The 57671-nt window shown below is 59.6% G+C and carries 49 protein-coding genes and 1 tRNA gene (1 of these 50 running past the window's edge); 20 read left to right on the top strand and 30 right to left on the bottom strand.

Annotated features, from left to right (window positions below; genetic code table 11):
- Positions 1-64 carry the 3' end of a glycine zipper 2TM domain-containing protein gene (locus BSU04_RS39390; RefSeq protein WP_089165627.1) on the top strand. 692 nt of this gene lie to the left of the window's left edge, so the window shows 64 of its 756 coding nt (coding positions 693-756); its start codon lies beyond the left edge, outside the window; its stop codon occupies positions 62-64.
- A gap of 121 nt (positions 65-185) precedes the next feature.
- Here BSU04_RS39390 and iscX read toward each other — a convergent pair whose 3' ends face one another.
- From iscX to BSU04_RS39340, 10 genes are all read right to left on the bottom strand, one after another.
- Complete coding sequence (gene iscX, locus BSU04_RS39385) at positions 186-383, bottom strand: Fe-S cluster assembly protein IscX (protein WP_031363898.1); 198 nt, start codon at positions 381-383, stop codon at positions 186-188.
- A gap of 36 nt (positions 384-419) precedes the next feature.
- Positions 420-761, bottom strand: coding sequence for an ISC system 2Fe-2S type ferredoxin (fdx, locus tag BSU04_RS39380; RefSeq protein ID WP_089165626.1), 342 nt, complete (start codon positions 759-761; stop codon positions 420-422).
- 53 nt (positions 762-814) lie between these two features.
- A complete protein-coding gene (gene hscA / locus BSU04_RS39375; RefSeq protein WP_089165625.1) occupies positions 815-2680 on the bottom strand; it encodes a Fe-S protein assembly chaperone HscA in 1866 nt (621 codons plus the stop codon).
- Positions 2681-2740: 60 nt separating this feature from the next.
- Positions 2741-3265, bottom strand: a complete 525-nt coding sequence (gene hscB / locus BSU04_RS39370; RefSeq protein ID WP_089165624.1) for a Fe-S protein assembly co-chaperone HscB — start codon at positions 3263-3265, stop codon at positions 2741-2743.
- A gap of 99 nt (positions 3266-3364) precedes the next feature.
- The gene (iscA, locus tag BSU04_RS39365) at positions 3365-3688 is read right to left on the bottom strand and encodes an iron-sulfur cluster assembly protein IscA (protein WP_089165623.1); all 324 of its coding nucleotides are present in this window, start codon (positions 3686-3688) and stop codon (positions 3365-3367) included.
- A gap of 159 nt (positions 3689-3847) precedes the next feature.
- Entirely contained in the window at positions 3848-4276 is a 429-nt protein-coding gene (iscU, locus tag BSU04_RS39360) for a Fe-S cluster assembly scaffold IscU (RefSeq protein ID WP_089165622.1), read from the bottom strand.
- An 80-nt stretch (positions 4277-4356) separates the two neighbouring features.
- Positions 4357-5580, bottom strand: coding sequence for an IscS subfamily cysteine desulfurase (locus BSU04_RS39355; RefSeq protein WP_089165621.1), 1224 nt, complete (start codon positions 5578-5580; stop codon positions 4357-4359).
- Between the two features lie 76 nt (positions 5581-5656).
- Positions 5657-6184 (bottom strand): Fe-S cluster assembly transcriptional regulator IscR, encoded by a 528-nt coding sequence (gene iscR, locus BSU04_RS39350; RefSeq protein ID WP_047896460.1) that lies wholly within the window; start codon positions 6182-6184, stop codon positions 5657-5659.
- A 150-nt stretch (positions 6185-6334) separates the two neighbouring features.
- Complete coding sequence (locus tag BSU04_RS39345) at positions 6335-6817, bottom strand: low molecular weight protein-tyrosine-phosphatase (protein WP_089165620.1); 483 nt, start codon at positions 6815-6817, stop codon at positions 6335-6337.
- A 174-nt stretch (positions 6818-6991) separates the two neighbouring features.
- On the bottom strand, positions 6992-7234 hold the full coding sequence (locus BSU04_RS39340) for a hypothetical protein (RefSeq protein WP_089165619.1): 243 nt from the start codon (positions 7232-7234) through the stop codon (positions 6992-6994).
- A 278-nt stretch (positions 7235-7512) separates the two neighbouring features.
- Here BSU04_RS39340 and BSU04_RS48295 point away from each other — a divergent pair, with 278 nt between their 5' ends.
- Both BSU04_RS48295 and BSU04_RS39330 read left to right on the top strand, forming a co-directional pair.
- Entirely contained in the window at positions 7513-8091 is a 579-nt protein-coding gene (locus BSU04_RS48295) for a hypothetical protein (RefSeq protein ID WP_256983809.1), read from the top strand.
- A gap of 182 nt (positions 8092-8273) precedes the next feature.
- Entirely contained in the window at positions 8274-9071 is a 798-nt protein-coding gene (locus BSU04_RS39330; protein WP_089165694.1) for an IclR family transcriptional regulator, read from the top strand.
- 105 nt (positions 9072-9176) lie between these two features.
- Here BSU04_RS39330 and pbpG read toward each other — a convergent pair whose 3' ends face one another.
- Together pbpG and BSU04_RS39320 are read right to left on the bottom strand one after the other, a co-directional pair.
- Entirely contained in the window at positions 9177-10376 is a 1200-nt protein-coding gene (gene pbpG, locus BSU04_RS39325; RefSeq protein WP_089165618.1) for a D-alanyl-D-alanine endopeptidase, read from the bottom strand.
- Positions 10377-10831: 455 nt separating this feature from the next.
- Positions 10832-11791 (bottom strand): histone deacetylase family protein, encoded by a 960-nt coding sequence (locus BSU04_RS39320; protein WP_089165617.1) that lies wholly within the window; start codon positions 11789-11791, stop codon positions 10832-10834.
- Positions 11792-12109: 318 nt separating this feature from the next.
- Here BSU04_RS39320 and BSU04_RS39315 point away from each other — a divergent pair, with 318 nt between their 5' ends.
- Positions 12110-12682, top strand: a complete 573-nt coding sequence (locus tag BSU04_RS39315; RefSeq protein WP_031363884.1) for a phasin family protein — start codon at positions 12110-12112, stop codon at positions 12680-12682.
- A 210-nt stretch (positions 12683-12892) separates the two neighbouring features.
- On the opposite strand, the gene lpdA is transcribed toward BSU04_RS39315, so the two are convergent.
- The 3 genes from lpdA to aceE all read right to left on the bottom strand — a co-directional run bounded on the left by lpdA (position 12893) and on the right by aceE (position 19637).
- Complete coding sequence (gene lpdA / locus BSU04_RS39310) at positions 12893-15013, bottom strand: dihydrolipoyl dehydrogenase (RefSeq protein WP_089165616.1); 2121 nt, start codon at positions 15011-15013, stop codon at positions 12893-12895.
- Positions 15014-15171: 158 nt separating this feature from the next.
- Complete coding sequence (aceF, locus tag BSU04_RS39305) at positions 15172-16836, bottom strand: dihydrolipoyllysine-residue acetyltransferase (protein ID WP_089165615.1); 1665 nt, start codon at positions 16834-16836, stop codon at positions 15172-15174.
- A 101-nt stretch (positions 16837-16937) separates the two neighbouring features.
- A complete protein-coding gene (gene aceE, locus BSU04_RS39300; protein WP_089165614.1) occupies positions 16938-19637 on the bottom strand; it encodes a pyruvate dehydrogenase (acetyl-transferring), homodimeric type in 2700 nt (899 codons plus the stop codon).
- Positions 19638-19944: 307 nt separating this feature from the next.
- Here aceE and fixL point away from each other — a divergent pair, with 307 nt between their 5' ends.
- The 4 genes from fixL to BSU04_RS39280 all read left to right on the top strand — a co-directional run bounded on the left by fixL (position 19945) and on the right by BSU04_RS39280 (position 26673).
- Positions 19945-22473 carry an oxygen sensor histidine kinase FixL gene (gene fixL, locus BSU04_RS39295; RefSeq protein WP_089165613.1) on the top strand — a complete coding sequence of 843 codons (2529 nt, stop codon included), beginning with the start codon at positions 19945-19947 and terminating at the stop codon, positions 22471-22473.
- Positions 22470-23117: an oxygen response regulator transcription factor FixJ gene (fixJ, locus tag BSU04_RS39290; RefSeq protein ID WP_089165612.1), complete on the top strand. Its 648-nt coding sequence runs from the start codon at positions 22470-22472 to the stop codon at positions 23115-23117. The genes fixL and fixJ overlap by 4 nt, the downstream gene beginning before the upstream one ends.
- Positions 23118-23423: 306 nt before the next feature.
- A complete protein-coding gene (folD, locus tag BSU04_RS39285; RefSeq protein ID WP_089165611.1) occupies positions 23424-24287 on the top strand; it encodes a bifunctional methylenetetrahydrofolate dehydrogenase/methenyltetrahydrofolate cyclohydrolase FolD in 864 nt (287 codons plus the stop codon).
- Between the two features lie 244 nt (positions 24288-24531).
- Positions 24532-26673 (top strand): M3 family metallopeptidase, encoded by a 2142-nt coding sequence (locus tag BSU04_RS39280; RefSeq protein WP_089165610.1) that lies wholly within the window; start codon positions 24532-24534, stop codon positions 26671-26673.
- Positions 26674-26770: 97 nt separating this feature from the next.
- Here the strand turns inward: BSU04_RS39280 and BSU04_RS39275 are convergent, their stop codons facing one another.
- Positions 26771-28045 (bottom strand): amidohydrolase family protein, encoded by a 1275-nt coding sequence (locus BSU04_RS39275; RefSeq protein WP_089165609.1) that lies wholly within the window; start codon positions 28043-28045, stop codon positions 26771-26773.
- A gap of 295 nt (positions 28046-28340) precedes the next feature.
- On the opposite strand from BSU04_RS39275, the gene BSU04_RS39270 reads away from it, so the two are divergent.
- The 3 genes from BSU04_RS39270 to xth all read left to right on the top strand — a co-directional run bounded on the left by BSU04_RS39270 (position 28341) and on the right by xth (position 29887).
- Positions 28341-28649 (top strand): type II toxin-antitoxin system RelE/ParE family toxin, encoded by a 309-nt coding sequence (locus BSU04_RS39270; protein WP_089165608.1) that lies wholly within the window; start codon positions 28341-28343, stop codon positions 28647-28649.
- On the top strand, positions 28646-28939 hold the full coding sequence (locus BSU04_RS39265) for an addiction module antidote protein (protein ID WP_089165607.1): 294 nt from the start codon (positions 28646-28648) through the stop codon (positions 28937-28939). Before BSU04_RS39270 ends, BSU04_RS39265 begins: the two co-directional genes overlap by 4 nt.
- A 168-nt stretch (positions 28940-29107) precedes the next feature.
- Positions 29108-29887, top strand: a complete 780-nt coding sequence (xth, locus tag BSU04_RS39260; RefSeq protein ID WP_089165606.1) for an exodeoxyribonuclease III — start codon at positions 29108-29110, stop codon at positions 29885-29887.
- A gap of 196 nt (positions 29888-30083) precedes the next feature.
- Here the strand turns inward: xth and ntrC are convergent, their stop codons facing one another.
- The 3 genes from ntrC to glnA form a co-directional block, all read right to left on the bottom strand.
- A complete protein-coding gene (ntrC, locus tag BSU04_RS39255) occupies positions 30084-31589 on the bottom strand; it encodes a nitrogen regulation protein NR(I) (protein WP_089165605.1) in 1506 nt (501 codons plus the stop codon).
- Positions 31590-31733: 144 nt separating this feature from the next.
- The gene (glnL, locus tag BSU04_RS39250) at positions 31734-32879 is read right to left on the bottom strand and encodes a nitrogen regulation protein NR(II) (protein ID WP_089165604.1); all 1146 of its coding nucleotides are present in this window, start codon (positions 32877-32879) and stop codon (positions 31734-31736) included.
- Between the two features lie 167 nt (positions 32880-33046).
- Positions 33047-34462 (bottom strand): type I glutamate--ammonia ligase, encoded by a 1416-nt coding sequence (glnA, locus tag BSU04_RS39245; protein WP_089165603.1) that lies wholly within the window; start codon positions 34460-34462, stop codon positions 33047-33049.
- 367 nt (positions 34463-34829) lie between these two features.
- Here glnA and BSU04_RS39240 point away from each other — a divergent pair, with 367 nt between their 5' ends.
- The gene (locus tag BSU04_RS39240) at positions 34830-35294 is read left to right on the top strand and encodes a rhodanese-like domain-containing protein (RefSeq protein ID WP_089165602.1); all 465 of its coding nucleotides are present in this window, start codon (positions 34830-34832) and stop codon (positions 35292-35294) included.
- A gap of 32 nt (positions 35295-35326) precedes the next feature.
- Here the strand turns inward: BSU04_RS39240 and BSU04_RS39235 are convergent, their stop codons facing one another.
- The 4 genes from BSU04_RS39235 to BSU04_RS39220 all read right to left on the bottom strand — a co-directional run bounded on the left by BSU04_RS39235 (position 35327) and on the right by BSU04_RS39220 (position 39356).
- The gene (locus BSU04_RS39235) at positions 35327-36139 is read right to left on the bottom strand and encodes a competence/damage-inducible protein A (RefSeq protein ID WP_089165601.1); all 813 of its coding nucleotides are present in this window, start codon (positions 36137-36139) and stop codon (positions 35327-35329) included.
- 22 nt (positions 36140-36161) lie between these two features.
- Positions 36162-37019 carry an EI24 domain-containing protein gene (locus BSU04_RS39230; protein WP_089165600.1) on the bottom strand — a complete coding sequence of 286 codons (858 nt, stop codon included), beginning with the start codon at positions 37017-37019 and terminating at the stop codon, positions 36162-36164.
- Positions 37020-37230: 211 nt separating this feature from the next.
- Entirely contained in the window at positions 37231-38262 is a 1032-nt protein-coding gene (locus tag BSU04_RS39225; RefSeq protein ID WP_089165599.1) for a sterol desaturase family protein, read from the bottom strand.
- A gap of 83 nt (positions 38263-38345) precedes the next feature.
- The gene (locus BSU04_RS39220; protein ID WP_089165598.1) at positions 38346-39356 is read right to left on the bottom strand and encodes a YVTN family beta-propeller repeat protein; all 1011 of its coding nucleotides are present in this window, start codon (positions 39354-39356) and stop codon (positions 38346-38348) included.
- A 505-nt stretch (positions 39357-39861) separates the two neighbouring features.
- Here BSU04_RS39220 and BSU04_RS39215 point away from each other — a divergent pair.
- Together BSU04_RS39215 and BSU04_RS39210 are read left to right on the top strand one after the other, a co-directional pair.
- Entirely contained in the window at positions 39862-42627 is a 2766-nt protein-coding gene (locus BSU04_RS39215) for a YadA-like family protein (RefSeq protein WP_089165597.1), read from the top strand.
- 23 nt (positions 42628-42650) lie between these two features.
- Entirely contained in the window at positions 42651-43268 is a 618-nt protein-coding gene (locus BSU04_RS39210) for an outer membrane protein assembly factor BamE (RefSeq protein WP_144021495.1), read from the top strand.
- 62 nt (positions 43269-43330) lie between these two features.
- On the opposite strand, the gene hrpA is transcribed toward BSU04_RS39210, so the two are convergent.
- Positions 43331-47452 (bottom strand): ATP-dependent RNA helicase HrpA, encoded by a 4122-nt coding sequence (gene hrpA, locus BSU04_RS39205; RefSeq protein WP_441300077.1) that lies wholly within the window; start codon positions 47450-47452, stop codon positions 43331-43333.
- A gap of 1186 nt (positions 47453-48638) precedes the next feature.
- Between hrpA and argA the strand changes: the two genes are divergently transcribed.
- The 3 genes from argA (at position 48639) to proP (ending at position 52493) form a co-directional block, all read left to right on the top strand.
- On the top strand, positions 48639-50009 hold the full coding sequence (gene argA, locus BSU04_RS39200; RefSeq protein WP_089165595.1) for an amino-acid N-acetyltransferase: 1371 nt from the start codon (positions 48639-48641) through the stop codon (positions 50007-50009).
- 102 nt (positions 50010-50111) lie between these two features.
- Positions 50112-50387, top strand: a complete 276-nt coding sequence (locus tag BSU04_RS39195; RefSeq protein WP_031363859.1) for an oxidative damage protection protein — start codon at positions 50112-50114, stop codon at positions 50385-50387.
- Between the two features lie 639 nt (positions 50388-51026).
- Positions 51027-52493: a glycine betaine/L-proline transporter ProP gene (proP, locus tag BSU04_RS39190; protein WP_089165594.1), complete on the top strand. Its 1467-nt coding sequence runs from the start codon at positions 51027-51029 to the stop codon at positions 52491-52493.
- Positions 52494-52618: 125 nt separating this feature from the next.
- Here proP and BSU04_RS39185 read toward each other — a convergent pair whose 3' ends face one another.
- The 3 genes from BSU04_RS39185 to BSU04_RS48290 all read right to left on the bottom strand — a co-directional run bounded on the left by BSU04_RS39185 (position 52619) and on the right by BSU04_RS48290 (position 54039).
- Entirely contained in the window at positions 52619-53083 is a 465-nt protein-coding gene (locus tag BSU04_RS39185) for a metallophosphoesterase family protein (protein WP_089165593.1), read from the bottom strand.
- A 74-nt stretch (positions 53084-53157) separates the two neighbouring features.
- A complete protein-coding gene (locus BSU04_RS39180; protein ID WP_089165592.1) occupies positions 53158-53739 on the bottom strand; it encodes a TMEM175 family protein in 582 nt (193 codons plus the stop codon).
- Positions 53740-53916: 177 nt separating this feature from the next.
- Positions 53917-54039 (bottom strand): hypothetical protein, encoded by a 123-nt coding sequence (locus tag BSU04_RS48290; RefSeq protein ID WP_256983807.1) that lies wholly within the window; start codon positions 54037-54039, stop codon positions 53917-53919.
- Positions 54040-54344: 305 nt separating this feature from the next.
- Here BSU04_RS48290 and BSU04_RS39175 point away from each other — a divergent pair.
- Positions 54345-54429, top strand: a tRNA-Leu gene (locus BSU04_RS39175).
- Here the strand turns inward: BSU04_RS39175 and BSU04_RS46895 are convergent.
- Complete coding sequence (locus BSU04_RS46895; RefSeq protein ID WP_179258597.1) at positions 54392-54556, bottom strand: hypothetical protein; 165 nt, start codon at positions 54554-54556, stop codon at positions 54392-54394. The two genes, BSU04_RS39175 and BSU04_RS46895, sit on opposite strands and share 38 nt — an antisense overlap.
- A gap of 138 nt (positions 54557-54694) precedes the next feature.
- Here BSU04_RS46895 and BSU04_RS39165 point away from each other — a divergent pair, with 138 nt between their 5' ends.
- Positions 54695-55066: a nuclear transport factor 2 family protein gene (locus BSU04_RS39165; protein WP_089165590.1), complete on the top strand. Its 372-nt coding sequence runs from the start codon at positions 54695-54697 to the stop codon at positions 55064-55066.
- A gap of 180 nt (positions 55067-55246) precedes the next feature.
- Positions 55247-56473, top strand: a complete 1227-nt coding sequence (locus tag BSU04_RS39160) for an MFS transporter (RefSeq protein ID WP_089165589.1) — start codon at positions 55247-55249, stop codon at positions 56471-56473.
- Positions 56474-56528: 55 nt separating this feature from the next.
- Here the strand turns inward: BSU04_RS39160 and BSU04_RS39155 are convergent, their stop codons facing one another.
- On the bottom strand, positions 56529-56954 hold the full coding sequence (locus BSU04_RS39155; RefSeq protein ID WP_256983806.1) for a response regulator: 426 nt from the start codon (positions 56952-56954) through the stop codon (positions 56529-56531).
- Between the two features lie 13 nt (positions 56955-56967).
- Complete coding sequence (locus BSU04_RS39150; RefSeq protein ID WP_089165587.1) at positions 56968-57600, bottom strand: response regulator; 633 nt, start codon at positions 57598-57600, stop codon at positions 56968-56970.
- Between the last annotated feature and the right edge of the window lie 71 nt (positions 57601-57671).

Below are 57671 nucleotides of genomic sequence, written 5' to 3'. Positions count from 1 at the left end.
GCCGCCGCCGTTCAGTCAGGGGCAACGCGTGCGGATTGAAAACGGCACGCTGGCTGCGGGCTGATTTGTAGCCAAGACGTAGCCTCGATCTCACGAACGAAGCCATGAAAGCAAAACGGCGATTCCAGATGGAATCGCCGTTTTGCGTTGTCCGCAGCGAATTAGCTCAAGAAAACCAGGCGAATTCAATAATCCGCGTCTTCAATCCACGCCGCCTGGATTGCTTCGAGAATCTTCTCATTGGAGCGCTCAGGGTCGTCGTCGAACCCCGGCAGTTCCGTCACCCAGCGATGCAAATCCGTAAATCGCACGAATTGCGGATCGACGTTCTGATGCGCGTCGGTCAGTGCCATCGCGATATCCTGCGTGTCTGTCCACTTCATGGCGAGCGCTCCTGTCTCGTGGTCGCTGATTTAAGTTCAGTGATTCTCTTTAGCGTGATTGATGGTGTAGCGCGGGAGCTCGACAACCAGATCCTCGTCTACTGGCGCCATCGTCTGACATGATAACCGCGACGTCGGCTCGAGTCCCCAGGCCTTATCGAGCAAATCGTCCTCGTCTTCCTCCGACGGCACAAGCGCGTTGAAACCCTCGCGAATGATCACGTGACACGTCGTGCACGCGCACGATTTTTCGCACGCATGTTCAATCTCGATGCCGTTGTCCAACAGGTTATCGCAAATGCTCTTCGACGTATCCGCGTCGATCACTGCACCATCAGGACACAATTCCACGTGGGGTAATACTACGATCTGGGACATGAATTTCTTTCCGTTCTTTGTACGTGAGAGGCGCGGCGATAGTCTGAGTTCAGTCAGACTTCGTCGAGCCTGCGGCCGGCGAGCGCGCGGCGAATGCTCTTGTTCATGCGGCGGGCAGCGAACTCATCGGTGGCGGCGGCAAGCTCTTTCGTCGCGGTTTCGATGGCATCGACGCTGTCCCCGCCCGTAACCGCCGCGAGCTTGACGATCAGCGCGTCAATGTTGACCCGCTCCGCTTCGTCCAGCAGTTCGCCGTCCACGCCGAGCGCCGCCTGAGATGCTTCCACCAGGCGTTGCGCATCGACCTGCGCCTCGCGCAACGCGCGAGCGCGCATGTCGACTTCTGCGGTCGTGAAGCTTTCTTCCAGCATGCGCGCGACGTCGTCATCGGCGAGACCGTAGGATGGCTTCACCACTACCGATGCCTCCACGCCCGACAATTGCTCACGCGCGAACACGGACAACAACCCGTCGGCATCCACCTGGTATGTCACCCGAATGCGCGCAGCGCCGGCGGCCATCGCGGGAATGCCGCGCAACTCGAAGCGCGCGAGCGAACGGCAGTCCGAGACCAGCTCGCGCTCGCCTTGCACGACGTGGATGGCCATTGCCGTCTGGCCGTCTTTGAAGGTGGTGAAATCCTGTGCGCGCGCGACCGGAATGGTCGAGTTGCGCGGGATGATCTTCTCGGTCAATCCGCCCATGGTCTCAACGCCGAGCGACAGCGGAATGACATCGAGCAGCAGCCAGTCCTCGCCTTCACCGCGACGATTTCCCGCCAGCAGGTCCGCCTGGATGGCAGCACCAAGCGCCACGACCTGATCCGGATCGAGATTGATCAACGGCGGCTGACCAAAGTAGGTTTCCACCGCGCGCCGGATCACCGGCATGCGCGTGGCACCGCCGACGAGCACCACGCCCTTGATCTCGGCGGGCGCCACCTTGGCGTCGCGCAAGGCCTTGCGCGTGGGGGTCAAGGTGCGGGCGACCAGCGCTTCAGCAAGCGTGGCGAAGTCGCTTTCAGTGACCGTGAAATCGATTTGCTGGCCATCGGACAACGAGACCTGGATGGTGGCTTCAGATGTATCAGACAGCGCTTCCTTCGCCGTTCGCACGCGGTCCAGCAGCAGACGCACATCTTCCGGCGTTGCTGGTGATACCTTGGATTTCACCAGCACGTGCCGATACAGCACCGCATCGAAATCGTCGCCGCCGAGCGCTGAATCGCCGCCCGCTGCGAGCACTTCGAACACACCTTTGGTGAGCTTGAGAATCGACAGATCGAAAGTGCCACCGCCCAGGTCATACACCGCGTACAAACCCTCCGATGCATTGTCCAGTCCGTACGCAATCGCCGCAGCAGTCGGTTCGTTCAAGAGGCGCAGCACGTTCAAACCGGCGAGTTTCGCGGCATCCTTCGTGGCTTGCCGCTGGGCTTCATCGAAGTACGCCGGCACCGTGATCACCGCGCCAACCAACTCGTCGGCCAGCGTGTCTTCCGCGCGATATCGCAGCGTCGCCAAGATTTCCGCCGATACTTCCACCGGGCTTTTCACGCCATCGACGGTACGAATCTGCACCATGCCCGGTGCATCGACGAAATCGTACGGCGCGTTCTCCGCCCCTTCCACTTCGCTCTTGTCGCGGCCCATGAAGCGCTTCACCGACACAATCGTGTTGCGCGGATCGAGCGCCGCTTCTTCCTTCGCCACGCGGCCGATACGCCGGCCGCCCTTCTCCAGATACCGGACCACCGAGGGCAGCAGGTAATGGCCGTCTTCGTCGGGCAGCACTTCGGCCACGCTGTTGCGCACGGCGGCAACCAGCGAGTTGGTCGTACCAAGGTCGATGCCCACGGCTACCCGCCGCTGATGCGGCGCCGGAGCCATGCCGGGTTCTGAAATTTGCAGTAAAGCCATCGTTGATCTATTGGGGGTTGGTGTCGTCTGGTTTTGTCTGGAACGCGGGCCTGGTCAAACTTAGTCGAGCTTCTCGATCTGCACGCCGATCTCGCTCGCCACGCGTTCAATAAACATCAGCTGGCGCACAGCTTCGCTCGCCGCCTGGTCCGAGTGGCTATCGATCAGCGCCGCCAGTTTCTCGAAGCGGATACGTTCCTGATCGCGCAGTTCATGGAGCAAGTCTTCGAGCGCGCCAAGATTCTTGGCGTCCGCCGCGTCCTCTATGTTTTCGCGCCATTCCATTTGCTGCATCAGGAAGGCAGGTTCCATCGCGGTGTTGTTCTCCGCGTCGGCATGCACGCCACGCAGCGACAACATATAAGTTGCACGCCTCAGCGGATCGCGCAGCGTCTGATACGCCTCGTTCGCCCGCGTGGCCCACTGCATCGCAACGCGTTTTTGCGCGTCGCCAGCGGCGGCAAAACGATCCGGATGAACCTGTGCCTGCACCGTTCGATACGCGTCATCGAGTGTTTTTGCATCGATGGCGTAGGTCAGCGGGAGGTCGAACAGATCGAAATGACTGTCGTTGAGCGTTGCCATAGTGAACTTGAGCGGAAGCAGGACAAAAAGAGACTTCTAAACCGGCGGCACTAAAGAAAAAGGCGGCACGCGCCGCCTCTTTGCTGTTCTTGCGCCGCGCTATACGCGAAACGATTCGCCGCAACCGCACTCGTCTTTCACGTTCGGGTTGTTGAACTTGAACCCTTCATTCAGCCCTTCGCGCGCGAAATCCAGCTCGGTGCCGTCGATATAAGCCAGGCTCTTCGGATCGACAATGATCTTCACGCCGGCCGTCTCGAACACCTTGTCTTCCGGCGCGAGCTCGTCCACATACTCGAGCTTGTAAGCGAGGCCCGAGCAGCCGGTTGTACGCACGCCAACGCGCAGCCCAACGCCCTTGCCGCGTCGAACCAGATACTTCTGCACGTGTTGTGCTGCTTTGTCCGTCAACGTGATTGCCATAGTCTCTCATCAGCAGCCGCTCATCCAGAGTCAATCGTTTCTCCGGTCGCCTCGCTGCAGCCTTGCTTTGAATCGAAAACCAGAGCGCCTGAAGGTAATTGATCACTAACTGATCATCCAAGCGCCCTTCCCGAAACCCGATTGCTAAGTACGTACCGCTTAAGCCGCGTGTTGCTTCGCTTCAACCGGAGCAGCTTCCGCCGTGCTCGCGCCATGACGTTGCTTGTAGTCGGCAACGGCGGCCTTGATTGCGTCTTCGGCCAGGATCGAACAGTGAATCTTCACCGGCGGCAGCGCCAGTTCTTCAGCGATGTGCGTGTTCTTGATCGTCAGCGCCTGATCCAGCGTCTTGCCCTTCACCCACTCGGTCACGAGCGAGCTGGAAGCAATAGCTGAACCGCAGCCGTACGTCTTGAACTTCGCATCTTCGATCACGCCATCCGCGCCCACGCGGATCTGCAGCTTCATCACGTCGCCGCATGCCGGCGCACCGACCATGCCGGTGCCGACGGTGTCATCGTCCTTGCCGAACGAACCGACATTGCGCGGGTTTTCGTAATGGTCCAGAACCTTGTCGCTATAAGCCATGATCAACTCCTTGAATTCGTATGCGTGTGCGTTCTAACATGTGCGCAAATGAGCCGCCGTCAGAGCGGCCAGCCAAGCGCTTAGTGCGCAGCCCACTGGATCGACGAAATGTCGATACCGTCCTTATGCATTTCCCAAAGCGGCGACAGATCGCGCAATTTCTGAATCTTGCCCTTGAGCAAGTTAATCACGTAATCCACGTCCTGCTCGGTCGTGAAGCGGCCGACCGTAAAACGGATCGAGCTGTGCGCGAGTTCGTCGTTGCGGCCAAGCGCCCGCAGCACATAAGACGGTTCCAACGAGGCCGACGTACATGCCGAACCCGACGACACCGCCACGTCCTTCACCGCCATGATCAGCGACTCGCCTTCAACAAAGTTGAAGCTGATGTTGAGGTTATGCGGCACACGGATGTCCATGTCGCCGTTCACATAGACCTCCTCCATCTCCGACAAACCCTTCAGCAAGCGGTCGCGCAACATGCGCACACGCTCGTTTTCAACGGCCATTTCTTCACGTGCGATGCGGAAAGCCTCGCCCATGCCGACGATCTGATGCGTGGCCAGCGTGCCCGAACGCATACCGCGCTCGTGACCGCCGCCGTGCATTTGCGCTTCAATGCGGATACGCGGCTTGCGACGTACGAACAACGCGCCGATACCCTTCGGGCCGTACGTCTTGTGCGCCGAAAACGACATCAGGTCGACCTTCTGCTTTTGCAGATCGATCTCGATCTTGCCGGTCGCTTGCGCTGCATCGACGTGGAATATGATGCCCTTTGCACGCGTGATCTCGCCGATGGCCGCGATGTCCTGGATCACACCAATCTCGTTGTTCACGCTCATCACGGAAACCAGGATGGTGTCAGGACGGATAGCTGCCTGAAACTTGTCCAGGTCGAGCAAACCGTCGTCCTTCACATCCAGGTACGTGACTTCGAAACCTTCACGTTCGAGTTCGCGGCAGGTATCGAGCACGGCCTTGTGCTCGGTCTTCACCGTGATGATGTGGCGGCCCTTGCTCTTATAGAAATGCGCCGCGCCCTTGATGGCGAGGTTGTCCGATTCGGTAGCACCCGACGTCCAGATGATTTCGCGCGGGTCGCAATTGACCAGCTTAGCGACGTTCTCGCGCGCTTCCTCTACCGCCCGCTCCGCATCCCAGCCGTATTGATGGCTACGGGATGCCGGATTGCCGAACTGCTCGCGCAGATACGGAATCATCTTGTCCACCACGCGCGGGTCGACCGGGGTCGTCGCGCTGTAGTCCATGTAAATGGGCAGGTGGGGAATGTCGTTGTTCATCAGTTGCTCCGGGGATTTAACTCAATTGGCTCGTTGAAGGCGAGACGGCCGCGTCATTGAATAAACGCGGCAGCCGTCAGCCGGCCAGGTTGAAAACGGAATTCGGTCCTTTCGGCGCCACGCGCACTGGTTCCACGCCCGCCGATTCGGCACGCCGGTCGCGCAATACCGCTGGCGAGCCTTCGCGTGCACGCTGCTGGTCGACGAGATCTTTCAGCGAGACAGAGTCGAGATACTCGACCATCTTCTGATTGAGCGTGGACCAGAGTTCGTGAGTCATGCAATGGCCGTCGTGCTGCTTGGTGCCTTCGCAAGCACCCTTGCCACCGCATTGCGTGGCGTCGATAGGCTCGTCCACCGCGATAATGATGTCCGCGACCGTGACGTTCTCCGCACGGCGCGCAAGATTGTATCCACCGCCCGGACCGCGCACGGACTCCACAATCTCGTGCCGGCGCAATTTGCCGAACAACTGCTCGAGATAGGACAACGAGATATGCTGGCGCTGGCTGATTCCTGCCAGCGTCACCGGGCCCTGCTCCTGGCGCAAAGCCAGGTCGATCATCGCCGTGACGGCGAAACGGCCTTTCGTGGTGAGTCTCATAATTTGTAAGCTACCGGGGGCTACCGCTAATACTGGATGATTTTGGTCAAGTATAAATAGCCTACGGATTTAGTCAAGTATCTGCGGCCATTTTCTTAGGAATTTACTGAGAATATTGTGCCAAATGACACCCGGTTCGATCACCGGGCGTCAGGCCACCAATTGCGCGCGAAGCGCTCTCAGCAAGCCTTCGCAGGCATCCTCGCACTGATCGAGCACGCGCTCGAAGCCTTCGTCGCCGCCAAAATACGGGTCGGCCACCACGCGGCTGTCGTCACGGGACGCGAACTCCATCAGCAAGCGAATCTTGTCGCGATACTCCGCCGGACACATTTCGGTCAGCGCGGCGGCGTTGGCGTCGTCCATCGCGATAAGCAGATCGAACCGCGCGAAATCTCCGCGGCTCACCTGCCGCCCGCGCAGAGGTGACAAGTCATAACCGCGCTTCCTCGCCGCGCGCTGGGCGCGTTCGTCGGGCGGCTGGCCGATATGCCAATCGCCGGTACCGGCAGAATCCACCACGATCTTGTCCGAGAGCCTGGCCCGGCCCACCTGATGCAACATCACCGCTTCGGCGCTCGGCGAACGACAGATATTGCCAAGGCACACGAAACAGACAGCGATAGAGTTCATCAGATTCCAGGCATCGTTGGGCTTGAGCGCGAACTTGAGTGCGACTCTTGAGTGCGACTCTCAACTTGGCTGCGGGGGCTCGACCACACGAGCCCGCGCGAAGCGGTCACGAATTATACAAAGGACGGCGTTTGCGCGCCCGAGCGTCCCCGTCGCCCGACCGATCGTCTCCGATCAGAACGTCTGCGAAACAGCCGTAGCAGACGTCCCATCAGCCGGTCGATACCCATTGCCCGCGTTATCGGACTCGACAAGTCCCAGCGAAATCGCACGTGCGAATTCCGCGCTGACACTGGCAGCGCTTTGCGGATGGGATGCGGCAGTCCCGGCAACCGGGTGGATCGCGTGACAGTAGCCAGCGAGTGCGAGCGGCACGAGCATCGCGACAGGCCAGTAGGTCGATATTGTCTTTTTCATTTTCAAACCCCTTCTCAGGTCCTGTGGGCTGCCGGGCCCACCTCCAGACAGTTGCATTCTAAGGGTTTGTCCTTATCCCATAAAGGTGCCGGCGCACAAAGCATTGTTGCAGTCCTGTCAACAGCGTATGACACGTCAGCGTTGTGTGTGCTGGCTACTGAGCGATTCCTGCCGCTTTCACCCTGTAACCGCGGAGATAAAACTTTACAAACTTCTTGCGACATCTCCTCCGCGAAACTGTCAGATACGTAAATAGTTTAAGGAATGCCTCCCCGCTCATGATGAAACTCACAGTTACAGGCCTGGTCCTCGCTTCGTCGGCCTTGATCGCCGGTTGCGCCGTCTACCCGGACGGCACGCCCGCTTACGCCACCGGTGGCGGCTATGCAGCCTATCCCCCCGCCTACGCGGGCTACCCTCCAGGCTACGAAGCGGGTTATGGCTATGGCGGGCCGGTCGTCCAGTCCGGCGTGATTGTTGGCGGTGGCGGATATTACGGAGGCCCTGGCCCGGGCTATTGGAACGATGGCCCGGGTAATCGCCGCCCGCCACCTCCTGGCGGCTGGGGTGACCGGGGCGGTGATCGCGGCAACCGGGGAGGAAATGGAGGCGGAGATCGGGGCGGAAATGGAGGCGCAGACCGGGGCGGAAATGGAGGCGCAGACCGGGGCGGTCATGGCGGCCCGCAAGCGGGTGGACCGCAAGGTGGCAGGCCGCCGCAGCCACAGGCGGGTAATCCGGGCCGGCCAGCGCCAGCGCCCGCACCGCAGGCGCAGCAGTCGCGCGGGTCCGCGCCGTATGTCGGCCGATCGCTCTGGGGTAAGCAGCCGGCGCAACAACCCGAGCATGATCACTAACGCTTATGTCCCGCCTGTTTTGCATGCAGAACCGCCCGAACTCTCTTCAGATTCCGGGCGGTTTTTATTGTCTGCAGAAAATCTGACCACGCCGCGCCGATCCTGCCGCCAGCCTTTCGCACTTTTCACAATACGAGATACAATCATTATTCCGCTGTTTGACGTATCAACTGATTTTCTCCATGAGCGATACGAACCCGGAATCCCGAACGTCCATACAGGTGATCGAGCGCATGATGCGTCTGCTCGACGCGCTCGCCTCGCATACCGACCCTGTCAGCCTGAAAGAACTCTCGCAGAGCACGTCGCTGCATCCGTCCACCGCGCATCGGATCCTGAACGACATGGTGACGTGCCGTCTGGTCGATCGATCGGACCCCGGCACGTATCGGCTGGGCATGCGCCTTCTCGAACTCGGCAATCTGGTGAAGGCGCGGCTCTCCGTGCGCGAAGCGGCCATGCCGCCCATGCGCGAACTGCACAAGCAGACAGGCCAGACGGTCAATCTCTCAGTGCGCCAGGGCGATGAGATCGTCTATATAGAACGGGCTTATTCTGAACGCTCCGGTATGCAGGTCGTGCGAGCGATCGGTGGCCGTGCGCCGCTGCACCTGACGTCGGTGGGGAAACTGTTTCTGGCTGCCGACGAATCTTCCCGCGTACGTGCGTACGCAACGCGAACCGGCCTCTCCGGCCACACGCAGAACAGCATTACGGATATCGGCAAGCTCGAGCGTGAATTGTCGTTCGTGCGCAGTCAGGCATGCGCCCGCGATAATGAAGAACTGGAACTGGGGGTGCGCTGCATCGCCGCTGGCATCTACGACGACACCGGGCGGCTCGTCGCCGGCCTGTCGCTTTCGGCGCCTGCGGACCGGCTGCAAGACTCGTGGCTGCATCAACTGAGCGGCACCGCGTTGGAGATTTCGCGTTCGCTCGGATATCGTCCGGAAGCTAGCGCGGATTCGCAGCAGCGCTGACATTTCCCGTGTGAGCACGAAGGATTCGCAGCATTCTCACGCGATAAAAAAACCGGCCTTATCGAGAGATAAGGCCGGTTTTTTTAACTTTGAGACTCAAACGATTCAGGTACCACCGCCACCCGCATCGGCGCTGGTGATATGCGGCTCGCCAGCGGTCTCCAGGAAACCGCGCAAACGGCCGGCGTCGGCGAAACGTGAATACTTGCCTGACGAATCCAGCAAGACCATCACGACCGGACGGCCATGAATGGTCGTCTGCATCACCATGCATTCGCCTGCTTCGTTAATGAAACCGGTCTTCTGCAAGCCGATGTCCCAGCTCGGATTCCGGATCAGTGCATTCGTGCTGTTGTAGGCAATATTGCGCTTGCCGGTGAACACGTCATAGCTGCGATCGGTCGAGAACTTGCGGATCAGCGGATACTGATACGCCGCATTCACCATTTTCACGAGATCGCGGGCGCTCGATACATTCTGGCTCGTCAACCCGGTCGAGTTTTCGAAGTGCGTGTCGGTCATGCCGAGCATCTTCGCTTTAGCGTTCATCGCAGCGATAAAGCCAGGACGCCCATTCGGGTAATAACGCGACAAAGCGGCAGCCGCGCGATTTTCCGACGCCATTAGCGCGATATGCAGCATGTCTTCGCGGTTGAGCTCAGAGCCGACCGAAAGCCGCGAACCCGTGAATTTTTCGTAGTCACGATCTTCGTCCGTGACGCTAATGTCTTCGGTCAGCGGCGCCTTCGAATCCAGCACCACCATGGCCGTCATCAGCTTCGTGATCGAAGCGATAGGCACCACAGCGCGCGAGTTTTTATCGAAGAGTGTTTCTGCTGTGTTCTGGTCCACGACGTACGCAACGCTTGAGCGCAACGCAAGGCTGTCCGGAGTTTCGTGCAGGCCGAACGCCTGGCCAACGGTAGGCGGACGCGGCTGGAACGCCACCGAGCGTACAGCGGCACGGCGGCCGTGCGCGTCCATCCGGTAACTTACACGATGCCGGCGAGTGGCACGGGGCACCTCGTCATCTTGCACCGCAGCGATAGGAGCGACCTTCACACCCTTCTCCGCCTTGGCGGAACGCGCAGCAATTTTCGACGATTTGACGGTTTTAGCTTGCGGCGCAGTGGCTGCGCCTTTAGCCAGCTTCTTGGTGGATTTCGAGGTTGAGGTCTTGGCAAAAGCGTCGACCGGTGCGGCCGCGAAAGACGTCGCGAGCGCCACCGACACGGCGACCGACAGCGCAGTGCGGACTGCAACGCCGTGGATCACCCTGAGCGACGAAAACATTTCGGTTTTCATTAGTGTTCTGTTCTGGACCGGCGAGAGAGTGTCGCCAGTGTAGTAAAGCTTCGAAAAATTAGCAATATTAAGCACTTATCCGCGCTACTTAAACCGGTTTGTAAGACGCGATTTATCGGAGCGAACAAATTCTGTGTTCCGATCGTAAAAAATCATCGCCGATGATGCAATCGTTTTCACTGCGATGCTTCACTGCCCGACCTTGGCTATCAGCCTCTTATCGGCAATAGTTTGTAAATCTTGAGGAAGATTTTTCATCCTGCGCTCAAGGCAAAAATTTCACTAATAACGTGGACAGCGACAGGAAACGAAGCTTTTCGGCAAGACATGCCGATTCTCAACCGGCATTTCGACCGCTATCGAAAGTTTTTGTTCACACAAACTTTGACAATGTCGGCCGATCTCGGATGTTAACGTCGGGTTAACACATTTGGTTTACTGAGTTTCAAACCGTTTCAAATGAAATCTGCCGAACGCAGTGTATCGGGTGCGCTTGAATCGCGCCGGGCACCGAATGCGACTGCGGCAAGTTGAATGGTCTGGAGATGAATGTCGACGGTGACGTCTATATCGCGACCGTACCCACCGGCCATTGTTATTGCCACGGGTAAATCTCGCCCGGCCGCGGCGCTGAACACGAGGGAATCGCGCCTGGCGAGGCCTTCGACACTCAGCGCGAGCCGTCCCAGGCGGTCGTCGACGTGCGGGTCGGCGCCTGCCAGATAGATCAGCACGGCGGGTTCAAAGCGCTCGAACATCGTCGATAAAGCCCCGGAAAGCGCCTCTATATAGGCGTCGTCGCCGCAGCCGTCGGGCAGCGCGACATCGAGATCGCTGATCTCCTTGCTGAACGGGTAATTCGATGTGCCGTGCAGCGACAGCGTGAATACACTCGGATCGTTCTGGAAAATAGCGGCGGTGCCATTGCCCTGATGCACGTCCAGATCCACGATCGCTATAGGAGGCGTTCGCTCGCCTCGCTCCCGTGCCTCGGCTTGTAGCGCCCGGGCAGCGACGGCCGCGTCGTTGAATACACAGAATCCTGCACCATGGGACCCGTATGAATGATGCGTGCCGCCCGCCAGATTTACCGCGAAACCACCCTGACAGGCGGCATGGCACGCGGCGATCGTCGCCCCGACAGAGCGCCGGGAGCGCTCCACCATTTCCAGCGACCACGGAAACCCAATCTCGCGCTGCTCACGCGCATCCAGTGCTCCTGTCAGAACACGCTCGATGTAATCGGCCTCATGAACGCGCGCCAGTTCAAAATCAGCCGCGATCGGCGCCTCATCCAACACGACATTGGGCAATTCAGCCTGCACCCGCTCCCGGAGCAAACGATATTTCTGCATAGGAAATCGATGGCCAGCCGGCAGCGGCAAAACGAATCGATCGCTATAAAAGGCTTTCATTCGAAACTAAATTCCATTTTTCCAGAATTGACGTCAGTGTACGAACAGCGCTTGTGCCTTTCGCCCCAAGCTGGTGCAACGCATCTCGAAATGTAGTTCCACTACAAATGAGTGCGCTCGTAAGCCATTGTTTAATAAGCAATCGTAGGATGTTGCATTGCACAAAAAGATGCTTGACATCTTTAGGAATATGCCTAGAATAGGCTCCATGTTGCGACGCACCAATAGCCAATCGCCTCATACGGTTTCCGGATTTCCGGTCGCCGCCAAAACCCACGACCCGCGCTGATGATGGGTCGACTCTTTCAGGAGCGTGACATGACCCTTTTGACCCCGGAACAAATCGCCGCTGCAAACAAAGCTCAATTCGACACCCTCTTCGGCCTGACGAACAAGGCATTTGAAGGTCTGGAAAAGCTGCTTGAACTGAATCTGCAAGTTGTGAAGTCGACACTGGCTGAAAGCCAGGAAAACGCGCAACGCGTGTTGTCGGTGAAGGATGCGCAAGAACTGCTCGCACTGCAAGCCAGCCTGGCTCAGCCGGTTGCGGAAAAGGCGCTGTCGTATGGCCGCCATCTGTATGAAATCGCATCGTCGACGCAAGCTGAATTTGCCCGCGTCGCCGAAGAGCAGTACGAAGACCAGAACCGCAAGGTGCAAACGCTCGTAGAAAACGTCGCGAAGAACGCACCGGCAGGTTCGGAAACGGCTGTCGCCGTGATGAAGTCGGCCATCACCGCCGCCAACACCACGTACGAAACGATCCACAAGGCAAGCAAGCAAGCTGTTGAGATCGCGGAAAGCAACTTTAACGCAGCCGCTACGGCCGCTACGAAGGCTGCATCGCAAGCTACGGCTCAAGCGTCGCGCGCCGCCAAGAAGACTGTCTAAGCGAGTTCATTCGCACGCGGTGGGCGCCGGAAACTTTGGCGTAACCGCGAGACGATCAGGTCGAATGGAAAACCGTTCCAACGAAAGTTGGAGCGGTTTTTTTCATGCTCTCTCCGTCTAAGGAACCGCGTCCAGCGTCAACACCCGGAGAAACAAAAGCGGCGCGTTCGTCAGAGAACGCGCCGCTTTTTTCAACCATCCGGCAGCACCCTACTTCTTGCGCTGCGGCGGCAGGTCCGTGCACACGCCTTCGTACAGCTCAGCGGCCATGCCTATCGATTCGCCGAGCGTCGGGTGCGGATGGATCGTCTTGCCGATATCCTCCGCGTCCGCGCCCATCTCGATTGCAAGACACACTTCGCTGATCAGGTCGCCCGCATTCGTCCCGACGATCCCGCCGCCGATGATCCGGTGCGTTTCTTCGTCGAAGATGAGCTTGGTGAAACCCTCGTCGCGACCGTTCGCAATCGCCCGGCCCGACGCAGCCCACGGGAACGTGGCCTTGCCGTACTTGATGCCTTCGGCCTTGCACTGGTCTTCGGTCTTGCCGGCCCACGCCACTTCGGGATCGGTGTAAGCGACGGACGGAATCTGCAATGCGTCGAAGTACGCCTTTTCGCCATGCGCGGCTTCCGCTGCAACGTGGCCTTCGTGCACGGCCTTGTGGGCGAGCATCGGCTGGCCAACCAGATCGCCGATAGCAAAAATATGCTCGACGTTCGTACGCAACTGCTTGTCCACGTTGATGAACCCGCGATCGGTCACCGCCACCCCGGCCTTGTCCGCGCCGATCTTGCCACCGTTCGGGCTGCGGCCGACGGCGACAAGCACGAGGTCATAACGTTGTGCTTCAGCGGGCGCTTTCTCGCCTTCGAAGCTCACGTAGATGCCGTCGTCCTTCGCTTCCGCCTTGGTCGTTTTCGTCTTGAGCATGACGTTCGCGAAACGCTTGGCGTTGAACTTCTCCCACACCTTCACGAGGTCACGATCCGCGCCGGCCATCAGGACATCGAGCATTTCCACGACATCGATCTCCGCGCCCAGCGACGCATACACCGTCGCCATCTCCAGGCCGATAATGCCGCCGCCGATCACGAGCATGCGCTTCGGGATCTGACGCAATTCGAGCGCGCCGGTTGAATCCACAACGCGCGGATCTTCCGGCATGAACGGCAGCTTCACGGCTTGCGAGCCCGCCGCGATGATCGCCTTCTTGAACTGCACGACTTTTTTGCCGCCCTCGCCTTCGATCTCCATGTGATTTGGGCCGACAAACTTGCCGACACCCGTGACCACCTGGACCTTGCGCGCCTTCGCCATGCCGGCCAGTCCGCCGGTCAGTTTCTTGACGACGCCCGACTTGAATTCGCGGAGTTTGTCGAGATCGATCGTCGGTTCACCGAAGGAAATGCCGTGGTGTGCGAGCTCCTTCGCGGCGTCGGTGATCGCGGCAGCGTGAAGCAAGGCTTTCGACGGAATGCAGCCAACGTTCAGGCATACGCCGCCAAGCGTTGCATAACGCTCGACAATGACCGTGTTCATGCCGAGGTCAGCCGCGCGGAACGCGGCCGAATAGCCGCCGGGGCCAGCGCCGAGCACGAGCATGTCGCATTCGATATCGGCGGAACCGGAGAATGACGCGGCCTTCGGTGCGGGTGCAGCAGTCGCTTTTTCGGCTGGCTGCGGCGCGGCGGTCTTCGGTTTTTCCTCGACCTCGCTGACACCGCCGCCCTGGCGTTCGAGCGTGAGAATCAACGTGCCTTCGGAGACGGTGTCACCAATCTTGACCTTGACTTCCTTGACCGTGCCCGCTGCGGGCGACGGTACGTCCATGGTCGCTTTATCGGATTCGAGCGTGACGAGCGATTGTTCTTTCTCGACGGTGTCACCCGCCTTCACATGAATTTCGATAACCGGGATGTCGGTGAAATCGCCGATGTCCGGCACCTTCACGTCTTGCGATCCACCGGCTGCGGGCTTTTGTTCAGCGGGCTTGGGCGCGGCGGCTTCTTTCGGCGCCGGCGCATCGGCTTTTGCCGCGGCGGGCTTTCCAGCGGGCGCTGCCGGCGCTGCGGGCTTTTCGCTGCCGGCATCAGCCGTTTCCACCAATGCGATCACGGTGCCTTGCGAGACTTTATCGCCGGCTTTGACCTTGACTTCCTTGACCGTGCCGACGAGGTCGCTCGGGACTTCGATGGACGCTTTATCGGATTCGAGGGTCAGGACGCCTTGTTCTTTTTCGATGGCGTCGCCGGCTTTGATATTCACTTCGACGACATCGACGTCTTGGAAATCGCCGATATCGGGTACTTTAAGTTCGGTGAGACTCATGGTGTCCCCTAAGAAGGAAGCGGGCAGAACCAAAGGATGCAACGCGTAGCCCTTGGTTCTGCCGTCGGCAGACTTGCCTTTCTTTGCTGAGTGCAGTGCGATGCAGGTTCAATGAGGCGGTTGGCGGACCCATAAAGCGGCCCGCCAAGCCACCAACCTCAAAGACTCACGCGACGGAAATCCGCCAGCACGGCAGAAAGGTAAGCATTGAACCGCGCGGCCTCGGCGCCATCGATTACCCGATGATCGTACGACAGCGACAAAGGCAGAATCAGGCGAGGTACAAACGCCTTGCCGTCCCACACCGGCTTCATCGCGCCCCGCGACAACCCTAAAATTGCCACTTCAGGTGCATTGATGATCGGCGTGAAATGCGTTCCTCCGATGCCACCCAGCGACGAAATCGAGAAACATCCGCCTTGCATCTGATCCGGCTTCAGCTTGCCCTCACGCGCTGCCTTGGACAGATCGGCCATTTCGCGGGCGACATCGACGAGACCCTTCTTGTCCGCGTCGCGAATCACCGGAACCATCAAACCGTTCGGGGTATCGGCGGCAAAACCGACGTTGTAATACTGCTTGAAGACGAGGTTATCGCCGTCGAGGCTCGCGTTGAACGTCGGGAATTTCTTCAACGCGGCAACCACCGCCTTGATCACGAATGCGAGCATGGTGAACTTCACGCCGGCCTTTTCGTTTTCCTTGTTCAGCGTCACACGCAGCGCTTCCAGGTCGGTGATATCGGCTTCGTCGTTGTTCGTGACGTGCGGAATCATCACCCAGTTACGATGCAGATTCGCACCCGAAATCTTCTTGATGCGCGACAGCGGCTTCGGATCGACCGGACCGAACTTCGTAAAGTCGACCTTCGGCCATGGCAGCAGGTTCAACTCGCCGCCACCGGCCGGCGCTGCGGCGGCTGCCGCCGGCGCTTTACCCTGGCCGCTCATCACACCCTTCACGAACGCGGTCACGTCAGCTTGCGTGATGCGGTTCTTCGGGCCCGTGCCCTTGACGGACGCAACATCGACGCCCAGTTCGCGCGCAAATTTGCGCACCGACGGTGATGCATGACTCGACGTATGCGAGCCGCCTTCGCCCGCCGGAATAGCCGGGGCGAGCGCGAGTGCGGACGGCGCTTCTTTCTGAGCCGGCGCGGATTTAGGCGCTGCGTCTGCAGGCGCTGACTGCTTCGGTGCTGCAGCAGGCGCGGCTGCGGGCGCGGCCGCTGAAGCGGACCCTTCACCGCCTTCCAGCACGAGAATCAACGTGCCTTCCGAGACGTTGTCACCCACCTTGACCTTCAGTTCCTTGACCGTGCCCGCTGCGGGCGACGGCACGTCCATGGTGGCTTTGTCGGATTCGAGCGTAACGAGCGATTGCTCTTTCTCGACCTTGTCGCCGACCTTCACGTTCACTTCGATGACCGGAATGTCCTTGAAGTCGCCGATATCCGGCACCTTCACTTCAACCGATCCACCGCCCGACGATGCAGCCGGGGCAGCCGCCGCGGGAGCCTTCTCCTGGGCAGGCGCTTCAGCGGGTTTCTCAGCGGCCTTCGGCGTAGCAGCAGCGCCGGAATCAGCCGCTTCCAGGACGACGATCAACGCGCCTTCGGACACGTTGTCGCCAACCTTGACCTTCACTTCCTTCACGACGCCGGCGGCCGAACTGGGCACGTCCATGGTCGCTTTATCGGATTCCAGCGTGACGAGCGATTGCTCCTTCTCGACGGTGTCACCCACTTTCACCAGCACCTCGATCACCGGAATGTCCGTGTAATCGCCGATATCCGGCACCTTGACTTCGATCGCTTGACTCATTGTTTATTGTCTCCTGGGTCGCGACGCGAAAATCGCCCCGCCACGAGGCTAAAGCCCAAGGGCAAGGCGACTTCGCGCAACAACGCTCGGGGGCCGATGCGTTAAACCGTCATCGGGTTGGGTTTGGCGGGGTCGAGCGCGTACTTCGCGATCGCGTCGGCGACAACCTTGCGTTCGATCGTGCCTTCGTCGGCCAGCGCGTTGAGCGCCGCGACAGTGACCCAGTAGCGGTCGACTTCGAAGAAATGGCGGAGTTTCTCGCGCGTGTCCGAACGGCCATAACCGTCCGTGCCGAGCACGACAAACTTGTTCGGCACATAACCGCGAATCTGGTCGACGAGCGCACGCACATAATCCGTCGATGCCACCACCGGACCTTTTGCGTCCTTCAGCAGCTTCGTCACGTGCGAGACCTGGCGTTCTTCGGTCGGGTGCAGCAGGTTCCAGCGCTCCACTTGCGCGCCTTCGCGTGCCAGTTCCGTAAAGCTCGGGACGCTCCAGAGATCGGCGGCGACGTTCCAGTCGTTCTTCAGCAGGTCAGCAGCGGCGATCACTTCATTGAAGATCGTGCCCGCGCCCATCAGTTGAACGCGCGGCGCTTTAGCGTCGGCATCCGATTTGCGGAACGAGTACATGCCCTTGATGATGTCGGCGGCTACGCCATCACCCTGCGGGATCGCCGGATGTTCGTAATTCTCGTTCATCACCGTGACGTAGTAGTACACGTCTTCCTGATCCGCCACCATGCGACGCAAACCGTCCTGCATGATCACCGCGAGTTCGTAACCGAAGGTCGGGTCGTAGCTCACGCAGTTCGGCACCGACGCCGCCCACATCAACGAATGGCCGTCTTCGTGCTGCAGGCCTTCGCCGTTCAGCGTCGTACGTCCAGCCGTGCCGCCCAGCAGGAAGCCGCGCGAACGCATGTCGCCCGCTGCCCATGCGAGATCGCCAATACGCTGGAAGCCGAACATGGAATAGAAGATGTAGAACGGGATCATGATCTCGCCGTGCGTCGAATACGACGTCGCGGCCGCGATCCAGTCACACATCCCGCCAGCTTCGTTGATCCCTTCCTGCAGGATCTGGCCGGTTTCCGATTCGCGATAGAACATCAACTGGTCGGAGTCTTCCGGCACGTACTTCTGGCCGTCCTGATTCCAGATACCGATCTGGCGGAACAAACCTTCCATACCAAACGTACGCGATTCATCCGGCACGATTGGCACGATGCGTTTGCCGAGCGCCTTGTCCTTCAGCAGGATGTTGAGAATCCGCACGAACGCCATGGTCGTGGAGATCTCGCGTCCCGGCCCCGTGCCCTTCAACACCGGTTCGAACGCCGACAGATCCGGCACCGGCAGCGATTCGGCTTTCTGACGGCGCGCCGGCAGATAACCACCGAGTTCCTGGCGGCGAGCGCGCATGTACTCGAGTTCCTTCGACCCTTCTTCGAACTCCAGATACGGCACGTCGGCGATCTTGTCGTCGGGGATCGGCAGCTTGAACTGATCGCGGAACTTCATCAGCTGATCAGTGTGCAGCTTCTTCTGCTGGTGCGTGATGTTCATGGCCTGACCCGCTTCGCCCATGCCATAACCCTTGATGGTCTTGGCGAGGATGACGGTCGGCTGACCCTTCGTCTTCGATGCTTCCGAATACGCCGCGTAGATCTTGTGCGGATCATGGCCGCCGCGATTCAGGTTCCAGATGTCCTCGTCGGACCATTCCGCCACCATCGCCTTGAGTTCCGGCGTGTTGAAGAAATGCTCGCGCACGTAGGCGCCCGACTCCGACTTGTAGGTCTGGTATTCACCGTCGACCACTTCCATCATCCGGCGCATCAGCGCACCGGTTTTATCGCGGGCGAAGAGCGAGTCCCAGCGGCTGCCCCACACCACCTTGATCACGTTCCAGCCGGCGCCGCGGAATTCGCTTTCGAGTTCCTGGATGATCTTGCCGTTGCCGCGAACCGGGCCGTCGAGACGCTGCAGGTTGCAGTTGATCACGAAGACAAGGTTGTCGAGCCGTTCACGGCCGGCCATGCCGATCGCGCCGAGCGATTCCGGTTCGTCCGTTTCGCCGTCGCCCAAGAATGCCCACACCTTGCGGCTGCCTGCCGTGATGATGCCGCGCGCGTCCAGGTACTTCATGAAGCGCGCCTGATAGATCGCCATGATTGGGCCAAGGCCCATGGACACCGTCGGGAACTGCCAGAAGTCCGGCATCAGCCATGGATGCGGATACGAAGAAATGCCTTCGCCGCCCACTTCCTGGCGGAAATTATCGAGCTGACTTGCTTTCAGGCGGCCAAGCAAGAACGCGCGCGAGTACACACCCGGCGACGAATGCCCCTGCACGAACACGAGATCGCCGCCATGTTCGGGGGACGGTGCGTGCCAAAAATGGTTGAAGCCGACGTCATACAGCGTGGCCGCCGACGCGAACGAAGCAATGTGCCCGCCCACGTTCGTATCCTTGCCCGCGCGCAGCACCATGGCGATGGCGTTCCAACGCGTGTACGAGCGGATCTTGTGTTCGATGTCCTGGTCGCCAGGAATCTTCGACTGGGCAGCGACCGGAATGGTGTTGATGTACGGCGTGTTAGCTGAAAACGGCAGATGTTCGCCGTGCACGCGCGCAAATTCAATCTGCTTTTCGATCAGGTAGTGGGCACGATCCGGGCCTACTGCCGAAATCACGCCGTCGAGGGCTTCTAGCCACTCAGCAGTTTCCTGGGGATCTTCGTCGTCCTTGGCGTTGGCGACATATTTCATCACTTCGTCGGGTACAGCGGACATGCTCGTCTCCTGATTTGAGGAACGCTCTGTGAACAGACGACGCGAGCCATTCAGCCATCCGCAAGACTCAATCGCGGAAAACAATGAGGGACAAGCGCGCGTGCGGCAATTCTAAAGAGCCTCAGAACGGTAGTGCAAGCAATTTTTCGAATCATGAGACTCAATCTCATAATGCGGAAAAATGCTGCAATGCACCGTGTGACAAGGACTTTTTGATGGCCGCGTTGGTGTCCTTGCGATCAATTGCGGGCCTTTTCCCGTCTTTTTACGCCATTTAACAGTCTGGCGCTGCGTTACAATTGCGCGCATGTTGACCGAACGGCTTTTCGCACGCTCGGCGCGGTCGAGGGGCTTACCCAACGATTCGGCGCCGACCCGCTGGCACCACGGACCGTGGTGGTCAAACTCGTACTTGCTGACCCCACTCATCTCTATCCTGGTTTTCCTGGTCGTGATGAGCCTGATCTTGTGGAGTCTCAACCGGCGCGAACAGCAACAGCAGGAAGACACGCTCTACCGTAACGTGGCTTGGGCGCAGCAGCAAATCAGGCTTTCCATGACTGGCGCGCAGGAGCAGATCCAGGCGTTGGCACGTGATATTGCGACTGGCCACGGGGACCCGCAGTCGTTCCAGAGCTCGACCGGCGACATCATGCAGGGGCATCCCGAGATCCTCTACATGAACTGGTACACGGCGCAGCACAAGCCCCGCTGGCCCAATACGCCGCTGCCCGTGCTCGGCTCACGGCTCGCCAAGCCCACCGACGCGCAGATGGACGACGCCGTCCAGTCCGCGTTCGACGAAGCCCGCACCAGCCGCCGGCAGGTCTACTCCCCGCTTCTGTACGACGATTTAGGCAACGGCTACATCACGTTGCAAACGCCGGTTTATCGCGACCGTGATTTCCTCGGATCCATTGCGGCGGTGTTTTCCATCGAGGGGATTCTCAAGCACGACATTCCGAGCGAACTCTCCGCCAAGTACAAGATTTCCATTACCGACCTGAACAATCGCGAACTCGCCACGACCTCCAGCCGGCCGAGGTTACCGCGCGACATGTTCTACGACCTGCCGCTTGATCCGCCGGGCCAAGGCGTATCGGTACGTGTTTATTCGTATCCGCAACTCACGAATTTCACCAACAACACACTCGTCTGGCTGGTCGCCGGCTTGTCTTGTTTTGTGCTGTGGAGCTTGTGGAGCCTCTGGAAACACACGCGGCAACGCTTTGAAGCGCAACAAGCGCTCTACGCCGAGGCGTTCTTCCGACGCGCGATGGAAAATTCAGTGCTGATCGGTATGCGTGTGCTCGACATGCACGGCCGGATCACGCACGTGAATCCCGCGTTTTGCCGGATGACCGGCTGGGACGAAAGCGATCTCGTGTCCAAAGTAGCGCCCTTTCCGTACTGGCCGAAAGACGCGTATCCGGAAATGCAGCGGCAACTGGATATGACCTTGCGCGGCAAGGCGCCGTCGTCCGGCTTCGAACTGCGTGTGCGGCGCAAGGACGGTTCGTTCTTCCACGCGCGGCTTTATGTTTCGCCGCTGATCGATAGTTCAGGCCGGCAGACCGGCTGGATGTCGTCGATGACCGACATTACCGAGCCGCGCCGCGCTCGCGAAGATCTCGCCGCCGCACATGAACGCTTCACCACCGTGTTGGAAAGCCTCGACGCGGCGGTATCCGTGCTCGCCGCCGACGAAGCCGAACTGCTGTTCGCGAACCGATACTACCGGCACCTGTTCGGGATTCGCCCGGACGGCCATCTCGAACTGGCGGGTGCGGGTTTCGATACGGCGCAGGCGTCGTCGGATTCCATCGATATGGTCGATACCTATGCAGGCCTGCCCGCCACCGCGTTGACTGAAAGCACCTCGGATGCGCAGGAAGTGTATGTGGAGAGCATCCAGAAGTGGTTCGAAGTGCGTCGCCAGTACATCCAGTGGGTGGACGGCCACCTCGCGCAGATGCAGATTGCGACCGACATCACCACGCGCAAGCAAGCGCAGGAACTCGCCGATCAGCAGGAAGAAAAACTGCAGTTCACCAGCCGTTTGATGACGATGGGCGAAATGGCGTCGTCGTTGGCACACGAGTTGAACCAGCCATTGGCCGCCATCAATAATTACTGTTCAGGGTGCGTCGCGCTCGTTAAATCGGGCCGCATGACGCAGGACGCGCTGTTGCCCGTGCTCGAAAAAACTGCGCAGCAAGCGGTGCGCGCGGGCATGATCATCAAGCGCATTCGGGAATTCGTGAAGCGCAGCGAGCCGAAACGTCAGCCTACGCGGGTGGCGGATATCGTCGCTGACGCAGTCGGCCTCGCGGAAATTGAAGCGCGCAAACGCAAGATTCGCATTCTCACCGAAATCCGCTCGCGTATGCCCGTGATCCATGTGGACCCGGTGCTGATCGAGCAAGTGCTGGTGAACTTGCTGAAAAACGCAGCAGAAGCCATGCATGACGCCAAGCCAAACGCCGTCGATCCCGTGATCCGGGTCATCGTGCAGCGGGTGGACGGCGGATTTGTCTGCGTGAGCGTGGTGGACCAGGGACCCGGTGTGGACGAAGCCACCGCTGAGCGCCTGTTCGAACCCTTCTACAGCACCAAGTCCGACGGTATGGGCATGGGCTTGAACATTTGCCGATCGATTATTGAATCGCATCGTGGACGTTTGTGGGTGGTGAATAACATCGACACCGCCGGCCAAGTCACGGGCGCGACATTCCATTGCAGTTTGCCAATCGGAGAAGCCGATGGCCCAGGTAACAGCGGGTCGGAAGCTCTCAGCCATCAATCCACACAACAAACTGTTACGGGAGAGCTATGAGCACAGTCACCACTCAGGAAACCGTCTTTGTCGTCGACGACGATGAGGCCGTGCGTGATTCTTTGCGCTGGCTGCTTGAAGCCAATGGCTACCGCGTCTCGTGCTTTGCGAGCGCTGAAGCGTACCTTGATGCGTACCTCCCGATCGCCCATTCAGGCGCGATCTCGTGCCTGATACTGGACGTACGGATGTCAGGCATGAGCGGTCTCGAATTGCAGGAACGGCTGATTGCGGAAAATTCGCTGCTGCCGATCATCTTCGTGACGGGTCACGGCGACGTGCCAATGGCTGTGTCGACCATGAAGAAGGGTGCGATGGATTTCATCGAGAAGCCGTTCGACGAAGCCGAGTTGCGCAAGTTGGTTGAACGCATGCTGGATAAGGCGCGTACCGAGAGTTCGAGCGTGCAGCAGCAGCGGGCTGCGGCTGAGCGGCTGGGCAAGCTGACGGCGCGGGAGCATCAGGTGCTGGAGCGGATTATTGCGGGGCGTTTGAATAAGCAGATCGCTGATGATCTTGGTATCAGCATCAAGACGGTTGAAGCGCATCGCGCGAACATCATGGAAAAGCTCTCCGTGAATACGGTTGCGGATTTGCTCAGGCTGGCGCTTTCCAACAAGCCGCAGACGCAGTCGGCGCAATAGGTCTTAGCTGTTCTCTGTGGTCTGCCGAGGGGCTTTTTTGCTCCTTGGCGGAAGTGGTTTTTGCTCAGCCGAAGCCGCGCCGCCCGCCCTCGAGCGTGACAATCGCGCGTGACAAATAGGGTCAAGAAATACAGCCGCCCGGAACCGGGCATTGCCCCTGCACCTCCCTGCGCGCCACGCCAGCAATAATCCCCGTCCGGTATAATCAACGACTCAACGCAAAGCCGCGCCGCACTGGCGCAACAGGCCCCTTGCGACCCTGCGCCCTCAAGAAAAGCAGCGGAGTTTCCTCCGCCCAGACCTCCTATGACTGCCCAAATCATCGACGGCAACGCCCTCTCCAAGACCCTTCGCGCCGATGTCGCCGTGCGTGCCGCCGCCCTGACCGCCCGTGGCCAGCAACCCGGCCTGGCAGTCATTCTTGTCGGCGAAAATCCGGCCAGCGAGGTCTACGTCCGCAACAAAGTGAAAGCCTGTCAGGACAACGGCTTGCATTCCGTATTCGATCGTTTCCCGTCCACTCTCACCGAAAGCGAATTGCTGACCCGGCTCGACGACCTGAACAACGATCCGAACGTGCACGGCATCCTGGTGCAACTTCCGTTACCAAAACATATCGATAGCCACAAAGTCATCGAAGCCATTGCCCCCGCCAAGGACGTAGATGGTTTCAATGTCGAAAACGCCGGCGCGCTGATGACCGGTAAACCGCTGTTTCGCCCGTGCACGCCGTACGGCGTCATGAAGATGTTCGAAGCCCATAACATCCCGTTGGAAGGCGCAAACGCAGTCGTGATCGGACGCTCGAACATCGTCGGCAAGCCGATGGCCATGCTGCTGCTCGAAGCCGGCGCCACGGTCACCATCACGCACAGCAAAACGCGCGATCTGGCCGCGCTGACGCGCAACGCGGATGTGGTCGTCGCGGCAACGGGACGGCGCAATATCCTGACCGCTGACATGGTCAAACCCGGTGCAACAGTGATCGACGTCGGCATGAACCGCGACGAGAACGGCAAACTCTGCGGCGACGTAGATTTTGCGGGCGTGAAGGACATAGCCGGTTTCATCACACCCGTACCGGGCGGCGTCGGGCCAATGACCATCACCATGCTGCTGGTGAATACCATCGAAGCCGCCGAACGCGCGATGCAGCAGGATCGGGATTAAGGCGTTGGGGGTCAGCGCCGTTCAGCGCTTACATGCATGATGGGCGCAGCGGCCGCCGGATTACCGTACTAACACGCACAGCCAGCACGCCGATCGGGTAAATCACCGCCTTAGCCAGAATCGATTTGAGAATCGGCGCAGGCGTCCCCACAATAGTGGATAGCGAACGTCGAAATCGCGCGCTGTGTCCGGCGCGGTTTTTACATTCATCGTCGCATCCTTTTTATCCGAAACCGGGAGAGTCATGTCCAGTTCGACACCATCGAATACCGCGAACCAAGCGAATCAGGCTCAGACCCAAGTCCCAGACAACCCCCTGCTCGACTTCTCCGACCTGCCCCGTTTCAACGACATCAAACCGGAACACGTGACGCCGGCGCTCGACGTCTTGCTCGCCGATGCAAAAGCCGCCGTCGATCACGCCAGCGCGCCTGAAACACCCGCCACCTGGCAAGACATAGTCGAAAGCGTGGAGCGCGCGAGCGAAAGGCTATCGCGTGCGTGGGGCGTGATCGGCCACCTGAATGCCGTCGCCGATACCCCCGAGCTGCGTGCCGCCCACGCCGAGAATTTGCCGCGCGTGACGGAGTTTTCCGCAAGCGTCGGACAGAATCTGGCGCTCTATGAAAAATACAAGGCAATTGCGGCGAGCGAAGAACACGCATCGCTTTCTGTCGAGCAGAAGAAAATGCTCAGCAACGAGTTGCGAGGTTTCCGTTTGTCGGGCGCCGAGTTGCCCGAAGACAAAAAACCCCGTTTTGCACGCGTTCAGGAAGAACAGGCGGCGTTATCGAAGGCATTCTCTGATCATGTCCTCGATGCCACCAACGCGTTTTCGTATGTCGTGACCAACGAAAGTGAACTCGCTGGTTTGCCGGAAGACGTGATCGAAGCGGCGCGCGAAGCCGCGCAGAAAGAAAGCCGCGAGGGCTGGAAGTTCACGCTGCATTTCCCGTCGTATTTCCCGGTCATGCAGTACGCCGAACATCGGCCATTGCGCGAGGCGATGTATCGCGCCTATGTGACGCGTGCGTCCGAACTGGGCCCGAACTACGGCAACGGCAAGGCTGACTGGGACAATACGGCGAATGTAGTCGAACAATTGAAGCTGCGTGCCGAAGAAGCGCACGCGCTCGGCTATCAGAACTTCGCCGAGGTATCACTTGCGCCGAAGATGGCGGAGTCGCCGGCACAGGTGGTCGCGTTTCTGGAGGACCTGGCCGTGCGCGCGCGCCCGCACGGCGAGCGCGACTGGATGGAGTTGCGTGCATTCGCCGCGACCGAACTCGGGATGCCGGAATTGCAGCCGTGGGACTCGACCTTCGCCGCGGAGCGCCTGCGCCAGCAGCGTTATTCGTTCTCGGAAAACGAAGTGAAGCAGTATTTTCCGCAAGAGGCCGTACTGAAGGGTTTATTCAAGGTCACGGAAACGCTCTTTGGCGTATCCATTCGTCGAGATGAAGCTGCCGTCTGGAATCCGGAAGTGCGCTTTTTCCGCGTTGAAAACAAGGACGGAACGCTCGTCGCGCAGTTCTATCTGGACCTGTATGCGCGCGAAGGCAAACGCGGCGGCGCCTGGATGGACGACGCCCGCTCGCGGCACAAACGCCGTGAAGGCGGCGTGCAGACGCCCGTCGCGTATCTGACCTGTAACTTCTCCGCGCCTGTCGGCGGCAAGCCTGCGTGTTTTACGCACGACGAAGTCATTACGCTGTTCCATGAATTCGGGCACGGCCTGCATCACATGCTGACGCGCGTCGATGAACTTGGGGTATCGGGTATCAACGGCGTGGAGTGGGATGCGGTCGAACTGCCGTCGCAATTCATGGAGAACTTCTGCTGGGAGTGGGACGTGCTCACCGACATGTCCGCTCACGTGGATACGGGCGCTACGTTGCCGCGCGAGCTGTTCGACAAGATGCTCGCCGCGAAGAACTTCCAGAGCGGTTTGGGCACATTGCGCCAGATCGTGCTGTCCATGTTCGATATCCAGCTTCACAGCGACTACGATCCGGCTGGCGCGACGAACGTGAACGACTTTGCGCGCGAGATCAACGAGCGTTTCCATGTTGTGCCGCAAGCGCCCTTCTCCCGCTGGACTAATACCTTCACGCACATTTTCTCCGGCGGATATGCCGCGGGGTACTACAGCTACAAGTGGGCGGAAGTGCTGTCGGCGGATGCGTATGCCGCGTTTGAGGAGGCCGCGAAGCTTGGCGGTGGATCAGTGCTCGACGCAAAAACGGGCACTCGGTATCGTCGCGAAATTCTTGAAGTGGGCGGCAGCCGCCCGGCGATGGACTCGTTCAAGGCGTTCCGCGGACGGGAACCGAATATCGATGCGCTGTTGCGGCATAACGGCATGTCGCCGGAGGCGGCGCATTGAGGTTATGACAGCGTCCATGCTGTTTTAATGATTGAAGATGGCCGTTCCAACTCGCGTTGGAACGGTTTTTTTATGCGCGTTATATAGAGGGTTCGACTTATCGGTTCAACCGGAAACTCACTTCCTCCGGCCGCCCTTCCAGACTGAGCTTCGCCCGCATCGCCGGCGCCCGGCTGACCACTTTGCCGCGACGAAGCACCGCTATTCGCGCCGCGCGCAAGCGAATCGCTTCAACCGGATCGCGCGCGTCCAGTACCACGCAATCCGCGTTGTTGCCCACGGCAATCCCATATCCTTCAATACCCAGGATCCTCGCCGGCGTCGTCGTCACCGCTTCGAACGCGGCACGCATTGCATCGATGCCCGTCATCTGCGCCACGTGCAAACCCATGTGCGCCACTTCGAGCATGTCGCCGGAGCCGAGGCTGTACCACGGGTCCATCACGCAGTCGTGGCCGAAGGCTACGTCTACCCCCGCTGCCAGCAACTCCGGCACGCGCGTCATGCCTCGGCGCTTGGGGTAGGTATCGGCGCGGCCTTGAAGCGTGATGTTAATCAGCGGATTCGCGATCGCGGCCACGCCGGAATCACGGATCAACGGGATCAGCTTGCTCACGTAATAGTTGTCCATGGAATGCATCGACGTGAGGTGCGAACCCGTGACACGCCCCTGCAGCCCCAGCCGATGTGTCTCCGACGCCAATGTTTCTATATGGCGCGACATGGGGTCGTCGGATTCATCGCAATGCATGTCCACGCGCAGCCCCTTCTGCGCCGCGAACTCGCAGAGAAGGCGCACGGACTCGGCGCCATCGGCCATCGTGCGTTCGAAATGCGGAATTCCACCGACCACATCGACGCCCATCGAAATCGCGCGCTTCAGGTTTTCGAACGCGCCCTTGCTACGCAAGACGCCGTCTTGCGGGAACGCAACAAGTTGCAAGTCCAGATACGGCTTCACCCGGCGCTTCACTTCCAGCAGCGCTTGCACGGCGAGCAGACGCGGGTCGCAGACATCCACGTGCGACCGAATCGCGAGCAGGCCGCGGGCAACGGCCCAGTCGCAATATTGCATCGCCCGGTCGACCAGTGCTTCCTGTGTCAACCCGGGCTTCAGCTCACCCCATAAGGCGATCCCTTCCAGCAGGGTTCCCGACGCGTTCACTCGCGGCAAACCGTAGGACAGCGTGGCGTCCATGTGGAAATGCGCATCGACGAACGGCGCGGTGACAAGAGAACCCGCGGCATCGATCTCCTCCGGCGCGGTGGCCGCGAGCCGCGGCTCGATCGCGGTGAAACGCCCGCCTTCGATGCCGATGTCCACCAGATCGCGGGAATCCGCAAGCGCCGCGCGTCGAATGATCAGGTCCATGGGGTTGTCCTTTTGCCAAGTGTTTCGATGATTGTAGCGGGACAGAAAGCTCGATTTTCGGTGTGCCGGCCACGTTAGCCATTTGGTCGACTGCAGCAAGCTTGAGCGACCGATCACAGTGGCAACTCCACTCTCCCAATGGTTGGCCTGTGTCGTTACGTTCGAATCACACCAATGCTGATTTCCGGCTGATCAAGATCAGATCACACCATTCAATCGATGCCTTGAATTTTCGTATCCAATGGGATACAGTTCATCAAGGCATCCCACTTAACGTTATCTGGGATCCACACGCATGACGAACACAATCAATCAAACGCACGACTTTTCGGTCTGGCTGTTGGGCGTGACTGATGTGTTAGCAAGAGCCGCCATCTTGGTTCGAATCAAACGCGCCGCGCTGGGAAATTTCGGTGATTGTCACGACGTCGGCAGCAGCGTGTGGGAAATGCGGATCCATACGGGCGCGGGCTACCGCGTGTATTACGTGCGTGACGGCTTGACGGTTTATCTACTATTGGCCGGTGGCAGCAAACAAGGGCAGATAGCGGATATCGCCCGGGCGAAGGCCGTATGGCAGCGAATCAAACAGGAACGAAAATGAACTCGACTCACATTTCGGCTTTCGACGCATCCGACTATCTCGATAGCGAAGAGGCCATAGCGGCCTATCTGAACGAGGCGCTTGCCTCGGGCGATTCCGACATTCTCCTATCGGCTCTTGCCGATGTCGTGAAAGCACGCGGCATGTCGAAAGTTGCCTCTGACGCAGGCGTACAACGCGAAAGCCTGTACAAGTCCCTAGCGGAGGGCGCAAAACCTCGCTTTGAGACCATCCAGAAAGTTGCCGCTGCGTTGGGGGTAAAACTTGTCGCCGTGCCGGTACATCACTGACGCCCTTCGCCTTGTGGGCTTATGCCCTGTGACTCAGGTAAGCTGCGCCCACGCTTCAATCAATCGGGCCTGTAACGGCCGAAAGACCAGCAGATGGCTTAGTACCCACGCCTACAGATTCACGCCTACAGCTCATCACTGACGAGAGTCAATCTCCGCACTAACCAAATGAAAATAGCCACCTGGAACGTCAACTCCCTCAAGGTTCGCCAACAGCATGTGATCGACTGGCTGGCAACGAGTGGCGTCGACGTGTTGTGCTTGCAGGAACTCAAGCTCACAGACGACAAATTCCCCGTCGCCGAACTCGCAGCCGTCGGCTACAAAAGCTGGTTCGCCGGACAGAAGACCTATAACGGCGTCGGCATTCTGGTACGCGAGAGTCTGACTGTCGACGAGACCACGATCGTACGCAACATTCCCGCGTTCGAGGACCCGCAGCAACGCGTGATTGCCGCGACCGTCGAAGGCGTGCGGATCATCTCGGCGTATTTTCCCAACGGCCAGGCGCCGGGCACGGAAAAGTTCGCCTACAAGATGCGCTGGCTCGAAGCGCTTCGGGACTGGATCGAGGGCGAGATGAAGACGTATCCGCGGCTCGCGCTGCTGGGTGACTACAACATCGCACCGGAAGATCGCGACGTCCACGACCCGAAAGCGTGGGAAGGCCAGAACCTCGTCTCGCCCGAAGAACGCGCGCATTTCGTGCAATTAATCGAACTGGGACTCACCGACACTTTCCGCATGTTCGAGCAGCCCGAAAAGCTTTACACATGGTGGGATTATCGAATGCTCGGGTTCCGTCGAAACGCGGGATTGCGCATCGATCACATTCTGGTCACGGCAGAGCTCGCCGCACGATGCACAGCTTGCGAAGTGGACAAAGTGCCGAGAAAGTGGGAACAACCATCGGATCACACGCCAGTGATCGCGACGATTGCTGAATAGGGCGTGGTCCAGCAGCACAGCTGCTAATGAAGAAACTGCGCCAGGGGCGCAGGCGACTGCGTTAAGTCTCGTTTGGAATTCGAGGCATGAAGGCTTGTGGCCGTGGTCAAGTCATACGTCTATAAACCACCTTCATAAACCACCTTCACAAACCACAGAACCGCGGTGAGGGCGTCGCTAAACGCCCTCACCCACATCAGGCGTCCAGGTGCAACTCCTGAATCTTGCGTGTGATCGTATTGCGGCCGATTCCCAGCCGCTCGGCCGCTTCCACTTTCCGGCCACGCGTGAAGTCGAGCGCCTCGCGAATCACCGCAGCTTCAAAGCGCCGCGCGAGTTCGTCCATGACATCGGCGGTATTCTCGCGAAGTAATCGCGCGACCTCGGTCCGCAAGCCGTTTTCCCAAACGCTCGCGGGAACACCGGCAGGCGGCGTACCAAGCGATGCCGGCAAACCGCTGCCCCCGCCAGATAGCGCCGCATTCGCCCCACCGCCAATTTCCATCGCCGAGGCTGTCAGCGCAGTGCTCTCTCCGGCGTATTCCTGAGTCGGCGTGAGATCCGGCGGCAAATCCTTTTGCTCGATCGTCTGCGCCGGCGCCATCACGGTCAGCCAGTTACAGAGGTTTTCGAGTTGTCGTACATTGCCAGGAAACGGCAGCGATGCCAAAAACCCAAGCGCGTCTTCCGACACGCGCTTCGGCTCGACACCCAGATCGCGCGCGCTCTTCTGCAGGAAATGCCGCGTGAGCAATGGAATGTCTTCACTGCGCTCGCGCAACGCGGGCAAGCGCAAACGGATCACGTTCAGCCGGTGATACAAGTCCTCTCGAAACAACCCCTGCCGCACGCGTGACTCAAGGTTCTGATGAGTCGCCGCGATGACCCGAACGTTCGCCTTCAACGGGTTGTGGCCGCCCACGCGATAAAACTGCCCATCGGATAACACGCGCAACAGACGTGTCTGCAGATCAAACGGCATATCGCCGATTTCGTCGAGAAACAACGTACCGTTTTCAGCTTGCTCGAACCGCCCCTGGCGCATGGCCTGAGCACCCGTGAACGCGCCGCGCTCGTGGCCGAACAACTCGGACTCAAGCAGATCCTTCGGGATAGCGGCGGTGTTCAACGCAATGAACGGCCCATTCGCGCGCGGGCTATGGCGGTGCAGCGCACGCGCGACAAGCTCCTTTCCGGTGCCTGATTCGCCCGTGATGAGCACGGTGGCGGCGGAATGTGACAGACGGCCGATCGCGCGAAACATGTCCTGCATCGCCGGCGCCTGGCCGAGCATCTCGGGCGTTTCGGTGACGCTATTGTCGTAGGCCGCTTCACCGCGCATGCTTTCATCGACGGCGCGGCGGATCAGTTCAACGGCCTTGTCGACATCGAACGGCTTTGCCAGGTATTCGAACGCACCGCCCTGGAACGCAGCCACGGCGCTGTCGAGATCGGAGAACGCCGTCATGATGATGACCGGCAAACCGGGCAACTTGTCGCGCACGGTCTGCAACAATTCGAGTCCCGAGCCTCCCGGCATACGGATGTCGGACACAAGCACTTGCGGGCTTTCCTGTTCGAGCGCTGTCAGCGCGTCCCGGACGCCGGAAAAACTGCGCGTGGCGAAGTTCTCTCTTGCGAGCGCTTTTTCGAGCACCCAGCGGATGGATTGGTCGTCGTCTACTATCCAGATCGGCTTCATATAGTTCGGCGAGATGTCTTCGTGTGGTTCGGTATAAGCCCGTCGAAACGGTCTGGCGCACTAGCGCTTTAAAAAAGTCGATGAACCCTCGTGATCGATCCTTAACTCCATACTTTGTTGCTTCGACCCTTCATCGGTGTCCGGTCAGCCTTCGAACGGCAGCAAGATCGTGAACTCCGTGCAACCCGGCTTGCTTTCCACTTCGATCAACCCATCATGCTGTTGCACGAAAGTCTGCGCGAGCGTCAGGCCCAGTCCACTCCCGTCTTCCCGCCCGGACACAAGCGGATAGAAAATCCGGTCGCGTATCTCTTCCGGGATGCCGGGACCGTTGTCAGTGATATGCAAGTCCAGTGCCAGTTTGTGCAGGCGCTTGCCAATCGTCACTTTGCGCGCAATACGCGTACGCAATTCAATACGCGCATCGCCTTGTGAAATGCGTTCGCGTAGCGCTTGCGCCGCGTTACGCACGATATTGAGCAGCGCCTGGATAAGCTGCTCTTTATCACCGCGCAAGTCGGGCACGCTCACGTCGTAATCGCGATCGAGCGTGAGCCCGCGCGGAAACTCCGCGAGAATCACGGCGCGCACGCGTTCGCATACTTCGTGAATATTCACGTCGCCAACAATATGCGGATGCCGATGAGGCTCGAGCAACCTGTCCACCAGGGTTTGCAGCCGATCCGATTCCTTGATGATCACCTGCGTGTATTCGCGCAATTCGTCGCGTTCACGCGCGCCCAACTCGAACTCGAGCAGTTGCGCTGCACCTCGAATGCCGCCAAGCGGATTCTTGATTTCATGGGCGAGGTTGCGAATCAGTTGCTTGTTGACCGCGGTCAGATCGTGAATACGCTCTTCGCGGTCGGTCTTCAAATGCCGCTCGTTCTCAAATAGTTCGAGCAGCACGTAATTCGGTGCGACTTCCAGATACGCCACGATCGCGTGAACATGCAGCGGCTCGCGGCCGGGGCGTTCGAGCACAGCGTCGAGATGGGTTGCGTTGAAACGGTGATCGGCAATCGAGGCAATGGTCGTCACCAGTTCGTCCGCATTGGCGAACAGTTCGGGCCATGAGGTTTGAGCCAGTTGCTTGCGCGAGCGCTCGAGCATGGCTTCCGCCGACGGATTCGCGAACGCGATCTTCAGGCTCAACTTGTCGAGCACAAGCACGACCGTGGGCAGCGCTTCCATGCCCGGCAGCAAATGCGTAGCGACGAGCGTGGCATCGTCGGACAACGAGTTGTCAGGAGGACTCTTTCTCGCCTTGATGAGATTCTTGAGAACCATCGTGCAGTGAGACCCCGTCTTGAAACTTGTCAGGAGAAGTGCCGGCGATTAAAAAAGGGACGGCACGCCGTCCCTTTTTCGATCATTCGACACTCCTGCTTCGCGTCACGCGACGCACCTCTGCGCAAGACAGCGAGCGAAGAAGCACGTGCGCCATGCAACGCGCTTTACAGCGAGTAGTACATTTCGAACTCAATCGGATGCACAGCCTGGCGATAGCGCTGCAGTTCATTCGTCTTCAGTTCGATATACGCGTCGAGCATGGAGTCGGTGAACACACCGCCAACCGTCAGGAACTCACGGTCAGCGTTGAGCGCGTCCAGCGCTTCGTCGAGGCCCGCGCACACGGTCGGGATCTTTGCGTCCTCTTCCGGCGGCAGGTCGTACAGGTTCTTGTCAGCGGCTTCGCCCGGGTGGATCTTGTTCTGCACGCCATCCAGGCCGGCCATCATCAACGCCGAGAAGCACAGGTACGGGTTCGCCATCGGATCCGGGAAACGCGTTTCGATACGGCGGCCCTTCGGGTTCGACACGTGAGGAATGCGGATCGAAGCCGAACGGTTTTTCGCCGAATAAGCGAGCTTGACCGGTGCTTCGAAGTGAGGCACGAGACGCTTGTACGAGTTCGTCGACGGGTTCGTGATCGCGTTCAGCGCACGAGCATGCTTGATGATGCCGCCGATGTAGAACAATGCGAATTCCGACAGCCCTGCATATCCGTCGCCGGCAAACAGGTTCTTGCCGTCCTTCCAGATCGACTGGTGAACGTGCATGCCCGAGCCGTTGTCGCCCACGACCGGCTTCGGCATGAACGTCGCCGTCTTGCCATACGTGTGCGCCACGTTATGAACGATGTACTTCAGTTGCTGCGTCCAGTCGGCGCGTTGAACCAGCGTCGAGAATTTCGTGCCGATTTCGTTCTGGCCCTGGCCCGCCACTTCGTGGTGGTGCACTTCAACCGGAATGCCGATCTGTTCAAGCAACAGACACATTTCCGAACGCATGTCCTGGAACGTATCGACCGGCGCAACCGGGAAATAACCGCCCTTCGTGCCCGGACGGTGACCTGTGTTACCGCCTTCGAATTCCATCGACGACGACCACGGTGCTTCTTCCGAACCGATCTTGACGAAACAACCCGACTGATCTGCGCTCCAGCGAACCGAGTCGAAAATGAAGAATTCCGGTTCCGGACCGAAGAAAGCGGCGTCGCCCAGACCCGAACTCTTCAGATACGCTTCAGCGCGCTTCGCGAGCGAGCGCGGATCGCGTTCATAGCCTTTGCCATCTGCCGGTTCAACCACGTCGCAGGACATCACGAGCGTCGACTCTTCATAGAACGGGTCGATGAACGCGGTATCCGCATCCGGGATCAGCAGCATGTCCGACGCTTCGATGCCCTTCCAGCCGGCGATAGACGAACCGTCGAAAGCGTGGCCGCTTTCAAATTTGTCTTCGTCGAATGCCGAAACCGGCACCGAAACGTGTTGTTCTTTACCGCGCGTGTCGGTGAAACGGAAGTCGACAAACTTGACGTCCTCGTCCTTGACGAGTTGCATGACGTCGGCCACGGATTTGCTCATTACCTATCTCCTGATTAACAAAAGTCGACGAATATCAATTCGCCGCCTAACCGATTCGAAACCATCGGTAGAGTCAAAAGCAGCTTCCATGCCAAGTGCACCATTGTTGCGCTAAGCAGTTGAAGCTGCGCGCTTTTTCGGGGAAGCACCACTACCCTTCAAGGGGCTTACTCAATCAAAATCGTATAGTTATGCACATATTCGGTGCATTCGAAACTGAGACCCGTAACGTTAGCACTGATTCGGGGCAATTCAAACGCCTCGCACCAGTCCGATGCGTTCTACCGGTCCATCCAGCCCCCCGTGATCGAAGCGCCGACAGCACGCTAGAATGCCTGATTAAAATGTCCGATTGGAGACCTCGTCCATGAGCACGCTCGAGCAGTTGTACGCCCAGGCCACACTTCGCGCCGATCAAAACCAGCTGCCTTATGCGGGCGCCATTCTGCCTGCTGAGGCTTTCGAGCTTCTGCAACTCGACCCATCCGTTCGCCTGGTCGACGTACGCACCCGGGCCGAACTCGACTGGGTCGGCCGGCCGGCCATTGATACCGCGCAGTACTCGCACGTCGAATGGATTCAATATCCCGGATCTGTTCCGAACACGGCATTCATGCAGCAGTTGCGCGAAGTGGCCTCGCCTGAAACACCCGTCCTGTTCCTCTGCCGCAGCGCCGCGCGTTCGAAACTGGCAGCGGTGCTGGCTCAAAAGGAAGGTTTCATGAAGGCCTTCGACCTGCTCGAAGGCTTCGAGGGCGACAAGGACGGACAAGGTCACCGCAAAACCGTTTCCGGTTGGTGCTTTCGCGGCCTGCCCTGGATCGGCGCGTAGATCCTCTGGCTGATTGGTCGGGTGCGTCGCGCTTAAGTGGCTGCGCCCGGTTCGATCTCCACTATCTCGCCGCCAAGCGCGGCCACGCCCTCACGCAACTGGGCGAATGCGGCGTTCGCTGCTTCCGGCTCGCCTTTGACCCCCAGATCGATGTGAGCGCGCCCGAAGACCTCTCCGCGCGTCGCGTCACCGACGCTTGGCAGGCTGAAGACACGCACCCCGGCGAAATCGCGTTCGATCGCTTCCATCAGCGGCGTAATACGCGATTCCGGCAACCCGAAGACCAGCACTGAACGCTCTACATAAGGCGTCGCGTGATGCAGGTCAGCGTATTTGTTGTCCAGCACCCATTCGATCATCGGCCATGCCATGACGGGGAAACCGGGCACGAAATGGATGTTCCCTGCTGAAAAGCCGGGAATCCGGTTGTAGCTGTTCGGAATGATGCTCGCGCCCTTCGGGAACGTGCCCATGTTCAACCGATGCAGGTTTTCCGGCAGGTCCAGATCCACCGGCTTGTCGCCCGCCGTTTCCCTGATCCGCGCACGAATCAGTTCGGCCGCTTCCGGATGCAACTCAAGCGGCACCCCAAGCGCAGCGGCCGCACATTGGCGCGTGTGGTCGTCAGGCGTGGCACCAATCCCACCCGTTGAAAATACGATGTCGCCTGACGCGAACGCACGCTTAAGCGTAGGCGTGATGCGGTCACGGTCGTCGCCAACATACTCCGCCCAGTCCAGCGACAGTCCCCTCGCCGACAACAATTCGATAACTTTTGGCAGATGCTTGTCGGTCCTTCGACCGGACAATATCTCGTCGCCAATGATGATCATGCCAAAGCCCATGAATACTCCCTGATCTTGAAGATTAGCCTGAAATTCGCAACCCGGCCGCCGCGCCGGGACCGCTCAACGGAGGCGACGCAGCAGTGGTTTCCGTCCGTAGACGCTCCAGTGCATGCAGGCAATAGTGCGCGAACCAAAGCGCCGAAAAAACAAGGATGAATGCATAGATCCAGATGGTCGCCGCCGCGACGACCGGAAACAACGGCAACAGCCAGACCGACCACGCCCATAGCATGGTCGGCAACGAACCCAGCAGCCCGCTGATCACGCCGATCCCAAACAAAGGCCAGCGCGCACGACGCACGATGGTGCGCCGCTCCTCTGCACTGGCATGCAACGCGAGCGCGTCATACGTCATGACTCGGTAAGTCAGCCAGCCCCACAACACGGGCGGAATGATCGCGAAAAATGGCGGGATCAGCCACAGCGGCAACGTCACGACCAACAGCACGAGACACACGACCGTTGTAACCACCGAATGCCCGAGACTCCCATACCAGGAGCCTCCGCGCCGCATTTCAAGCGATGCGTACTGGCGCCGCGTCAGCAGCTTGATCACAGAAGGCATTGAAAGCGTCGCGATGAGCAACAAAATGGTGACGACGATCAATGGAATCGCCATGATCACGATAAAAAACGGTGCAATCACCGCGTGTAACGACGAAAATCCGATCGAGTCGAAGAGCCGGTACATTGCGGACGTGAGCGCCCAGCCATCAAGCCAGTCGCGTGCGGTGCCTGTCAGCGTTTGCCAGAAAAACCACAGGACGGCTCCCCATGCAACCGTCGCCACTGCGAACGGCATGAACGTGAGCCAAAGCATTCTCGGGTGAAAAGCGTTCGCGAGCGCGCGCACGAACGAACGCAGCAAGTCATTCATGCAAAGGTCGTCTGAAAGAGAAAGAAGACAGGATAAACCACTGAGCACATGGCGCGCTGCTCGGCCGTTTGGCTAACCCTGCCGGTTAAAATAACTTCGCCGGCTGGAAGCCGGCGAGGAGGACTGAGGCGCCACAAACTGAGTGGGTTCAAACGAAAACGCATAGGCCCGGTCAGGATCTCCTGAACCGGGTTTGATCAAGCATAGGTGCTTAAACGGCGGTCGCGTCCGAATCCGAACCCGAACCCGGCGCGCGGGTCGCCCGATGCGACACGATGCGCTCCCCAATACGCTTGAACGCGAGCCAGTGCTGCTCGAAGAAACCATCGCCGTAATTGCGTCCCGGCTTGTCCGCGACCGCCAGTTGATCGCGAATGCCGGTCGGCTCGAGCTCTCGATTCCACGACACACTCCTGAACATCATGTCCCACCACGGCAGCAGCACGCCGAAATTGCATCCGTAGGTTGTGCCTTCATGACCATAACCGATTGCGTGGTGCCGCCGATGGAACGTTGGGCTCACGAGCAAGCGCTCGCCCAGCCAGCCGAAGTGCAGTCGGATATTCGCGTGCTGGACGCTTTGCATCAGATTGGTGATGGCGACGAGCACCACGAACTGCGAAGGCTGCACACCGATCACCAGCGCCACGGTAGCAAAAACCCCGGCTTGCATGACGCCGTCGAGCAAATGGTTCCGATCGTCGGACCACAACGACATCTTCTGCTGGCTGTGATGCACCGCGTGCAATTCCCACCAGATGCCGATTCTATGCTCCATCCGGTGATACCAATAGCCGACGAAATCAAGGACGATCAGATAAATAACGAACGCGACGATCGGCTGGGAAGTGACACCCGGCCAAAGATTGTCAAGTTCGATGTTGGCGATGTTGTGCAGCCGCAGCCAGCTCTGAAAACTGTCAAAGAATGGCTGAAACGTGAAGAAAAAGAACAAGTTCAGGATGCCCAGCTTCACGATCCACGTATACAGCGCGTCCACGCGCACGCCTTTCCTGTTCTGCCACTTCTCGGCAGGCCGCAAGGCCTCAAGCGGTCGCAGGATCGCGTACATGACAAGCACTTCGACCACGCCCACGATCACCCAATAGAGCGCGTCATAGGTGTCTTCGTCGTAACCCATCAGACCGACCTTGAACAGGAACGGCTGCACGACGTCGATGTACAACCAGGTCTGTGCCGTCGAGACGATCGTGTCGAACAGGGAAAAAATGGAATGAAACATGGTGCTCCGTAACCTATACCGGGCGCCGCCCTACCTTGGCGGCGCCTCAACCTTCAATTTATCTACTTCTTTGACCGCTGACCTCAGCCGCCATTCGGGCCGGTCACCGGGGCACGGTCGAAAAAGTAGATGCCATGCGGCGAACGACCCACAGCGATTGTCTGAACAAGCTTGTGATTTGTCAGATCAATAATTCCGACTTTCTTCGCAAACCGGAATGTGACCCAAAGATAACGTTTGTCGGCCGAAAGTTCCATATCGTCCGGACCGGGCAGCAAACCCGTGATGTCCCCAACATTCGTCAGCGCGTCCTGATCAATGATGCTGATCGTGCTCGCGACCCGATTCGACACCACCACATGCTTACCGTCCGCCAGCGAGCGGAAGTTGTGCGCGCCATTGCCCGTTTTGATCGTTTTCACGATTTTCTGGGTGCGCCAGTCGATCACAGCCACGTAATCCGCGCCGGTCATGCCGACGAGCAGGTATTTGTCATTCGGCGTCATCCAGAGGCCGGCAGGCACAGGGCCGACTTTCATCTTCCACTTCACCGTCTGCGTTGCCAGGTCGATTGCCGCAACTTCGCCGGATACCTGTAGCGAGATGAACGCCGTCTTGCTGTCATTCGTGAATGCAATGTGACTCGGCATGACCGCCAGCGGAATGCGCTTCGCGATCGAGATATTCGCGCCGTCGTACCGATAGATATCCAGCCGGTCCAGCCGCAAGCCGGTCGAAACGAACCACTTCTTGTCCGGCGAGAAACCGACCTGATACGGATCCTCGATGTTTTCCACCCAGCGCTGCGGCTTGCCCGTCTTCGGGTCGACGAACATCAGATTGTTCGACACCGAATTCGCCACGATCAGCGACGCGTTGTCAGGCGTCGCCATCAGGTGGTGCGGTTCCTTGCCGGTCGGAATGGTCGACACGACCTGACGCGTCGCTTCGTCGATAAGACTCAGCGTGGCCTCGCCAGAATTCAGCACGATCACGTTGTTGGCGTGAACCGGCATGGTGACAGAAAAAGCAGCGATCAATGCAGCAGCGGCAGCAGTCGCGCGAGAGAAACGAGTACGGAGAAAATTGCGCATGAAAACTCGGGTCGGAAAACAGCCGCCATTGTAGAACGTTTGCGCGGTCCAGAGTGTTGATCCAGAACGGCTTTTAGGCATTTTTCGGCATGGACGCTGCAAATACCCGGGAAGTCGGTTCGACGCATTTATCAGCGCCGTGTTTGACACAAAATCACACATCAACGGGGAGCATCGGGAGCGGGAAAATACGTAACAAAAAATAACGATTTTTTTATTTAGTTTGCAATCCAAACTATATTTATTCCCATCTGCTCACTTTAGGAAAGATCGTGTATTTCGAAAACACGATAACCGCGATCATCCCAACCTTCTGAGTCCGAACGTAGCAATGCAGGAAGGCTGTCCGACGCCCGAGCGGGCCAGAACTTACGAGGCGGGAGATCCTCGTTCCAAGGAAGCGTTACGTCTAACGCCTCCTCACCCTATTGGTCGGGCGTTAACGCGACGTTTTCCATCGATCAACCCGACATGTATTTGTCAAATTGTTAGACATCCTTCTTTCATGAATAGAATCTTTAAAGCAGTCTGGAACGAATCATCAGGCACGTGGGTCGCGGCTTCCGAGACATCTAAGTCGAAGACCAAGCGGTCTTCGTCACGCAAGCTTGCGATTGTGCAGGCAGCAATGATCGGCATTGGTGGTTTCGTGGCTGCCTCTGGCGCGCATGCAGCTGACGATTGGGTAGGTCCGGGAACGGGTCCCGACTCCATCATCGTTGGGCCAAACGCCATCACGAACCCGGGTTACGCTGCAGGCGTGAATGCGATCGCAATCGGCAACAACGCAAACGCCGCCAGCGATAACGCGACCGCAACGGGTGCCTTCTCGAACGCGGGCTCAGGTGGGAGCGCGTACGGCATAGGGGCGAATGCGTCGGCAAATGCATCTACGGCATTGGGCGGCGGAAGCCACGCGAGTGCCGACAGCAGTGTCGCAGTAGGCGCATTGGCCGAAGCAACCGGCGCAAGATCCGTCGCATTTGGTGCCGCTTCGACCGCCACCGGAAGCAGTGCAATAGCGTTCGGCGACACGGTGTCGGCCACCGGCGTGCAGTCGACAGGTATTGGCGCAAATGCTGTTGCGGCGGGTGACGGTTCAAATGCCGTCGGCGCATCCTCACAAGCGCAAGGAAATAACGCCATTGCTTTCGGCACAGGTGCAAACGCACAAGCCGCTGATTCTGTCGCTATTGGTACAGGCTCCAACTCCGCAGCAAACGCCACGGCCGTTGGTCGCAATACCACTGCGAGCGGCGTGAGTTCGGTAGCATTCGGCGACGGCGCCACAGCCACCGGAATACAGTCGAACGCTACCGGTGCAAATGCTTTAGCGGCTGGTGTTAATGCAGTAGCAACAGGCGCCTATGCCGTTGCAGCTGGAAACAGTTCAGTCGCAGTGGGTGCGCACTCCGCAGCCCTAGACCAGGCAACTGCCGTGGGGGTCAACGCCCTTGCAATCGGCACCAGCGCAGTCGCGATTGGCGACACCTCCCTGTCGAACGCATCAAAGGCGAGCGCCATCGGCCCTTACGCTACTGCTTCTGGTATTAGCTCGACCGCTGTGGGCTCCAACGCCACCGCGAGCGGCGTAAGTTCGGTTGCATTGGGCGACACCGCGACTGCCACAGGAGCGAACTCGATGGCCATGGGCTCCATCGCGACCGCTTCCGGCAACAGCGCAGTGGCGATCGGCTCAACCTCGACAGCAATTGGAGCGCGATCAACCGCAGTCGGTCAACTCTCGGCAGCGTATGGTGACGACGCAACTGCCGTCGGTACGCTCGCGACCGCGAACCAGTCGAATGGCGTAGCAGTGGGTAACTTTTCGACCGCTGAAGGTGTGAACGCAATAGCGGCCGGCGCCAGGTCGGTTGCATCGGATAACGCGGTAGCACTCGGTTATCATGCTACAGCCATCGAAGCACAATCCATCGCCATTGGCCTGAAGGCAAATGCATCCGCGGTAGATGCAACCGCCTTCGGTGATTCAGCACAAGCAACCGATGTCGACGCGCTTGCCGTCGGACATTCGGCTGTCGCGGCTGGCACAGGCAGCGTCGCTGTTGGCAGCAACGCAAACGCCGCGTTCGCAAACTCCATCGCCATTGGTAACAACGCGATCGCAAATAATGCGAACAGCGTAGCCCTCGGCGCAGGTTCGGCAACGACCACCGGTGCACAGACCGGCTACACCGCTTACGGCCTGACGCCACCGCAGACATCAACGGGCGAAGTCAACATTGGTAACCGCACGATCAGCGGCGTTTCAGCCGGCGCGCTGGATACCGACGCGGTAAACGTTGCACAGTTGAAAGCGGTGAGTGACCAAGCGGCAGCGGCCGTTGCTACGGCAACCACGGCGGCCGACGGCGCAGTCAAATACGACCGCAATGCCGACGGTTCTGTTGATCATCAAAACGCAACGCTCGAAGGTAACGGCGGCACGACTATTCACAACGTCGCTGCTGGCGTAGAGACGACCGACGCGGTGAACGTTGGTCAGTTGAATGACGCCATCGGCCAGGTCAACGCGAGCGTTGGCGACACCATCAACAACGCGGTGAACAACGCAGTGCAAAACATCACGCTCGGCGCCAGCGATCCGCTGTTCAGCGCAGACGGTTCGCGCAGCACGGACGTCGCATCGGCGACGGGTGTTCACGCGGTTGCGGTAGGCGCAAATGCAGCGGCGACGGGTGCGGGTTCGGTTGCCATGGGTAGCGGCGCTCAGGCTTCAGCCGACAACACCATCGCACTCGGCCAGAACGCGTTGGCCACTGGCACCGGCTCGGTTGCAGCAGGTAACGGCGCTCAAGCTTCCGCCGCTAACGCCGTGGCTCTCGGCCAGAACTCAGTCGCAGATCGTGAGAACACCGTCTCGGTTGGTGCAGCAGGCAGCGAACGTCAGATTACGAACGTCGCAGCGGGCACGCAAGGCACCGACGCAGTCAACGTGAATCAGTTGAACCAAAGCGCTGGCAGCACCCTGAAGCAAGCAAACGACTACACCGACTCGAAGACTGAAGGCACGCGTCGCGACGCTTATGCCGGTACGGCATCGGCACTCGCAGTCGCAGGCTTGCCGCAAGCGGTATTGCCGGGCCGTGGCATGGTGGCCTTGGGTGGCGGAACGTACGGCGGCCAATCGGCTGTTGCTATCGGGGTTTCGCAACTGTCCGAGAACGGCATCTGGGCCTATAAGGTCAGCGGCACGACCAGCACGCGCGGTCAGTTCGGCGTCTCCGTCGGCGCCGGAATGCACTGGTAAGCCAGCGCAGTCAGGAAGAGGTAGTGTCGCGGGCCCGCTGCAAAGGCCCGCGACATCGAGTTAATGAAAACAACGGATCCGATCAAGAGATGAACTTCACCCTCCGCAAACTATCGCGTGCACTTCCTTTCACCGCCTCGCTCGTCGTGGCCCTATTGTTGTCAGCGTGTGGCACAGGCAGCCGGCTCGCCAGCAACGGCGGGCAAGATCAGTTGGTATTTCCGACTCCGGCATCGGCGTCAAACATGGGCGGCAGCTTTCCGTTGACCGAATCATTGCGCAAGCTCAAGCCCGGCATGAACAAGAACCAGGTTGCAGCTCTCCTGGGCCGTCCGCAATTCAACGAAGGGTTCTTCGGCGTTCACGAATGGGATTATGTTTTGAACGTCACGAACGAGGCTGGTGTACCGCAAATGGTGTGCCAGTTGAAAGCGGTGTTCACGCCAAGTGACGAAGCGCGCAATTTCTATCGCAAGTGTGGTGGTAGCGTAGAAACGTTGGCCGATGGTAAATGGCAGAAGTACGCGGTAACGCCTGTCAGCACGCAGGCTAGCGGTTCAGTCAGCACTGAACCCAACGTTCTGACAGCCGTGCCTCTGAGTCTCGAAGTCGTTCAGTCTTCAGGCGAAGCGACAAAGTAACGTTGTAGATCCCGTAAAGCGCGAGCCGGCTACCCGCCGAGTCTCGCGCTTTTTTACATGCGTTATCGTTGCATCGATTCCCACACTTTGTACAAACGCTTGACCGAAATCGGCATGGGTGTCCGAAGTTCTTGCGCAAATAGCGACACACGCAACTCCTCCAGCAACCATCTATATTCGCTCAATCGCGCGTCCGCCACCCCACCGCGTTGCGCAATCGCACGCTGATAGTTTTGCAGCAGCGGCGCAATCTCCGCCGACAACCGCGCGTCGCGCACAGCGTCCGCTTTTAACTTGTCGATACGTAACGCCATCGCGTTCAGATAACGCGGGAAGTGGGACAACTGCGTGTAAGGCGTATCGATGATAAAACGCTTGCCGATCAGCGCGTTTAATTGGCCGACCATATCCGCGTACGGCGCACCGAACGATTTAACCTGGGTCAGTTTCTTCGAGACGGTCGCGTAGTCGGCCAGAACCTGCCCAGCCAGCCGCGCAATTTCCTGTGCCAGCAACGTTAGGCGGCTCTTGCCCTGGTCTCGACGCGCATAGAAATCAGCATCGTTATCGGGAAGCGGGTCTTGCAGACACGCGCGATCCAATGCCGTTTCTATAATCTGACTGCCCAACTCTTCCTGTGAACCCAGCGCCATGTATTGCAACGACATCTCGCGCAATCCGCCCAGATTGCGTTCGAGATATCGGATCGGCTCACGCAGTTGCAATGCAAACAGCCGACGCAAACCGGCCCGATGAATCCGTGCCGCTTCTTCCGGCGAATCGAATACTTCAACGTCGCAATGTGTTTCCCGATCGACCAAGGCCGGATAACCGAACAGCGTCTGACCGCGCCGCCGAATTTCAAGCAATTCCGGGAGCTTTCCGAAGTCCCAAGTGGTGAGGTTTTCGTAAAGCGCGGTGCCTGAACTCGAACCGGATGCATCTGATGCCGAGGCGGTTCGCGTAGCAGGCGCGGCCGCGTCATTGCCAATATCCAAAGTGGCGCCCGCCGCAAGCTTCTGAAAATGCTGCTGCGCCTGGCCGCCCAGTTCAGCTCGCAACTGCGCAAGGTTACGGCCCATCGCGAGTTGCCTGCCATGCTCATCGATGACCTTGAAATTCATGAACAAATGCGCCGGCAGCGTTTCGAGCTTGAAGTCCGACTGTTTCATCGCGATTTGTGTCTGCTCGCGAATGTCCGCAATCAGCGCTTCGAGCAAACCGCCCGCGCCGAACGTCTTGCCGCTGTGCCGCTCGACCACCCCCGCCGAAAACTCGGGCAGCGGCACAAGATGCCGCCGCAATTTCTGCGGCAGCGACTTCAGCAGCAACTGAATTTTTTCCTTCAGCATGCCGCGAACGAGCCATTCGGAGCGGCGGGCATCGACTTGATTCAGGCCGAACAGCGGGACGGTGAGCGTCACGCCATCGCGCGGAGAACCGGGCTCGAAATGATAAGACAGCGTCATTTCGATGCCGGCCATCGTCATTCGTTTGGGGAACAGATCGGTCGTGATACCGGCGGCTTCGTGACGCATCAAGTCGTCGCGTGAGAGGAACAGACGGCGTGACGCGCCCTCCTTCTTTTCCTCGTCGCGATACCAGCGCTCGAATGCCGCGCCCGAATAGATGCCCTTCGGCACAAGCGAATCGTAGAAACCGAAAATCAATTCGTCGTCGACAAGCACATCCTGCCGACGCGACTTGTGCTCCAACTGTTCGATATCCGCGAGCAGCTTGCGGTTGTGCGCGAAAAACGGCAGCTTGGTCTCGAATTCGCCATCCACGAGTGCGCCACGAATGAACAACTCGCGCGCGCGCTCCGGATCCTGTTTGCCAAAACTCACGCGCCGACGTGCATAGACAGTCAGACCATGCAGCGTTGCGCGTTCGAACGCCGCAACTTGCGCGGCTTTCTTTTCCCAATGCGGTTCGGAAATCGATTTGCGCAGCAAATGCGCGCCGACTTGTTCAAGCCATTCAGGCTCGATTTTCGCGATACAGCGTGCGTACAGCCGGCTCGTTTCCACGAGTTCGCCCGCAACGACCCAACGGCCTGCCTTTTTCAGCAACGCCGAACCCGGCCACAGATAAAACTTGATACCGCGTGCGCCAAGGTAATACGGCTCGTCATCGGCCTTGAGACCCACGTTGCCGAGCAGACCGGTCAACAACGCGAGGTGAATTTGCTCAAACGTTGCCTCGGATTCGTTCAGACGCCAGCCGTGTTCACGCACGACGGTGAGCAATTGCGAATGCACATCGCGCCATTCACGCAGACGCACGTGATTCAAAAAGTTCGCACGGCATGCATCGGTGAGCTGCTTGTTCGACTTCTTGTGCGCGATTGCATCCTCGAACCACGCCCAGATTTTTGTCCACTGCAGGAATTCGGAACGCTCGTCGGCAAATTTCTTGTGCGCCAGATCCGCTTGTTCCTGCGCCTCGATCGGCCTATCGCGCGGGTCCTGAACGGACAACGCACTGGCGATAATCAACACTTCGCGCAACGACTGATGATCGCGCGCGGCAAGAATCATCCGGCCGACGCGCGGATCGAGGGGCAAACGCGCCAGCTCGCGGCCGAGCGGCGTGAGCGCGTTGTCGTCATCGACGGCGCCGAGTTCGTTCAGCAGTTGATAACCATCGGCGATGGCGCGACCCGGCGGCGGTTCGAGAAACGGAAACGTTTCGATGGCCGTCAGGTGCAGCGATTTCATCCGCAAGATCACCGCGGCCAGCGATGACCGCAGGATTTCAGGATCGGTGAAGCGCACGCGAAGCTTGTAATCGTCTTCCTCGTAGAGACGAATGCACACGCCGTCGGCCACGCGCCCGCAACGGCCCGCGCGTTGGTTCGCCGAGCTTTGCGAGATCGGTTCGATCTGCAACTGCTCCACTTTGTTGCGATACGAATAACGCTTCACGCGAGCGAGCCCGGTATCGACAACGTAGCGAATCCCCGGCACCGTCAACGAGGTTTCCGCGACGTTCGTCGACAGCACGATGCGCCGTGCGTTCGACGTCTTGAACACACGCTCCTGTTCGGCTGCGGAAAGACGCGCGAACAGCGGCAGGATTTCCGTGTGCGGCGGATGGTGCTTGCGCAACGCTTCGGCGGCATCGCGGATTTCGCGTTCGCCGGGGAGAAAGACGAGGACATCGCCGGGGCCTTCGCGGCAGAGTTCATCGACGGCGTCAACGATCGCTTCCATCAGATCGCGGTCGTTTTCGCGCTGGTTTTTCGGACGATCCGGCCGATCTTTTTGCTGCGTGCCGGGTGTGGTTCCCTGCGCGGCTTTTATTGCCGGGCTGTCCTCCTCCACCGGGCGATATCGCACCTCGACCGGATACAGCCGCCCACTCACCTCAATGACTGGCGCAGGTTTTTCGTCACTGCCGAAATGGCGGGCGAACCGATCGGCGTCAATCGTCGCCGATGTGACGATTACCTTCAAATCGGGACGTCTCGGCAGGATTTCACGCAGATAGCCGAGCAGGAAATCGATGTTGAGACTGCGCTCATGCGCTTCATCGATGATGATCGTGTCGTAAGCAGCGAGCAGGGGATCGGTCTGCGTTTCGGCCAGCAAAATGCCGTCGGTCATCAGTTTCACTGACGCACCCGGCGACAGGTTGTCCGTGAAACGGACCTTGTAGCCGACCACCTCGCCGAACGGTGTACCGAGTTCTTCTGCGATCCGCCGTCCCGTCGCCGATGCCGCGATGCGTCGCGGCTGCGTGTGACCGATCAGCCCCGAACCGCCTGCGCCAAGCCCTCGGCCGAGGGCCAGACAAATTTTGGGTAACTGCGTTGTTTTCCCGGAACCCGTCTCGCCGCTGACAATCACGACCTGATTTGCCTGGATCGCGGCGGCGATTTCATCGCGTCGAGCGGAGACGGGCAGCGTTTCGGGGAAACGGATCGGCGGAATGGGGTTCGGCTCGACTACTCGGCGCGGGCGTGGGTTGTCTCGACGTTGCGCGCTCGCGGCCTCGGCTTGCGCGTTCGGGCGCTGCTGTGCGTCTTGGGATGCGCGCGCTTCTTTGGGCGGCCGGGCACCCTGAACGGCGGGGCGGGAAGCAGGCCGCGAAGCAGGCCGCGAAGCAGGCCGCGAAGCGCCGCTGGCAGCATCGGTCTCAGCGTCTTGCGGACCACGATGCACGCGCTGTTCGGCACTCAACCCGGCATGTTCGCTGTTTCGCGCTGAATGCTTTACCGCCGGCGATTCGGCCACGCCCTGCGGACGGCCGGACGTGCGCTGCTGGCTCAGCGCCCCTCCACGTTCGGACTTTCGCGCTGAATGCTGTGGAACCGACGAGTCCGCCGCTGATGCCAAGGACGGTTTGAGCAAACGGCTTGCATCCTGCGATAACTCAGACACGATTCCCGGCCGCTGCGCGTCGTCGCGATGACGTGGGCCATGTTCCGAAACTCGCTCAACGCTCGCAGCCGGTCGATTCGGGGGCATCTGCGAGCTTGAACCGGTCGCCGATTGCGTGGTGTCGCGTAATCCTTCGGGAGCGCGATCCGCCCTTGTACTCTGCTCGCGGCGCTGCGGACGGGTATCGGCGGTGATCGGTTCAGGTTTTGGCCGATGCGCATCGCGCGCTGATTCAGGGCCGGCCGCCGGTCCCTTCACTCGGTCCGGACGCGCTTGCGAGCGGTCATCGTGAGCCGTGCGTTTTACGTCCGGTGGTTCACGCCGACCCTTTGCGGGCGATGTCGGACGCTCCCCCACAGTACGCTGTTGTGCGAATGCGTCAGCGGTTGGATGAGGATGGGGCTTCGGAGTATCGGTTACCGGAGGGTGACTGCCACCCCGTTTCGTCGCCGATAAATCGGCTTGGCTCGAGACACGCGCGTTCGCACCTTGGTCACGCCGATCGCCGGAAGTGGCCGAAGGGTTCGGACCGACCGCCTTTTCGGACAATAAAGTCGACAACAAGGCCAAACCACCGCGCTCGTCTTTTCGCCGCGCGGGCTCCCGGGAAGACGGAGCGGTGCTCGAAGACTCCTTCGATCGATCGCGAGAAGGCGAAGCCGAACCCACCGCACTTTTCTGCACATTTTTCTTCGCGGTCTGCGGGGAGGCCGAACTTGCGCCCGCCCGCCCTGCCGCTGCTTTGGAAGCGCCAGCAGCAGAATCGCCAGACGTCCCCGCAAACCGCCGCGCAGCCGCTTCCTTCTTACGGTTGATGGCGTTATCGGCGGATTCTTCCGCCTCATTTTCGCCATCGCTTTCGCGCGCCGCTGCGTCTCGCAGCAGCGCTTCACGCAGCTTTTTCAACTGCTCCTGGGGGTCAAGCTTGTCCGCATCGGCGGGACGTTTGGAAACATTCGGCATAGCACGGCATTATAATCCCGGCATGAATTCTCAAACCGACCTCCCCGCCGCGCCTCCGCCGGTTATCGCCGAGCCTGAAGCGCCTGATCAACACGGCCAGTTCGTGGAATGGATGCGCTCCGTCGCACCCTATATTCACGCGTTCCGAAACAAGACCTTCGTGGTCGCGTTCGGCGGCGAACTGGTGCAGGAAGGACGTCTGAACGCGCTCGTTCAGGACGTCGGGCTGTTACACGCCATGGGCATTCACGTCGTGCTCGTGCACGGTTCGCGACCCCAGGTGGAAGAACAATTGAACCTGCACGGCGTGGAATCGGAGTTTTCGCACGGCTTACGCATCACCGACGCCCGCGCGCTCGAATCCGCCAAAGAAGCCGCCGGCGAAGTGCGCCTCGACATCGAAGCGGCGATCAGCCAAGGCTTGCCGAACACGCCGATGGCGCACGCGCACATCAGCGTGGTATCGGGCAATTTTGTGACGGCGCGGCCAGTCGGCATCCTGGATGGCGTCGATTTCCAGCACACCGGCGTGGTGCGCAAGATCGACGGTGATTCCATTCGCCACTCGCTGACCAGCAGCAAGCTCGTGCTGCTCTCGCCGCTCGGCTTTTCGCCGACGGGCGAAGCGTTCAATTTGTCGATGGAAGATGTGGCGTCGGCAGCGGCCATTGCGCTGCGCGCCGACAAGATCATTTTCCTGACCGAAACCCCCGGTCTCGTCGATGAAAACGGCGAACTGGTGCGCGAGATGTCGTTGGACGACGCGTACAGGCTGCACGAAAGCGGCGAACTGCAAGGCGACGCCGCGTTCTACCTGAAGCACACCATTCGCGCCTGTCGCGGCGGCGTGGCGCGGGCGCACATCATTCCTTACGCGCTGGACGGCAGCATCCTGCTCGAATTGTTCCTGCACGACGGCGTCGGCACGATGATCTCGTACGAGAATCTCGAAAGCCTGCGCGAAGCCACGCCGGACGACGTCGGCGGGATCCTGACGCTGATCGAACCGCTGGAAATGGACGGCACGCTCGTGCGGCGCGGCCGGCACCAGATCGAACGCGATATCGACCATTTCTCGGTGATCGAGCACGATGGCGTGCTGTTCGGCTGCGTGGCGCTTTATCCGTACACGCAGGAACGCATCGGCGAAATGGCCTGCCTGACGGTCTCGCCCGAAGCGCAAGGTTCCGGCGACGGCGAACGCTTGCTCAAGCGCGTCGAACAGCGTGCGCGCGCTCGTGGCCTCACGCATATCTTCGTGCTGACCACGCGCACTGAGCATTGGTTTCTCAAACGCGGATTCGTCAAGGTAACGGTCGACGACCTGCCCGAAGATCGCCGCCGGCTCTACAACTGGCAACGTAAATCGCTTGTGCTGATGAAGCAGCTTTAAGCTTATTTCGAGACGTCCGTCCGGCTGCGAGTGCGATCGAAGATGACCCGATCGCCTGCCCAACGCGAGGCGTCCAGTTACCCCGCTACAGGAGAAATACAGATGGCCCGAACGATTCAATGCGCGAAACTCGGCAAGGAAGCCGAAGGACTCGACTTTCCGCCGCTGCCGGGAGAACTCGGCAAACGGATCTACGAAACGATTTCGAAGGAAGCATGGCAGGGCTGGCTCAAGCAGCAAACCATGCTGATCAACGAAAACCGCCTGAACATGGCTGATCCGCGCGCACGCCAGTACCTGCTGAAACAAACGGAAAAGTACTTTTTCGGCGAAGGCGCCGACACCGCTCAAGGCTACGTGCCGCCAACACCTAGCTGATCGGACGAGTTGTTTTCTGACAATGAAAAGCCGGCCGTTTCAAGGCCGGCTTTTTCTTTTCGCGAGTTTTGCGAACGGGCACGAGCGCCCCCTAAGCGCCCTTCCCCACGCCCCGGTTTGCGGATCGTCTTGCATCGTGCTATCATCTCCTTCTTTCCAACTGCAATTCAAAGTCAATTTCTTAGCAATGACCCGCTTGGAGCATTCTTTCAAGCAACCATGCAAAGATATCGGCGAGTGGTTGTGAAGGCTTCCCCGGGTCTGGATTTGCCTGCGGACAAGTTGTTCTCAAGCCTTCTCAATCCGTGACACAGCACGCAACCGGATCGCAGCGCTTCCCGCGCCTCCGTTGCCCCAAATCAGCTGCGTCCAGCCATCTATCCCCGAAGTACCTGCGCTACCCGTATTAATCGTGCATCACTTATGAAGTGTCATTTCGCGACATCGGCGCGAGGCATTGGCATTGTCCATCGCACCGTCAGCGCATGTTTTCCTATGCGCTCAGCGTGCGGCCCCTGCTTTCAGTGCATGCACTGGAATTCGCCTCGTCGCGAAACTGCACTTTTCCCGGCAACGTGCGCTCAAGCGCACGCCGACCCGTCCCAAGGGCGGATCGGCAACAACCTGGAGCTTCTCTTCATGGCAACACCGAATGACAGCCGCGGGCGACAACCCCAACCCGAAAAAACCCTGTCGCTCGACGACATCACCATCGTCGATAAATCGCTGCTCAAGCGCGCAGTCGGCGCGATGGCGATCGGCAATGCAATGGAATGGTTCGATTTCGGCGTCTACAGCTATATCGCGGTGACGCTGGGCAAAGTGTTCTTCCCGTCGAGCAATCCCGGAGCGCAACTGATCGCCACGTTCGGGACGTTCGCGGCGGCGTTTCTCGTGCGCCCGCTTGGCGGCATGGTGTTCGGGCCGCTGGGAGATCGCATCGGCCGCAAGCGCGTGCTCGCGATGACCATGATCATGATGGCGGTCGGCACGTTTTGCATCGGCCTGATTCCAGCTTATGGAAGCATTGGCATTTTTGCGCCGGTCCTGTTGCTCGCCGCGCGTTTGCTGCAGGGCTTTTCGACGGGCGGTGAGTATGGCGGCGCTGCAACGTTCATCGCGGAATTCGCACCGGACAAGCGGCGCGGGTTCCTGGGTAGCTTCCTGGAATTCGGCACGCTCGTGGGCTATGTGCTCGGCGCGGGCTGTGTAGCCGTGCTGACCGCGACAATGTCGGAGCAATCGCTGCTGTCGTGGGGATGGCGCATTCCGTTCCTGATCGCGGGACCGCTGGGGCTGATCGGCTTGTATATCCGGCTGAAGCTCGAAGAAACGCCTGCGTTCCAGCGCGAGGCCAACAAACGCGAAAGCGAAGCACACAGCACGCCCAAAGACCAGTTCCGCGATATGTTGATCAAGCAGTGGAAGCCGATGCTGCAATGCGTCGGGCTCGTCCTGATTTTCAACGTGACCGATTACATGGCGCTTTCTTATCTGCCGAGTTATCTGTCCGCTACGCTGCAATTCAACGAAACGGCCGGGCTTTTCATCGTGCTGATTGTCATGGTGTTGATGATGCCGATGACGCTGGGTGCCGGCCATCTGTCGGACAAGATCGGGCGCAAGCCGGTGATGCTGTTCGGATGCGTCGGGCTGCTGCTGTTGTCGATGCCCGCGCTGACGCTGATCCGCATGGGCACCATGCTGCCAATCTTCGGTGGCATGCTGATTCTCGGCGTGTTGCTTTCGTGTTTCACCGGCGCCATGCCGTCCGCATTACCCGCGCTCTTCCCCACCAAGATCCGCTACGGTGCGCTTGCGATCGGCTTCAACGTATCGGTTTCGCTGTTCGGCGGCACGACGCCGCTGGTGACGGCTTGGCTGGTTTCATCGACGGGAAACCTGATGATGCCGGCGTACTACCTGATGGGGGCATCGGTGATCGGAATTGTCTCGGTGCTCGCGCTCCATGAGACGGCGAGGCAACCGCTGAAGGGTTCGCCGCCATGCGTGGGTTCGCGCTCGGAAGCGCATGCCGTGCTGCGCGGTGTGCGGCAGGCGGCCGAAATGGATGACCGGATGCCGGAAGCGACCGCACACGCATAACCGTCATCAAGCTCGTCATCGAGCTGATCGACGCTTGTTGAAGAAAGAGGCCATCCAGCTAACGTTGGATGGCCTCTTTGCTGTTTGCTTACCGCTCGAAGCGGAGCCGGCGCTGGGCCCGCCATTCACTCGATCAGCCGCACGATCTCGACCTGCAGCTCGCCCTTGTCGATCAGCATGATGCCCAGCGTCACCGGCAACTTGAATCGACGCGGCCCGGCGCTTCCCGGATTGACGAACAGCGTCGCGCCGCGGCGCTCGATCAAAGGCTTGTGCGAATGGCCGGTCACGACCACGTCGATACCATCGAGTCGCTTCGGAACGTCAGCTATGTCGTGGACGAGATGAATCGCCGTATCGCCGATATGAAACGTCAGCGCTTGCGGCAGGTCGTCGATCCGTGCACCCGAGTCGTTATTGCCGCGGACCGCGGTGACAGGTGCGAGTTCGTTGAGCGTATCGAGGACAGTGGGATTACAAATATCGCCGGCGTGAATGATGTGCTCGCAGCCGCGCAACGCATCGAGCGCCTCGGGGCGCACGAGATTGTGGGTATCGGAGATGATGCCGATGCGGATGACAGGTGACATGGGCTTCGCTCGCAGGACTTTATGGCCCGAGCGTAGCACTGTTCATGTCGATGAAATCACCGTGGCGCAGGCGGTTACTCTTGCGTCAGCAGTACTTTCTCCACGCGCCGGTCGGGGACGAGCCATACGACCGCCACGATCGCGTATAAGGCCGCGGCAACCCATGGCTCCCAAAACGAGGCGACGATGGCGACGAGATATAAGACCACTGAAATCTTCCCCTTGCGATCTGCACCAATTGCCCGCTCCAGCATGGAGTTGGCGCCATGGAGGCTGATCAACGCGCGCGTGAGGATGTACCACGCGACCGCCGTCATGAAGAGATCGAAGCCGTAGAGCGCGGTGGGCCAGGACGCCAGGTGGTTCTCGCCCATCCAGTTGGTCGCGAACGGCAACAGCGACAGCCAGAACAGCACATGGAGGTTTGCCCACAGGACGCTGCCATTGACGCGTTGGGCTGCGTGCATCAGGTGGTGATGGTTGTTCCAGTAGATGCCGACATACACGAAACTCAGCACATAGGCGCAAAACACGGGACCGAGCGCGCTGAGCGCAGCCAGATCGGCGCCGTGCGGCACCTTGAGTTCCAGCACCATGATTGTAATGATGATGGCGATCACGCCGTCGCTGAATGCCTCGATCCGATTCGTCCCCATCCTCGTCCTTTCTTGTGCTTCGTCGTTTCAACGCCGGGGTCTACAGACCCATTCCGGCCGCGCGCAGCAAATTATGCGCGAGCAACCTGGCGTTGTCGATTTAGCGTGAACGAGAGAAAAGACGTCGTGGTGTATCGATGTAATGCGCTGCATCCATACACCAGGAAACTTCGGACGTTATCCCGGAACGCAGGCGTGAAGCCATTGCAGCAGTTGCAATCCCGCACCGGCCGCGAGAATTGCCAGCCCGAGTCCCAGACGCGTCCGTTCACGCCATGCGCCGATAGAAACGTCTTTCATACTCGCCTCCTGACATCGATGGGCCATCTCGTGATTCTGACTCTTTGATTCTGACTCTTTGATCCCGCCACTCAGCGACGGCGGATTTTCATGTACCTGAATACGCGAGCCTGAGTTCAAATGGATGCGGGTGGGGAAAATAATTTTTCGGTTTCTGTCCGGCGCAATCCGGCGAAAGCTGGCTGGAGGATTGATGCGAACGATGAAAACCGGTTCCGCGATCGCCGGCAAGCGGGCAGACGCAGAACGCTGGCGGCTGCCTGGATTGGCCCGCCCGCCGTCCGATGGTAGAATCCCGTCCGCTTGGCGGGGTGATGAAATTGGTAAACATAGCGGACTTAAAATCCGCCGCCTAACGGCTTGCCGGTTCAAGTCCGGTCCCCGCTACCAGCATCAGATTGATCAAGCGTCCCTGAACGAATGGGATGGTTTTCTGCCGGGCGAGGATCAACGCGATGATCACTGTATATTCATACAGAAGCGTATCAGCGCCGTTGCGCACCTTCCCGGATTTCATTTGGCCTGGCTGAAAGGAAACGAGAGAAGCGCCGATTGCGCACAGCAGACCCGTTTTATCGATGCCGAAACCGCCAGTCATCCTGTCTTCGCCTAACCGACTGAAGTAGACTGCGCGTCCTACCTAGCGCGAGCCATCATGAAACATCGAACCTTTTATGCGGTGGCCGCTGCTGCCGTTCTTATCTGCACTGCAGGCTGCACGACCCCGTACCGCAATGGCCAGGAGTGCAAGGCCAAGATGATCGAGACCTATCCAGCCTCGCAGCCCAGGCTGAGCTACGAAATACCGCGCGTCTCGTACCAAGGCACGCGTGTGGTGGTTGAAGGCAGCTACACCAAGGAGATTCCACCGGCGGGCGTGACCCCAATCAAGACAACCTCGATTCAGGTGCAGGCAGCCGTCGAATGCACGTTCGAAGACGACAAGCTCAAGACGTTCCAGTGGCTGACACCGGCAGCTCTCGCGGAAAAATACCCGCTGAAGCCGGGCGCCGACGAGCCGGAGTAAGGTTTTCCATCAAGTCCGGAAGATGTGCTTAGTCGACGCGTCAATGAACGCACGGACTTGCTCATGTAGCGGCTCATGTAGCGACGAACACCGGACATGCCCGCCGCGGCCAGCGGCCCCCCGTCGTCTTTAGTATCATCAGCGGCTCGCTTCACGCTTTGAATCCTCGAGCCCTCGCCCATGTCCGCTGCCGCAACCGATTCAAATTCCCACGCTCCGCACCACCAGCCCCACCAGCACTACTCGCGGGCGACACTGCTCGTCCTGGCGACGATCGCAGGCGTATCGGTCGCGAATATCTATACGAATCAACCGCTGCTCGCAGCTTTTCGCGCGTCCTTCCCGGAAAGCGCGGGGATGATCGGCGCGGTGCCGGCGGTCACACAACTCGGCTATGCGATCGGCATGTTGTTGCTGGCGCCGCTCGGCGATCGCTTCGACCGCCGCCTGATCATCCTTCTGCAACTGGCCGCGCTCGGCCTCGCACTCGTCGCGGCAACGGCCGCGCCCACGCTCGGTGTGCTGATCGCGGCGAGCCTGGCGCTCGGTATCGTGGCAACCATCGCGCAGCAAGCCGTGCCGTTCGCCGCCGAACTCGCGCCGCCAGCGCAACGCGGTCACGCGGTCGGCACGGTGATGAGCGGCTTGCTGATCGGCATCCTGCTCGCGCGCACGGTTTCGGGTTTCGTCGCGGAGTATTTCGGCTGGCGAGCCGTGTATGGGGCCTCTGTCGCCGCGACCATCGCGCTCGCCGTACTCGTGGTCATGCGCCTGCCGCGCAGCAAGCCGACTTCCACGCTGCCCTACGGCCGCCTGCTCGTGTCGATGTGGCATCTCGTGGTCGAGTCGCCGGCGCTGCGCGAGGCGTCGATGACCGGAGGCGCGTTGTTCGCGGCGTTCAGCATCTTCTGGTCGGTGCTCACGTTGCTGCTCGCGGGCGAGCCGTTCCATCTCGGCCCACAGGCGGCCGGCCTGTTCGGCATTGTCGGTGCAGCGGGCGCGCTGGCCGCGCCGCTCGCCGGCAAGTCGGCGGACAAGCGCGGGCCGCGAGCGGTGGTAACGCTCTGCATCGTGCTCGTGGCCGTCTCGTTCGTGGTGTTCGCGCTGTCAGGACGCAGCCTCGTGGGCCTGGTGATCGGCGTGATCGTGCTCGATATCGGTGTGCAAGCCGCGCAGATATCGAATCAATCGAGAATCTATGCGCTCAAGCCCGAGGCACGCAGCCGCGTGAATACCGTCTACATGGTGGTCTATTTCATCGGCGGCGCCGTGGGCTCGGCTGTCGCATCGCTTGCATGGCATGCGTTCGGATGGATCGGCGTGTGTATCGCGGGACTGGTGGCCACCGGGCTTGCCGGCTTGAGCCATTCGAGAAGCCGGTCGAAAACCCCTGAGGCAGAGGTCTGAATCCGGCCAGGCGTACGGCGCGGGATCAATCCCTACTAATCCCGCGTATTCCCGCTTATTCCCGCGCGCGGGCGTAATGATGTAGCGCGTCGAGAACGCGGTCGAATTCCAGGGATTTGTCGAAGAAATGGCGCACGCCGTATTGCAGGCAACGCTCACGGTACGCCGGCAGTGCATGATTCGTGAGCACGGCGGCGAAGGTTGAATCGGTCATGCCGGTGCGCTGCAAATACGCCAGCACCTCGACGCCGGAACCGTGCTTCAGTTGCAGGTCGACAATGACTGCATCGAATCCCTGCGCTTCCAGCAGCCCGATCGCCGTCTCGGGCGTGTCCGCCCACGCGGTGACCTGCAGTTCGCCGGACGCGTCGATCGCTTCCACCAGGCTGCGCCGGATCAACGGCGAGTCTTCGATCAACAGCACGCTCAGCGGCCGCTTCTGCGAGAGACCGGTTTTGTCGACGATCGTTTGTTGGCCCACGGCGGGCATCCTCCTACTCGATCAAGCCGTTCTTGATCGCGTAATACGTTAGATCGGCATTGTTCGCGAGCCGCATTTTTTCCAGAACGCGTGCGCGATACGTGCTGATCGTCTTCACCGATAAATGCAGCTCCTCCGCTATCTCGGTCGGAATCTGGCCGCCCGCGAGCTTGCAAAAAATCTGGAACTCCCGCTCGGACAAGGCTTCGTGCGGCCGCTCGGTTGCGGGTTTTTCGAGCTTGTCGGCGAGTGCGTCGGCAATGAACTCCGACAAGTAGCGGTGGCCCCGCGCCACCGTCCGGATTGCCCGCACGATTTCGTCGGGCGCCGCGTCCTTGTTCAGATACCCGTTGGCGCCGGCGCGCAGCAGGTTGATCGCGTACTGGCTTTCCGGATAACCCGACAGCATCAGCACGCCCTGCTCCGGGCGAAGCTGCTTGATCACGCGCAAGGTGTCGATGCCGTTCTTATCCGGCATCGCGATGTCCAGCAACACGACGTCGAATGCGCTTGCGCGCACGAGCGCGATGGTTTCGTCACCGGTGGACGCTTCGGCGGCAACTTCCATGTCGGGTTCATCGGCGACAAACTGCCGGAATCCGCTTCGCACAATGGCGTGGTCGTCCGCTATCAACACTCGAATCATCTGCGCTGCCTGCGGCCATTTTTATGATGAATCATTGTACCGACGACGCGCGGCGGGAAATCATCCCGCCG

It is taken from the genome of Caballeronia sordidicola, from assembly GCF_002220365.1.
GTDB classification, from domain to species: Bacteria; Pseudomonadota; Gammaproteobacteria; order Burkholderiales; family Burkholderiaceae; genus Caballeronia; species Caballeronia sordidicola_C.
Note: the sequence above shows the minus strand (reverse complement) of the source record. Positions and strands in the feature narration are given on the sequence as shown.

What these genes read in the sequence shown, in the direction of transcription:
- iscX (WP_031363898.1), bottom strand. Translation starts at nt 383, where the DNA reads ATGAAGTGGACAGACACGCAGGATATCGCGATGGCACTGACCGACGCG.
- fdx (WP_089165626.1), bottom strand. Translation starts at nt 761, where the DNA reads ATGTCCCAGATCGTAGTATTACCCCACGTGGAATTGTGTCCTGATGGT.
- hscA (WP_089165625.1), bottom strand. Translation starts at nt 2,680, where the DNA reads ATGGCTTTACTGCAAATTTCAGAACCCGGCATGGCTCCGGCGCCGCAT.
- hscB (WP_089165624.1), bottom strand. Translation starts at nt 3,265, where the DNA reads ATGGCAACGCTCAACGACAGTCATTTCGATCTGTTCGACCTCCCGCTG.
- iscA (WP_089165623.1), bottom strand. Translation starts at nt 3,688, where the DNA reads ATGGCAATCACGTTGACGGACAAAGCAGCACAACACGTGCAGAAGTAT.
- iscU (WP_089165622.1), bottom strand. Translation starts at nt 4,276, where the DNA reads ATGGCTTATAGCGACAAGGTTCTGGACCATTACGAAAACCCGCGCAAT.
- BSU04_RS39355 (WP_089165621.1), bottom strand. Translation starts at nt 5,580, where the DNA reads ATGAACAACGACATTCCCCACCTGCCCATTTACATGGACTACAGCGCG.
- iscR (WP_047896460.1), bottom strand. Translation starts at nt 6,184, where the DNA reads ATGAGACTCACCACGAAAGGCCGTTTCGCCGTCACGGCGATGATCGAC.
- BSU04_RS39345 (WP_089165620.1), bottom strand. Translation starts at nt 6,817, where the DNA reads ATGAACTCTATCGCTGTCTGTTTCGTGTGCCTTGGCAATATCTGTCGT.
- BSU04_RS39340 (WP_089165619.1), bottom strand. Translation starts at nt 7,234, where the DNA reads ATGAAAAAGACAATATCGACCTACTGGCCTGTCGCGATGCTCGTGCCG.
- BSU04_RS48295 (WP_256983809.1), top strand. Translation starts at nt 7,513, where the DNA reads ATGATGAAACTCACAGTTACAGGCCTGGTCCTCGCTTCGTCGGCCTTG.
- BSU04_RS39330 (WP_089165694.1), top strand. Translation starts at nt 8,274, where the DNA reads ATGAGCGATACGAACCCGGAATCCCGAACGTCCATACAGGTGATCGAG.
- pbpG (WP_089165618.1), bottom strand. Translation starts at nt 10,376, where the DNA reads ATGAAAACCGAAATGTTTTCGTCGCTCAGGGTGATCCACGGCGTTGCA.
- BSU04_RS39320 (WP_089165617.1), bottom strand. Translation starts at nt 11,791, where the DNA reads ATGAAAGCCTTTTATAGCGATCGATTCGTTTTGCCGCTGCCGGCTGGC.
- BSU04_RS39315 (WP_031363884.1), top strand. Translation starts at nt 12,110, where the DNA reads ATGACCCTTTTGACCCCGGAACAAATCGCCGCTGCAAACAAAGCTCAA.
- lpdA (WP_089165616.1), bottom strand. Translation starts at nt 15,013, where the DNA reads ATGAGTCTCACCGAACTTAAAGTACCCGATATCGGCGATTTCCAAGAC.
- aceF (WP_089165615.1), bottom strand. Translation starts at nt 16,836, where the DNA reads ATGAGTCAAGCGATCGAAGTCAAGGTGCCGGATATCGGCGATTACACG.
- aceE (WP_089165614.1), bottom strand. Translation starts at nt 19,637, where the DNA reads ATGTCCGCTGTACCCGACGAAGTGATGAAATATGTCGCCAACGCCAAG.
- fixL (WP_089165613.1), top strand. Translation starts at nt 19,945, where the DNA reads ATGTTGACCGAACGGCTTTTCGCACGCTCGGCGCGGTCGAGGGGCTTA.
- fixJ (WP_089165612.1), top strand. Translation starts at nt 22,470, where the DNA reads ATGAGCACAGTCACCACTCAGGAAACCGTCTTTGTCGTCGACGACGAT.
- folD (WP_089165611.1), top strand. Translation starts at nt 23,424, where the DNA reads ATGACTGCCCAAATCATCGACGGCAACGCCCTCTCCAAGACCCTTCGC.
- BSU04_RS39280 (WP_089165610.1), top strand. Translation starts at nt 24,532, where the DNA reads ATGTCCAGTTCGACACCATCGAATACCGCGAACCAAGCGAATCAGGCT.
- BSU04_RS39275 (WP_089165609.1), bottom strand. Translation starts at nt 28,045, where the DNA reads ATGGACCTGATCATTCGACGCGCGGCGCTTGCGGATTCCCGCGATCTG.
- BSU04_RS39270 (WP_089165608.1), top strand. Translation starts at nt 28,341, where the DNA reads ATGACGAACACAATCAATCAAACGCACGACTTTTCGGTCTGGCTGTTG.
- BSU04_RS39265 (WP_089165607.1), top strand. Translation starts at nt 28,646, where the DNA reads ATGAACTCGACTCACATTTCGGCTTTCGACGCATCCGACTATCTCGAT.
- xth (WP_089165606.1), top strand. Translation starts at nt 29,108, where the DNA reads ATGAAAATAGCCACCTGGAACGTCAACTCCCTCAAGGTTCGCCAACAG.
- ntrC (WP_089165605.1), bottom strand. Translation starts at nt 31,589, where the DNA reads ATGAAGCCGATCTGGATAGTAGACGACGACCAATCCATCCGCTGGGTG.
- glnL (WP_089165604.1), bottom strand. Translation starts at nt 32,879, where the DNA reads ATGGTTCTCAAGAATCTCATCAAGGCGAGAAAGAGTCCTCCTGACAAC.
- glnA (WP_089165603.1), bottom strand. Translation starts at nt 34,462, where the DNA reads ATGAGCAAATCCGTGGCCGACGTCATGCAACTCGTCAAGGACGAGGAC.
- BSU04_RS39240 (WP_089165602.1), top strand. Translation starts at nt 34,830, where the DNA reads ATGAGCACGCTCGAGCAGTTGTACGCCCAGGCCACACTTCGCGCCGAT.
- BSU04_RS39235 (WP_089165601.1), bottom strand. Translation starts at nt 36,139, where the DNA reads ATGGGCTTTGGCATGATCATCATTGGCGACGAGATATTGTCCGGTCGA.
- BSU04_RS39230 (WP_089165600.1), bottom strand. Translation starts at nt 37,019, where the DNA reads ATGAATGACTTGCTGCGTTCGTTCGTGCGCGCGCTCGCGAACGCTTTT.
- BSU04_RS39225 (WP_089165599.1), bottom strand. Translation starts at nt 38,262, where the DNA reads ATGTTTCATTCCATTTTTTCCCTGTTCGACACGATCGTCTCGACGGCA.
- BSU04_RS39220 (WP_089165598.1), bottom strand. Translation starts at nt 39,356, where the DNA reads ATGCGCAATTTTCTCCGTACTCGTTTCTCTCGCGCGACTGCTGCCGCT.
- BSU04_RS39215 (WP_089165597.1), top strand. Translation starts at nt 39,862, where the DNA reads ATGAATAGAATCTTTAAAGCAGTCTGGAACGAATCATCAGGCACGTGG.
- argA (WP_089165595.1), top strand. Translation starts at nt 48,639, where the DNA reads ATGAATTCTCAAACCGACCTCCCCGCCGCGCCTCCGCCGGTTATCGCC.
- BSU04_RS39195 (WP_031363859.1), top strand. Translation starts at nt 50,112, where the DNA reads ATGGCCCGAACGATTCAATGCGCGAAACTCGGCAAGGAAGCCGAAGGA.
- proP (WP_089165594.1), top strand. Translation starts at nt 51,027, where the DNA reads ATGGCAACACCGAATGACAGCCGCGGGCGACAACCCCAACCCGAAAAA.
- BSU04_RS39185 (WP_089165593.1), bottom strand. Translation starts at nt 53,083, where the DNA reads ATGTCACCTGTCATCCGCATCGGCATCATCTCCGATACCCACAATCTC.
- BSU04_RS39180 (WP_089165592.1), bottom strand. Translation starts at nt 53,739, where the DNA reads ATGGGGACGAATCGGATCGAGGCATTCAGCGACGGCGTGATCGCCATC.
- BSU04_RS48290 (WP_256983807.1), bottom strand. Translation starts at nt 54,039, where the DNA reads ATGAAAGACGTTTCTATCGGCGCATGGCGTGAACGGACGCGTCTGGGA.
- BSU04_RS46895 (WP_179258597.1), bottom strand. Translation starts at nt 54,556, where the DNA reads ATGAAATCCGGGAAGGTGCGCAACGGCGCTGATACGCTTCTGTATGAA.
- BSU04_RS39165 (WP_089165590.1), top strand. Translation starts at nt 54,695, where the DNA reads ATGAAACATCGAACCTTTTATGCGGTGGCCGCTGCTGCCGTTCTTATC.
- BSU04_RS39160 (WP_089165589.1), top strand. Translation starts at nt 55,247, where the DNA reads ATGTCCGCTGCCGCAACCGATTCAAATTCCCACGCTCCGCACCACCAG.
- BSU04_RS39150 (WP_089165587.1), bottom strand. Translation starts at nt 57,600, where the DNA reads ATGATTCGAGTGTTGATAGCGGACGACCACGCCATTGTGCGAAGCGGA.